Source organism: Sorangium sp. So ce726, from assembly GCF_051521405.1.
GTDB lineage: Bacteria > Myxococcota_A > Polyangia > Polyangiales > Polyangiaceae > Sorangium.
In genome coordinates this window covers 6448874-6506544 of the sequence record NZ_CP150349.1, presented here as the reverse complement: position 1 = coordinate 6506544, position 57671 = coordinate 6448874, and the positions used below count along the sequence as shown (strand labels likewise).

The following is a 57671-nucleotide window of genomic DNA, read 5'->3' as shown; positions in this document are numbered from 1 at the left end:
CAGTCGTCGCTCGCCGCGGAGCTCAAGAAGCGGGGGTTTCGGTGAGCCGGGGGCCCCTTCCGTTCAGGTGAAGCCGACGAGCCGCGAGCTCATCTCCCAGAGCCGCGAGGCCGCCTCTGCGTCCGTCGCCATTCCCTTGAGAGGCCTCGCCCTGGTCCGCTCGAAGAAGGCGGGGCTCCCGGCGGGCGCCGTGTTGGCCAGGATCGCGAGGAGGTTCGCGGCCGCCTGCGCCGGGGTCGCGCCCACGACGTCGATCAGCGCCTTGAGGACGCGCGAGGTCCCCTCGAACAGCCCTGAGCGCACGAGGCCAGGGTAGTAGCAGAGCACCTGGGCTCCGGTGCCCGAGAGCCTCTCCGCGAGGCGGCGCGCCGCGAGCACGAGCGCGAGCTTCGACCGCGCGGAGGCGGAGAGGAACGAATAGGAGCGCTTCGACATGAGATCATCGAAGTCGAGCCGGATGCTGTCCACCGGCGCGACCAGGTTGACCACGCGCGCGTCGCGCGCGGCCTTGAGCCGGTCGAGCAGCAGGTTCGACAGCAGGAAATGCGACAGGTAGTTCACCTGGAACGTCATCTCGAGGCCGTCGGCTGACTCCGCGCGTTCGCGCAGGAACACGCCCGCGTTGTTCACGAGCAGGTGAACGACCCCGCATCGATCGGCCACCTGGCGAGCCGCGGTGCGCACGGACGCGAGCCGGCCGAGGTCACACTCGATGAGGTTGACCTCGCCGAGCACCTTCAGCGCGGCGAGCTTCCTCGCGCCGTCGGAGCCGGTCCGGCGACAGAGCACGGTCACCCGGGCGCCCTGCCGCGCCAGCGCGGATGCCGTCGCGAGCCCGATCCCCGAGGTGCCCCCCGTGATCACGGCGACTTTCCCTCTCATGCTCCCCGCACCCCCCATCCCCCGTCTCCTCGTCCTCGTCCATCTCATCGCCTGCGGCGGGCCGGTCCCGGCGCTCCGGGAGCTCGTCGGGACAGGAGCACGCGCGGACGGACACCGATGCGCCGGCGGGCGCGGTGCCTGCCGAGAACCCGAAATAGGAAGAGTCGTCGCCCCCGCTGGCGACACAGGTACGACCGTGCGTGCATCACGTCAAGAAAGCTTTGCGCAATGCAGCACAGTGGCAGAGAAAACCAGTTTCCAGGCTTTCTGATGCAGGAAGCCGATCTGTCCGCGTCACAGCCGTGCACGTGGACGGCGCCCGGGAAGCGCCTGGCGAGGAGCGTCAGGGGGCGGGCGTCTCTTCGAAGACGCGCAGGCCGTACTTCTCGAGACACCAGAGCACGCCGATCATCAAGCTCCGCTTGTCGTCCACGAACGACGGCTTCTTCCCCTCGAAGTAGTGGCCCACGAACTGGAAGCCCCAGCCCGTCGTGAACATCGCGGCCGCGAGCGGGAGGCCGATGAGCGTTGCGCCCACGGGGAAGCTCGCGACGATCAGCGGTATGCCGACCTGGTGACACGCCTGGTTGCGTGGATCCTGGTGGTCTTCCTTGTACCGGCGGAGCACCTGTGTCCATTCGGCGTTGAGACGGAGCATCCGACCTTCTTACCATGCGGACGCCCCTCGCGGCGCCCCCGGGTCTTCGACGAACGCGCGCGCGGGCAGCGAAAGCGCGGGTGGTCGGCGAACGCGCGCGGACACGCGGCGAGGCCAGCGCCTGGCTGACTGCGCGCGCTTTCGTCGACCCGGGGCGCTTTCATCGAAGACCCAGGGTGCCGCCGCTTCCCGGTTGCCGTTGGGAGGAATGAGGCGTAGTTGGGCAGTGTGAGCGGTTACAGGACCGGCCCCATGGCGACGACCGCGCCGCTGTCCATCAAGACAGGGGAGCTTCTCCAGAGCGCGCGCTCGGAGAAGCGGCGTGTGCTCCTGCTCGTCTATCATCATGACGGCGTCGAGATGGCCCCGATGAGCCCCGGCGTCGGCGTCGTCGTCGGCAGGGAGGCCCCGGCCGACGTGGTGATCCGGGACAGGAGCATCTCGCGGCGGCACGCGCGCTTCACGCTCGTGGGCGGCGAGGTCGTGGTCGAGGACCTCGGCTCGCGCAACGGGACGCGCATTTCCGGGCAACGGGTCGAGAGCGGCGTGGTCAAGGCCGGGGACGAGGTGCTGCTCGGCGGCATCGTCGCGTCGGTCCATGTGCTCTCCGGGGGCGAGATGCCCCCGTTCGGCCTGGAGGGCTCCGACGCGCTCCGCTTCGCGCTCCAGGCCGAGATCGTGCGGTCCAGGTTCTTCGGCCGCAAGTTCGCGCTCGTCGTGGTCCGCTCGCTCGGCGCGCAGGCGAGCCACCTCCGCCACTGGGGGCTCCGCGTGCGCGAGGCGCTGAGGCCTGTCGATCGCGTCGCCTTCTACAGCGCCGACACCCTCGAGATCCTGCTCCCCGAGGTCACCCCCGAGCTCGCCGAGGAGCTCGCGAAGACGATCGTCGCGCGCCGCGAGGGAGAGCCCGTGCTGGTCTCGGGGGTCGCCGTGTCCCCCGACGCCGCGACGTCCATCGACAAGCTCATCGAGGTCAGCCACGAGGCGTCGCGGAGCGCCACCCCCGCCGAGCCCGTGCGCCTCGCGCCCCCGGAGGGCGCGCTGGTCTACGTCACGCCGAAGGTCGACAGCACCCGGCCGCCCGACGAGGCGTGCCCGCCGGGCGCGCCGCCGGAGAGCCAGTGGGAGGCCGACGGCCACCTCCTCGCGACCAAGAGCCCGCTCATGCGGTCGCTCGTCGAGGTGGCGCTACGGGCCGCGCGCTCCTCGATCCCCGTGCTCCTGCGCGGCGAGACCGGGACGGGCAAGGAGGTGCTCGCGAGGTTCATCCACGACGGCAGCCCGCGCCGCGGCGAGCCGCTCATCTGCGTGAATTGCGGGGCGATCCCGGCGCTGCTCGTCGAGAGCACCCTGTTCGGCCACGAGCGCGGCGCCTTCACCGGGGCGAGCCAGCAGCACAAGGGCGTCTTCGAGGCGGCCGCCGGCGGCACGGTCCTGCTCGACGAGATCGGCGAGCTGCCCGCGGCCGCGCAGGCCGCGCTCCTGCGCGTGCTCGAGACCAAGCGGGTGACGCGCGTCGGCGCGACCAAGGAGCTGGAGGTCGACGTCCGCGTGATCGCGGCGACGCACCGTGACCTCGACGCGATGTGCGACGCGGGCACGTTCCGGCTCGATCTGCTCTACCGGCTGAACGCGATGACGCTGAACATCCCGCCGCTCCGCGCGCGCCGCGACGACATCGCGACGCTCGCGGCGGGCTTCCTGGCGCAGGCGAACTCGGCGAACATCAGCAGGGTCCAGTCGCTCGCGCCCGAGGCCCTGGCGCTCCTCAAGTGCTACTCGTGGCCCGGCAACGTGCGTGAGCTCCGGAACGCGATCGAGCGGGCGGTGGTGATCGCGGAGGGCGACGCGATCATGGCGCGCGATCTCCCCGAGCGCATCCGCCTGGCGGTGACCTCGCCCAGCTCGCCGCCCACGCCCTCTCGCGCTGTCGACGTCTCGCGCTCCTCCGAGCCCGGCGTCGCGCCGGCCCTCTCCCAGCGCGCGTCCGAGCCGCTGCCCTCGCGCCCGTCCGAGCCGCTCCCCCCGCGCGCGTCCGATCCGGGGCAGGCGGCGGGCCCCCCGGTCGGCCTCAAGACGCGCCTGGAGCAGATCGAGGCCGAGCTCCTGCTCGAGGCGCTGCGCGCGTCCGACTGGAACCAGACGGAGGCGGCGCGTCGCCTCGAGCTGCCGCTGCGAACGCTCCAGCACAAGATCAAGGTCTACGGCATCAAGAAGCTCGGGTACGGCGTCGCCCGTTGACCCCCGCCCGGGCGTCCGGCCGATGGGGGGCCGGACACGCCCGCTGGCGTCGTTTTGCCGGGATCACTGAGAGAACCCTTCCAGCATGTAGTGCGCCTCGATCCGCTTGAGCGCGAGCACCATCGCGGCGAGCCGCATCGGCAGGCGCTTGCCCAGGACGAGCCCGGTCGAGTCGTGATCGTCCGAGCGGCGCGGCCGGTCCTCCGCGATGTCGCAGATCAGGCGGTAGTTGCTCTTGATGGCGCGCTCCAGCCGCGCGTTCACCTCGCCCTCGGTCCAGTGCTCCATGCGCTTGTTCTGGATCCACTCGTAATAGGAGACGGTCACGCCCCCCGCGTTGCCGATGATGTCGGGGATGACGCTGATGCCGCGCTCCGCGAGCACCTTGTCGCCCTCGGTCGTGGTCGGGCGGTTGGCGCCCTCGGCCACGAGCTTCGCCTTGAGCCGCTCGGCCACCTCGCCGGTGATGGCGTCGCCGAGCGCGGCCGGGATGCAGATGTCCGCGTCCACGCTCCAGAAATCGTCCCGCGCGATCGCCTGGGCGCCGCTGTAGCCGGCGACCGACCGCCGGAGGTTCTGCGGGTTCTCGTTGACGTGGGTCATCAGCGCGCCGACGTCGATGCCGTTCGGGTCGTAGATCGCGCCGTCGGCGTCCTGCACCGCCACACACCGCGCGCCCATCCGGCACAGGATCTCGGCGGCGGCGGAGCCGACGTTGCCGAAGCCCTGCACGATGAAGCGCGCCCCCGCGAGGGTGGCGCCGCGCTGCGCGTACCACTCCTCGATGCAGTAGGCGAGCCCCTGCCCGGTCGCCTTGACGCGCCCCTCGGAGCCGCCGATGCGCACGTCCTTGCCCGTGACGACGCCGCGGTGGTTGACCCGCTCGCGCTCGCCATCGCTGTACTGGCGCAGGAGCCACGCCATCACCTCGGCGTTCGTGCCCACGTCCGGCGCGGGGATGTCCACGTTGGGCCCGATGAGCTGCTTCAGCCGGTACATGTACCGGAGCGAGATCGCCTCGAGCTCCTCCTTGCTGTGCTCGCGCGGATCCATGCGAATACCCCCCTTGGCGCCGCCGAACGGGACATCAGCGATGGCCGTCTTCCAGGTCATCTCGGCGGCGAGGGCGTTGAACAGGTCGAGCGACACGGCCTTGTGGAAGCGCAGCCCGCCCTTGTAAGGCCCTCGCGCCTGGTTGTGCTGGACCCGATAGGCCTTGAAGCGCACGAACGCGCCGGCCTGGATGCGGTAAAGGCCCTGATCGGCGAGGCGGATCGCGCCGTCCTGCATGTGGATCGAGCCGGTCCGGAGCGCCTCGGGGCGGAGGATGAGCTTGCCGTTGAAGAGCGGGGTGATCGCGCCCCGGTTCGGGATCACCGACGCAGGGAGCCGCTCGTAGGCCGCGGCCGCCTCTCCGCGGAAGGGGACGAGGCGGTCCTGGAGCTGCGTGGTGATGTAGAAGATGTGCTCGTAGTCGGGCTGCTCGAGCTCCAGCCGGATGCGGGGAGCCAGGCCGATGAGGTCCGCGGCGGTGTGAAACACCGCCATGGATTCGCCGAAGATGTTGGTCTCCGGTTCGCGCTCTAGGAGGGGGGCGTCTTCCATCGCCGTATGCTGCCTCGACCGCGCGGCGCGGGTCCAACGTTTCGCGGGCCCCGCGCTCCGCCCGGGCGCCCTCTCTCGAGAGGCCGGTCGACGGACGGGCCGCCCGCCTCGCGGGGAGCTGCTGTGACTCTCCCCGCAGGTTCGGGCGGACCCTCGTATCGATTCACCACGGCTCGCGGCGGCAGCGTGGCCGTCGCGCCCAAGGAACGACGTCAGAACGATCCAGGGAAACCACCTCCGCCGCAGCACCCCCCGCCGCCGAAGCCGCCGAGCGGCGCGCCGAAGCCGCCGGGGAAGCCGAAGCCGCCGTACGGATAGCCGCCCATGCCGAGCGGCCACCCGAAGCCGCCCATGCCGGGGAAGCCGCCCATGCCGGGGAAGCCGCCCATGCCGGGGAAGCCGCCCATCTGCCCGACCGGGCCGCCGGGCATCTGCCCGACCTGCCCGACGGGGCCGCCGGGGCCCTGGAGCGGGCCGCCGCCCTTGATGGGGCCCTGTCCGATGTCGCCGGGGCCCTGGAGCGGGCCACCGGGGCCCTGGAGCGGGCCGCCGCCAAGGCCGCCCTTGATGGGGCCCTGTCCAACGCCGCCGGGGCCCTGGAGCGGGCCGCCCTTGAAGGGGCCCTGTCCGATGTCACCGGGGCCCTGGAGCGGGCCGCCGCCAAGGCCGCCCTTGATGGGTCCCTGTCCAACGCCGCCGGGGCCCTGGAGCGGGCCGCCGCCCTTGATGGGGCCCTGTCCGATGCCGCCGGGGCCCTGGAGCGGGCCGCCGCCCTTGATGGGGGCCTGGCCGATATCGGTCTTGCCCGGCACCCCGGGCGCGCCGATCAGGCCGCCGCCCCGCGTGTCCTCGTCCGTCGCTTCCTCTTCCTCCAACGCCTGCTCACTCGACGCCACGTCGACGTCAGCCTGGTCCAAGTCGGCCTCTTGCGGAGCCACCGCGTCGACTGCGCACCCGGTCATCAACACAGAAAAGAGCATCGCCGCGTGCGCCATCTTCATATCGATTGAGCGAACCATCCGTCCTCCTTCCATGCCCTGCTACGGCCCTCGGGCCCGCGCCGGCATGTTGAACGGCGTGGAGAGCAGGCTGCGTGCCTGACTCCTCGTGTGCAGAGCCTGCCGCGTCGGCGACGGCGAAAGTGCATTGTCTGAATCCGCACCGGGTGAGCGTTCTGCCCCGTTTCATCGCGCCGGGGCGCCGCCGCGCCGGCGCGCGCCGACGTCGCCTCGCAGCGCCGATGTGGGAGCCTTTCGAGCGCTGGAGAAAGGCAAATGTCGACGCCCATCGCAGGGCGCCCCCCGCGCGTCGCGCGCGGCGGGACGGCATGAGACGGGGGGAGGACGACCCGACTTGCGGCTTTATCGCGCCCGGCAAGCCGCATTTCCGAAGACCTGGTCGATCCCTGCAATCAGGGGCTGCAGCGACTCGACATCTGCGCTCGTCGGCGGAGATGTTCTCATCGCTAGCGGCCATCTGGTCACGCCCTGCTCAGCCCACTTCGGCCGACAAGGGCCCTGTGCGGCGCTCCTCCTGCGGCAACCTCGCCGTCGTTGCGCGCCTGTGCTGCGCTCTGCGCCACGCCGCGCGTCGCCCCGTCGTCCGGAACGACGGCGCGGCCGCCGCCTTCAGCCGCGGACGGCGGGCCCGCGATGCAGCGGGAGCGGCCGCCTTCGCGGGGCGTCCCTGCGCCGCGTTCGCCCGGCTCCGCCCGGCTCAACGTGGTTGACAGAAGACGTCTGACCGACACGCTCGGCCGCGCGCGAGCCTCGGTGTCAGCGAGGTTCGCGCGCCCACGCCCGAGAGACCCGGCGCGGCGCAGCCGTCCGTGGCGCTGCAGCGAAGGGAAAGTCGGCGTGATCACGGCTCCTTTGCCTGGCAGGAGCGCATCTCCCGTTGTAGGATTCATTACGCTACAGGAGCTCGCGCGGCGCCGCACAGGCGCACAGGCGCACAGGCGGCGTCCTCGTCACCCTGGCGCGGGCTCATCGACGATCTCGGGCGCTTGGAGCGCCTGTTCATGGAGGCCACGCGCGGTCTTCGCGCTGCTGCGGGAGCTCTGGAGAGCTGTTCGCCTGCGGAGCGGGATCCCGCGAGGCGCGAGGCAGCGTTTTCCAAGGAGGGGAATTGCATGCGCTTCTGCGCGACGCGCGCGGGTTCATCTTGCCTGGCCGCCTGCATCGCGGCCCTCTTGCCGCTCGTCGCGGCGTGCAGCGACCCATCGGGGAGCTCCGGCGACGAGCTCGTATGCAAGGGCGTCGCGCCGCGCGCGCCGAGCTGCGCGCCTGGGCACGTCCTTGGCCCCGCGGGCGCGTGCATGCCGGTGGGCATCCAGGGGTGCGCCGAGCTGTTCGTGGAGGACGACGGGCTCTGCCATCCATCGATGGAGAAATGCCCTGCGGGGACGATCCCGAAGTTCGATGAGGGCTGTATTCCCGCTGGCATCCCCCGCTGCGCTCCGGAGCTCGCGGGCGACGACGGGCTCTGCAGGCCGGCCATGGCGAGGTGCCCGACAGGCACGTTCGCGACGCCGGAAGCGGGGTGTGTGCCGGTCGACGGCACCGCCGGCTGCGGGCGCGGGCCGTGGGGGAGCGTCCCGCGCGTGTCCGGGAACGTCTATGTGGATCCGAGCTACTCCGGCGCGGACGGCGACGGATCCGAGGCGAGGCCGGTCACGACGATCGAGGCGGCGCTCGGGCTCGTCGCCGACGGCGGGACGATCGCGCTCGCGGCGGGGACCTACGACGAGCCGCTCGTCATCACGAAGCCGATCGAGATCGCCGGCCCGTGCGCCTCGCGCGTGCGGATCCGCGGGGTGAGCGCGGCCGTGCGTCCTCCCGCGATCGTGGCCGTGCTCGACGCAGGGGAGGTGACGCTCCGGGGGATCGAGATCGGCGGAGACGGCGCCGGCGTCGTGGCGACCGGCGCGAGCGCCGTGACGCTCGAGCGCGTTCACATCAAGGACGCCCTGCATGCCGGCGTCGTGTCGGGCGATGGCGCCCGCCTCTCGGTGGCGCAGAGCTGGATCGAGGGGACGCGCGACGGCAGCGCAGGAACCGGCATCGGCGCCTTCGCGGACGCCGGCGGCGCGCTCCTCGTGAAGGAGAGCGCCGTGACGGGCAACCGCGCGGCGGGCGTGGCGGCGCTCCAGGCGGGCGCCACGGCGTCTGTGGTGGGCAGCCTCGTCGAGGGGACCCTGTCGTCGGGGCGCTACCCGGCGGACGGCCAGGGGATCGTCGTGCAGGACGGCGCCGAGGCGTCGATCGAGAGCACGGCTGTCGTTGGAAACCAGCTGTCCGGGATCCTCGTGGCCGCCAGCGCGGCCGCGACCCTCTCTGGCGTTCTCGTCGAGGGGACGGGCCCCGGGAGCTCCGACCCGCCGTACGGCGTCGGCGTGTATGCGACGAGGCAAGCGCGCGTCGCGATCGACTCGAGCGTGGTCCTCGGCAACACGGAGATCGGCGTCGCCGTCATCGGCGAGGGCAGCGCGGCGACGATGACGCGGAGCCTGGTGCAGGGCACGGTGGCGGCCCCGACCGGGTCGTTGCTCGGCGGATTCGGCGTCGCCGTCGCCCGCGGCGCGGCGATGCGCCTCCACGACAGCGCGGTCGTCCGGAACCGCGGCACCGGGGTTCACGTCGGCGACTCTTCCGCCGAGCTGATCGCCGGCGGCAACCTCATCGAAGGCACCCTCGCCGAAGGCGGCTGGGGGGACGGCGCCGGGCTGACCGTGGCGGAGGGCCGAGTGACGCTCGCGTCGAATGCCATTCGCAGCAACGAGGGCACCGGCCTGCTCGTGGGATATGACGGGTCCGAGGCGACCGTGACAGGCAACCTCGTCGAGGGGCATGTCGCGCCGGACCGCCGGGCGCCGGTGGGGCAGGGGATCGTCATCTACCGGGGCGCCACCGCCGTGCTCGAGGGCAATGTCGTGAGCGGCAACCGCTCCGTCGGCGTCTTCGCCGGCACGGAGATCCTCGGCAGCAAGGTCGAGATCATCGGGAACCTGATCGACGGCACCGCGGGCGGCGAATCAGGCGATGACGACGATGACGACGATGACGACGATGACGACGACGACAGCACGGGCATCGGCGTCGCCGCCGCGGGGTACGAGATCCGGCTCGCCTCGTCCCTCGTCCGCGGGAGCCGCACGGCCGGCGTGGTGCTGTTCGCCTCCGAGGCGGAGATCTCGCAGACGGTCGTCGACGGGGTGACGGGTGATCCCGGCGCCGCACAGGGCAGGCGGCGCGACGAGCTCGTCGCCGACGGCGTCCTCGCGCTCGCCGGCTCCACCGTCGCGCTCGATGACGTGCGGGTCGAAGGCTGTGCGCGCGCCGGCATCCTGTACGACCGGAGTACGGGTCGCCTCTCCGGGGTTCGCGCCCTGGACAACCGCTTCGGGCTGGTCGTGCAGGGCTCGCCCGAGCCTCAGCTGAAGCTGGAAAAGGAGAGCGCGTTCCTCGACAACTGCACCGCAGACGAGCTCTTCGGCAGCGAGCTCCCCGTGCCAGCGTCCGCTCCCCCGCTCCCGTGAGGAGCGCTCGCGGCCGCCCGCCTGGCCCGCGCCTGCGCGCGAAACATTGATGACATCGAAGGGAGCCTTTCCTGATACGTGGTACTGACGGCCCACGGCGGAGAGGACCAGCCCATCAGGCGTCGAATCGCGGCCCGCACACCAACGCTGAGCGCACCCGACGCTCGGCCAGCGTCCGCCCCTGACGCGGCCTTCCCTCGCTACCCGCCCAGGAGGGTGTCCGCGCTCGCCGTGGGAGCGTGCCCACCTGATCCACCGGCGCGAAGTTGGAAATTTCTGGTCTTGTAATCGCCCGCGGACGTCTGTATAGACGTGCCCCGGACGCGCGTGGACCGCGGAGCACCCCAGGTGCCTGAACCGACGCGTCTGTGACTGCTTACTTTCTTGCTGCGGCCAAAGAAAATAACAGTGCCAGTGCTTAAGCCATCATTCCTCATGACGCGTGATGACACCATGAGCACCATGAGACGGAGTTGCCGCTGCGAGACATGACGCGCCACGACACCTCCCTTGAAAACGCGCCTGAGTAAGCGGCGCGAGAACTTGACAGCGACCTCGAATCCCCGTTGACACTGCTGTGCGAAAACGGCTACAGTGCCGACGTCTGGATGCTGGTATGGCGCACTGCGTCGCGGTGTCGAATTCCGGCGAGCCGCTCTGCCGCGTGGTGGCTTCCAGGGAGATCGATAAGTGGGAGAGGGACGGTGGGCGCTCGGGCGTAACCACGAGGGCCCCGCGAGGAGCATGCTCATGAGGAACTGGTTGTTGCCGCGTCGGACGTTCGTGTTGTCGACGTTGCTGCTTTCGGTCGGTGTCACAGCGGGGTGCGGGAAGACCGAACCGACCAAGCAGTCCACGGGCGGCGCGAGCACCGCGCCGGGCAAGCCCTCTCCGGCAGCTGACACCTTCCTGACCGTCTCGATCGAGCAGCAAGCGTCATGGGTGCGGAACTTCAATCCTCTGCTCGCACCAGGCAACGTTCGCTGGCCAACCGTCGCTGGCATCTACGAGCCGCTCCTCGTTTACAACACGATGAAGGGCGAGTTCACCCCCTGGCTCGCATCGAAGTACGAGTGGGGTAACGGGAACAAGACGCTCACCGTCACGACGCGGCCCGGCGTCAAGTGGTCCGATGGCCAACCGTTCACGGCGAAGGACGTGGCCTTCACCTTCGGGCTCCTGAAGAAGCACGTCGCCCTCGACCTGCAAGGCGTCTGGAAGTGGCTGACCTCGGTTGAGGCCAAGAGCGACTCCACGGTCGAGTTCACGCTCACGCGGCCGTATGTCCCCGGGCTCGTCTTCCTCGGCCACCAGCCGATCGTGCCGGAGCACAAGTGGAAGGACGTGGCGGATCCGGTCACGTACACGAACGAGAACCCGGTCGCGACGGGGCCCTTCACCGAGGTGAAGACGTTCCAGAACCAGATCTACGAGCTCGGCCGGAACCCGAACTACTGGCAGCAGGGCAAGCCGGCGATCAAAGGGCTCCGTTTCCCGGCGTACCCGGGCAACGACCAGGCGAACCTGGCGCTCTTGAACGGCGAGGTTGACTGGGCCGGCAACTTCGTCCCGGAGATCGAGAAGGTCTACGTCGGCAAGGACCCGACGAATCACCACTACTGGTTCCCGCTCGTCGGCAGCACGGTGTTCGTCTACACGAACACGACGAAGAAGCCCCTCGACGACGCACGGGTGCGCAAGGCGATCAGCATGTCGCTCGACCGCGAGCAGATCGTCAAGGTCGCCATGAACAACTACACGCGCCCGGCGGACGCAACGGCGCTGAGCGACGCGCACGAGCGCTGGCGCAGCCAGAAGACGGTCGAGGCGGGCGACTGGGTCAAGTTCAACGTGGCCAAGGCGAACCAGATCCTCGACGAGGCGGGTTATGCCAAGGGAGCGGACGGCATCCGCGTGAAGGACGGGAAGCCGCTGCGCTTCGATCTCAACGTCGTCACGGGCTGGTCCGACTGGGTGCGCGCGGCGCAGATCGTCACGCAGCAGGTGAAGCAGATCGGCGTCGAGGCCACGCTGAAGACGTACGACTTCAGCGCGTTCTTCGAGGCGCTCCAGAAGGGCACGTTCGACCTGTCGATGGGCTGGTCGAACGAGGAGCCGACCCCATACAACTTCTACCGAGACCTCCTCGGCACCGCGACCGCGAAGCCGGTCGGCGAGACGTCGGCGCGCAACTGGCACCGCTTCGGCGCCAAGCAGGCCGACAGCCTCTTCGAGTCGTTCGAGGCCGCGACCGAGCCGGCGGAGCAGAAGAAGATCATCGAGCAGCTCCAGGAGATCTTCTCCGAGACGGCGCCCTCGATCCCGCTGTTCCCCGGACCGTCCTGGGGCGAGTACAACACACGCCGCTTCACCGGGTTCCCCAGCAAGGAGAACCCGTACGCGAAGCTGTCGCCCAACAACCCGCCGGAGTACCTGCTGGTGCTCACCGAGCTCAAGTCGAAGTGAAGTTGGGCGTGACCTGATCCGGAGAGCAGGTTAAAAGAGAGAGCTTCTGTGCGTTACCTTCTGCGACAGCTGGGCTTGTACTTCATCGCGGCGTGGGCCTCGCTCACCCTGAACTTCCTTATTCCGCGCGCCATGCCGGGCGATCCCGCCTCGGCCATGTTCGTGCGCTTCCGGGGGCAGCTGCAGCCGGAGGCGATCGAGGCGCTGCGGAAGGCGTTCGGGTTCACGGATGAGCCGCTCTACAAGCAGTACTTCACCTACCTGAGCCACATCCTGGTCGGCGATTTCGGCACATCGATCGCGCACTTCCCCGCGAAGGTGACGGAGGTCATCGCGACGGGGCTCGGCTGGACGCTGCTCCTGTCGGGCGCCGCCGTGATCGTCAGCTTCGGCCTGGGGACGCTGCTCGGGATCATCGCGACATGGAAGCGCGGCGGCTGGCTCGACTCGGTCATGCCGCCGGTCCTGATGTTCCTCGGCGCCTTCCCCTACTTCTGGCTCGCGATGGTGTCGCTCTACATCCTCGGGTTCGTGCTCGGGGCCTTCCCGCTGCGCCACGCCTACAGCGACACCCTCTCGCCCGATTGGAGCCTTGAGTTCATCGGGAGCGTGCTCTCGCACATGGTCCTGCCCGCCCTGTCGATCGTCATCGCCACCATCGGCGGCTGGATGCTCGGTATGCGCAGCGCGATGGTCACCGTGCTGTCCGAGGAGTACATCACGATGGCGCAGGCCAAGGGGCTCTCGCAGTGGCGGGTCATGTTCACCTACGCCGCGAGGAACGCGCTCCTGCCCAACGTCACCGGCTTCGGGATGGCGCTCGGCTTCGTCCTCGCCGGCTCGCTGCTCACCGAGATCGTCTTCTCGTATCCGGGGCAAGGCTATCTGCTCATCCAGGCGGTTCGAAACCAGGACTATCCGCTCATGCAGGGGATCTTCCTCACCATCACGTTCGCCGTGCTGGGGGCGAACTTCCTGGTCGACGTGATCTACGTGTTTCTTGATCCTCGCGCCCGCGGGCGCTGACGGCTGGGTCCAGGAGAAGCGATGGCTGCGCAACAAGGCAACAGCGGGGGCGGCGCCTCCCGTTCGGCGGGCTGGCTCCGCCTGCTCCTCTCGAATCGCAAGGCGATGGTGGGCACGCTCATCGTGCTCTTCTTCCTGCTCCTCTCGCTGCTCGGCCCCTCGATCGTGCGCCAAGATCCGCACGCGTTCGTGGGCATGCCGCACGAGGCTCCCTCTGCCGAGCACCTGTTCGGCACGAACGGGCAGGGGCAGGACGTGCTCGCGCAGACGATCGTCGGCGCGCGGACCTCACTGGCCGTCGGCTTCGCCACGGGCTTCGCCGTGATCGCGATCGGCGCGGCGATCGGCATGGCCGGGGGCTACTTCGGCGGCTGGATCGACAGCGTGCTCTCGCTGCTCACGAACGTGTTCCTGATCATCCCTGGCCTGCCGATGGCCGTGGTCATCGCGGCCTACCTGCCGGCCGGGCCGCTGACGATCCTGTTCGTCCTCGTCCTCACGGGCTGGGCGTGGAACGCGCGTGTGCTCCGCTCGCAGGTGCTCGCGCTGCGCGACAAAGACTTCGTGTCCGCGGCCCTCGTGAGCGGCGAGAGCAGCGCGCGCATCATCTTCGTGGAGATCCTGCCGAACATGACGTCGCTCCTCATGTCCGGCTTCATCGGCGCGACGGTCTACGCCATCGGCGCCCAGGTCGGCCTCGAGTTCCTCGGGCTCGGCGATCTGAGCGCCGTCACCTGGGGGACGAACCTCTACTGGGCGAGCAACAACGCCGCGCTGCTCACGGGCGCCTGGTGGACCATCGTCCCTACCGGCGTGTGCGTCGCGCTGGTCGGGTTTGCGCTCACGCTCATCAATTACGCGATCGACGAGATCTCGAATCCGCGGCTCCGCTCGGAGGGAGCCTGGTCGCGTCTCCTCAGGAGCCGCAAGGTCACGGCGGGTTCGTCAACGCCGGTGGTGAGGACTCATGGCGCCTAGTCCGCTTCTCTCGGTTCAGGATCTCCGGGTCGAGTTCATCACCCCGACGGGTCCGGTGTGTGCGGTCGACAACGTCTCCTTTGACATCGCCCCGGGCGAGGTGCTCGGCCTCGCGGGCGAGTCGGGGAGCGGCAAGTCGACGGTGGCGATGGCCATCATGCGGCTTCTCCGCCCGCCGGCGGTCATCACGGGCGGGCACGTGTACTTCGCCGGGCAGGACGTCCTTGCGATGAACGAGGAGCAGCTCCGCGCCTTCCGCTGGCGGAAGATGGCGCTGGTGTTCCAGAGCGCGATGACCGCGCTCAACCCGGTGCTGACGATCGGCGAGCAGATCGCGGATCCGATCATCGCGCACGACGGCGTGACGCCCGCTCAGGCGCTGGAGCGCGCGGCCGCGCTGCTCAAGCTCGTGAACATCGACTCGTCGCGCCTGAACAGCTACCCGCACCAGCTGTCGGGCGGCATGCGGCAGCGCGTGGTGATCGCGATCGCGATGGCGCTCAAGCCGCCGTTCCTCATCATGGACGAGCCGACGACGGCGCTCGACGTGGTCGTGCAGCGGGAGATCCTGCAGCAGATCGCCGAGCTCAAGGAGCGCCTCGGCTTCTCGATCCTCTTCATCACGCACGATCTCTCGCTCATCGCCGAGTTCTCCACGCGCATCGCCATCCTCTACGCGGGCAAGCTCGCGGAGACCGCCCGCGCCAAGGACCTCTTCAGCGATCCGAAGCACCCGTACACGCAGGGGCTCCTCGGGTCGTTCCCCTCGGTCCGGGGGCCGCGCCGCAAGCTGCAGGGCATCCCGGGTTCGCCGCCCGACATGCGCAACCCGCCCGCCGGCTGCCGCTTCCATCCCCGGTGTCCGCAGGCCTTCGCGACCTGCCAGAACGAGCTGCCCGTCCTTCGTGAAATCGCGCCCGAGCACCGCGGCGCTTGCCACCTCTACTGACGATGACGATGACGCAACCTTCTGTCTCGCCTGTCCTCGACGTGGTGCGCCTGGGGAAGTACTTCCCTGTCGGCGGCGGGCTGCGATCGCAGCAGCTCAGGGCGCTGCACGACGCATCGTTCTCGCTGGCAGAGCGTGAGGTCATCGCGCTTGTCGGCGAGTCGGGCAGCGGCAAGAGCACGATCGCACGGCTCCTCGCGCGGCTTATGCCGCCGAGCAGCGGGCAGATCGTGTTCAAGGGTCGCGACATCCTGAAGGAGGAGCCGACCCGCGCCTCGCTCGCTTACCGCGGGCAGGTGCAGATGATCTTCCAGGATCCGTTCGGCTCGCTCAACCCGGTGCACACCATCGGTTACCACCTCGAGCGGCCGCTCCTGCTCCACAACAAGGCGCCCACGCCGGCGATCCTCCAGGAGAAGGTGCACGCGCTCCTCAAGACGGTCGATCTGAACCCCCCTGCGGAGGTCGCGCTCAAGTACCCGTACCAGCTGTCGGGCGGCCAGCGGCAGCGCGTGGCGATCGCCCGCGCGCTTGCGGTGGATCCCAGCGTGATCCTCGCGGACGAGCCGATCTCGATGCTCGACGTCTCGATCCGCATGGGCGTCCTCAACCTGATGGAGAAGCTCAAGGAGGAGCGCGGTATCTCCTACCTCTACATCACGCACGACATCGCGAGCGCGCGCTACGTCGCGGATCGCACGATGGTGATGTACGCCGGGACCATCGTGGAGGGCGCGCCCAGCGAGGAGCTGATGCAGCAGCCGGCGCACCCGTACACGAGGCTCCTGCTCTCGGCGGTTCCGGATCCGAACGGCTCGATCCGCGGCGACCTCCCGGCCCGCTCCGGGGCGCCGAAGCTCATCAACCCGCCGCCGGGCTGCCCCTTCGCAGACCGCTGCCCGAGCGTGATGAACACGTGCCGGGAGCAGATGCCGGGGGCCGTCGACGTCGGGTCGGGGCACTGGGTCCGCTGCCACCTCTACGCGCCCGGCTCCGTCATCGCGCCCTCCGCGCTCTACGATCGCACGGTGCCCGCCTCCGTCGAGGCCGGACCTATCTAAAGGAGAACCACAAAGCGACATGCCGTCTCTGAGATTTCCCGACAATTTCGTCTGGGGGACCGCGACGTCCTCCTATCAGATCGAGGGGGCTACGAACGAGGACGGCCGCAGCGAGTCCATCTGGGATCGCTTCGCGAAGACGCCCGGTCAGATCGTCGACGGGACGAACGGCGACATCGCGTGCGACCACTACCACCGGTGGCCTGAGGACATCGCGCTGATGAAGAGCCTGGGCATGATGGCCTACAGGTTCTCGATCGCGTGGCCACGCATCCTCCCGAACGGCCGGGGTGCGGTGAACCAGAAGGGGCTCGACTTCTACAGCCGGCTCGTGGACGGGCTCCTCGCGGCCGGGATCGAGCCGTACGCGACGCTGTTCCACTGGGACCTGCCGCAGGTGCTCCAGGACGAGGTCGGGGGCTGGCAGCATCGCTCGACCGCGGATGCGTTCGTGGAGTTCGCCGACGTGATCTCGCGGAAGCTCGGCGATCGCGTGAAGAAGTGGATCACGCACAACGAGCCGTGGTGCACGGCGTTCCTCAGCTACGAGAAGGGGATCCACGCGCCGGGCGGGCGCGATTTCAAGAAGGCCCTGACCGTCAGCCATCACCTCTTGCTCTCCCACGGCCTCGCGGTGCCCGTGCTGCGCAAGAACAGCCCCGGCGCTGAGGTGGGCATCACGCTGAACATGAACTACGCGATGCCCGCGTCCCCGAGCGCCGCCGACTACGACGCGTGCCGCCACTACGACGGGTATTTCAACCGCTGGTTCCTCGATCCGCTGTACGGCCGGCGTTACCCGGCGGACATGATCGAGGACTACATCGCGCTGGGCTACCTCCCGCCGGAGGGGCTGACCGTGTGCAAGCCGGGCGATCTCGACATCATCGCCACGCAGTGCGACTTCCTCGGCCTCAACTACTACTCGCGGGCGGTCCTGCGGAGCAGCAAGGTGCCCGAGGAGCAGAACCTGCCGAGGACGATGCACGTCGCGCCCGTCTCCGAGCAGACGGAGATGCAATGGGAGGTCTACCCGGAAGGGCTGCGGCGGCTGCTCCTCCGGCTGCACGTGGAGTACGGCGTGCCGAAGCTCTACGTGACGGAGAACGGCGCGGCCTACTCGACCGAGCCGGACAAGGACGGCCGCATCCCGGACACGCGGCGGCTGGAGTTCCTGCGCGATCACTTCGTCGCCGCGCGGCGCGCGATGGACGCGGGGGCGCCGCTCGCGGGGTACTTCGTGTGGTCGCTGATGGACAACTACGAGTGGGATCGCGGCTATTCGCAGCGGTTCGGCATCGTCTGGGTGGACTACGAGACGCAGCGGCGCATCCCGAAGGACAGCGCGCTCTGGTACAAGGGCGTCATCGCCGCCAACGCGGTCGACGACGGCTCCTCGCAGGCCACCTGACCGGCGGCGCGCCGCGGATTGCGGGGCGCCCCGCGGCCCCTGAAGCGGGGAGCAGATTCGTGGGATACGGGCTCAGCCGCCAGGCAGGCGAGTGAGGCGTACGAAAGTGAAAGTACGCCGCAGCGAGCCGAACGACGCGGATGAGCCCGTAGCGCACGAAGATGCGCCCCGCTCCCTCACGTCACGCGGAGCACCTCGTCCAGGGAGGTAAGCCCCTCCTTCACCTTGGCGAGCCCGGCCTCGCGGAGCGGCACGAGCCCTACCTTGCGCGCGGCGTCCCGGTACGCGCGCTTCCCCGCCCGCGCCTTCACGAGATCCCGCAGGTCGTCGTCGAGCTCCAGCATCTCGAAGAGCCCGATGCGCCCCCGGTAGCCCGTCAAGTGGCACGTCTGGCACCCGACGCTGCGCTTCAGCTCGGCGCCCTCCTCGATGAGGACCTTGTCCTCTTCACCCGTCACGGCGGCCTCGAGCTCGTACGTCTCCGCGCACTCCTCGCAGAGCTTGCGGACGAGCCGCTGCGCGATCACGGCGAGCAGGGCGTTCGCCACGATCCACGACTCCGCGCCGAGGTCCACGAGGCGCGCGACCGTGTCCACCGCGTCGGAGGTGTGCAGCGTCGACAGCACGAGGTGCCCCGTGAGGCTCGCCTGCAGCGCGATCTGCGCCGTCTCGGGATCGCGCATCTCGCCCACCATGATCACGTCCGGGTCCTGCCGGAGGATCGCGCGCAGGCCCGTCGCGAACGTGAAGCCCTGCCTCGGGTTGGTCTGCCCCTGCGTGATGTCGGCGAACTCGACCTCGATCGGATCTTCCAGCGTGACGATGCTCAGCTCGCTCGTCTTCATGACCTTGATCAGCGAGTAGAGCGTCGAGGTCTTGCCGGACCCGGTCGGCCCGCACACGACGATCAGCCCCGAGGGCCGGTCGGCGAGCCGCTCGAGCCGCGGCAGGTCCACCTCGGTGAGCCCGAGCTTGTCGAGCGCGATCAGCTGGTGGCTCAGCAGCACGCGCAGCACGAGCGTCTCGCCGTGGATCGCGGGGAACGTCGAGGCGCGCAGGTGGATGAGCGGGTGGCCGTGGAGCTCCAGGCTGAACTGGCCGTCCTGCGGCAGGCGCCGCTCGGTCATGTCCATCCGCGCGAGCACCTTCACGCGCGAGGTGAGCGACGGCGCGATCTCGATCGGGATCTGCCCTTGCGCCACCATCACGCCGTCGACGCGGTAGCGCACGCGGATGCCGTCGCGCTTCGGCTCGACGTGGATATCGCTCGCGCCCATCGAGACCGCGCGGCGGACCAGGTGATCGAGCACCTTGACCGCATCGAGCTCCTCGGACGCCGTGGGGGGGCGGCTGTTGCTCATCGCGCGCCTCCCTTGCCGACGACGTCGATCGTGCGGAGCGAGACCATCTTGAGCTCGTCCGATGGGGGGAACGTCGCCCAGACGCTGACGCCGTAGAGCCCGGGCCGCCCGCGGTCGTCCAGCGGGACCTGGATGTCGAATCGATTGCCGGTCACCTGGAGAGGAATAGGCGTCTTGAAGCCCTTCGGGAAGAACGTCGCGTAGGGGGGCGGGATCGGATATCCGCCCATCTTGAGCAGCTTCTCCGGCTTGATCGGCTTCCCCGGCTCGACCCGCGAGATCCCGACGCCAGCGACCTTCGCCGGCGCGGCGAGCTCGCCGCCCACCCGGATCCGCTCGCCGATCTTCGCCCGCCTGGGCAACGGCTGGTACGTCCCGTAGTCGTCGACGAACTCCTGCGCCAAGCAGGCGATGTCGAACCCCTTCGCCTTGGCCAGCCCGACCCCGAGCGACGTGTGCGACGCTGTGAGCACGTTGCGCCGGTGCCCGTCGGCCGGGGGTTTCTCGTTCATGAAGGCCTTGTGCACGCGCTCGAGGCTCTCCGCGGAGAAGCGCGGATCCGGATCGAGCTCGCGGGGGATCGCGTCGGCGAAGCAGCCGGCGTTCTCCATCGGGAACCCGTCGCCGCCCGCGGCCGTGTAGCGCTCCTCCGGGACCGAGCCGTCGCTGCCCCAGTGGCCGGTGAAGCCGATCCGGACCATGTCCTCGGCGTGCCGCCGCCCCGCGCGCGCCGCGGTCTCGTCCCACCGCACGGGCGGCAGCTTGTGCGCCGCGCGATCGCGGTTCACGAGGCCGAGCACGTACCGACCTGCCTCCGCGCGGGTCATCGGCTGGCCCGGCGCGGGCGGGGACTGGGTGCCCTGGGCCTCGCCGCCGGTCTCCACGCTGGCGGCCTTGCCCTCCGAGGGGCGCGCGCTCTCCTCTGCCGCTCCCTCCCTGGCTTTGCCCCCGGAGGGCCCCTCCGCCGGCTCCTTCGCGGCGCTCGCGCCGCACCCGAGCGCGTGGGCGCTCGCGGCGACGAGCCCGAGCCAGAGCGCCACGGACCGGCGCTCCCGCTGACCATCCATCGCACCTGTCCTGCTTCTCCTTGTGACTCCGATGATCGCGCGCATCGTTGCGACCGTAGCGCTTCGATGCCGCGCACGCACCCGGGAGCGCCGACGCCTTCGGGCGCACCACGGCGTGTACGGCGGCGCGGTCGAGGTGGTAAGCGATGCGCTACGTGAGCACGTCGTCATCGTCGCAGGGCGCGGTCGCCGCGCACCCGTCCGGCGCCTCCGCGATCGTCCTCGCGGCGGAGCGCGAGGGGCGCGCGGCGCACCCGACCGCGGGCGTCCTGTGGATGCTCCTGGCCCAGTCGCTCTTCGCCGTGATGAACGTCCTCGCGCGGCTCTCTTCGGAGCACGCGCCGTGGCCCGAGGTGGCGGCGTCGCGCACGATGGTGGGCGCGGCCACCGCGCTCGGCGTCGCGCTCGTCCGCCGGGCGCCGCTCTCCGTGGGCCGGGGCGACCGGCGGCTCGCGTGGGCGCGCTCGCTCTGCGGCACCGGGGCGATGCTCTGCGGCTTCTACACGCTCGGCACGCCGCAGATCGCGCTGGGCGACGCGGTCACGCTCGGCGCGACGAGCCCGATCTTCGTCGCGCTCCTCGCGCCGCGGCTGCTCGGCGAGCGGACGAGCCCGCGCCTCTGGCTCGCGACCCTGCTCGCCTTCGCGGGCGTCGGGCTGGTCGCCGCGCCGAGGCTCGCGATCGCGGGCGAGATCGCGCTCATCGCCACGCTCGGCGCCGTCTTCTCGGCGTTCGCGATGATCTGGCTGCGCAGGATCGGCGCAGGCGGGGAGCGCGCGAGCCCCGAGGCGATCGCGCTGCACTTCTCGCTCGTGGCGAGCGCCGCGATGGTCGCGCTCTCGATCCCGGTCTGGCGGACGCCCGACGCCCGCGGCGCCCTCCTGCTGATCGGGACGGGGCTCGCCGGCGGCCTCGCGCAGCTCGCGATGACGCGCGCCTACGCGCTCGATAGCGCGGCGCGCATCGGCGCGATCGGTTACGTCGGGGTCGTCCTGTCGCACGTGCTCGCCGCGGCCTGGCTCGGCGAGAGCCCGTCGGCGGACCAGCTGATCGGGGCGGCGCTCGTGATGGCGGCCGGCCTGTGGCTTGCTGCCCAGGCGCTGCGCGACGCGCGGCGGCCGGCGCGTTGAGCGCGCGTTGACCGGCCTCCACCCCGCATGAGATAGCGGATCTCCGCTCAAGGAGGATCTGCATGAAAGCGTTCGCTCTCCAGGGTTCGTTCGGCCTCGACGCGCTCCGCCCGATCGATCTTCCGGATCCTGAGCCGGGGCCTGGGCAGATCGTCCTCCAGATGAAGGCGGCGTCGCTCAACTTCCGTGACCTGCTCGTGGCGAAGGGGCTCTACAACCCGAAGTTCCCGCTGCCGCTCGTCCCGCTCTCCGACGGGGTCGGCGAGGTCGTCGCCGTGGGGGACGGGGTGACGCGGGTGAAGGTCGGCGATCGCGTGAGCCCGACCTTCCACCAGCGCTGGATCGACGGGGAGCTCTCCGCGCACAAGGCGCGGGGGGCGCTCGGCGGGGAGCTGCCGGGTGTGGCCGCGGAGCGGGTGCTGCTCGATGCGGAGGGGGTCGTCGCGGTGCCGCCGCACCTCACGGACGAGGAGGCCGCGTCGCTGCCGTGCGCCGCGGTGACCGCATGGAACGCGCTCTTCGTGGCGAGCCACCTCAAGGCGGGCGACACGGTCCTCGTGCAGGGCACGGGCGGCGTCTCGATCTTCGCGCTGCAGTTCGCCCGGCTCGCGGGCGCCCGCGTCATCGTCACCTCGAGCAGCGACGAGAAGCTCGAGCGCGCGAGATCGCTCGGGGCGTCGGAGACCATCAACTACCGCGCGAACCCCGACTGGGACGCGCCCGCGCGCTCGTTCACCGGCGGCGAGGGGGTGGATCACGTGATCGAGGTGGGCGGCGCGGGCACGCTCGCCCGTTCGCTCCGCGCGGTCCGGTTCGGCGGCCGCGTGAGCCTCATCGGCGTGCTCACGGGCGGCGCGCTGGGGGATGTCGGCCTGTTCCCCATCCTGATGAAGCAGATCACCGCGCAGGGCATCTTCGTCGGGTCGCGGGCGATGTTCGAGGACATGAACCGCGCGATCGCAGCGAGCGGGCTCCGGCCTGTCGTCGACCGCGTTGTCCCCTTCGCCGAGGTGCGCCAGGCGATCGAGTCCGTGGCGAGCGGCTCACACTTCGGGAAGATCGCGATCCGGTTCTGAGGGAGCCGACCGCGACAGGCTGCGTCCCTCCGGCGCCGCAGCCTCGCCTCCGGTGTACCGGCATCCCTCGGAAGTGGCCTCGTCGGCCCAAGTCGTTTACGAGTCGTCTACGAACGGATTCCGCGGCCGGCCACTCGCCTGCGCCGCGCGAGAGGTGGTGGACGATGCGGCTCGATCTGGAGCTCGAGGTCCTGTGTGGTCAGCTCATCGTGGGCGGCTTCGACGGCGCGGAGCCGCCGGCCCGGTACCTGAAGGCCCTCGCCGAGGGGAGGCGGGGCGGCGCGATCCTGTTCCGGCGCAACGTCCCTGACGCGGCCGCCACGGCGCGGCTCTGCCAGGCGCTCGCCGCGGCGGGCGGCCCAGATCGGCCTCCCTTCATCGGCATCGATCAGGAGGGGGGCCGCGTCACCCGCTTGCCCGCGCCGTTCCTGACGCTGCCGTCGATGCGCTCGCTCGGCGAGCTCGCGGACCTCCCGCTGCTGCGCCGCGCGGCGCGCGCCGTCGCGTCCGAGCTCCGGGCGGTCGGCATCAACCTGAACTTCGCCCCGGTGCTCGACGTCGACTCGAACCCGGCGAACCCGATCATCGGCGATCGCGCGTTCGGCCGCGACCCTGGCGCGGTCGCGCGGAGCGCCGTCGCGTTCCTGGAGGGGCTCCAGGAGGAGGGCGTGCTCGCCTGCGGCAAGCACTTCCCGGGGCACGGCGACACGGCGCTCGACAGCCACCTCGCGCTCCCGACCCTCTTGCACGCGCGCGGCCGCCTTGACGAGATCGAGCTGCCGCCGTTCCGCGCCGCCTGCGGCGCCGGGGTCGCGTCGCTCATGACGGCGCACATCGTCGTCGAGGCGCTGGATCCCGGCGTCCCGGCGACGCTGTCGCGCGCCATCTGCACCGACCTCCTGCGCGGCGAGATCGGCTTCGAGGGGGTGCTCTTCTCGGACGATCTCGAGATGGCCGCGATCGCGGCGCACCACGCCGTCGAGGAGGCCGCCGCCGCGGCCGTCTGGGCGGGCTGTGACGCGCTGCTCGTCTGCCACAGCGAGGACCTGCAGGATCGCGTGCTCGAGGCGCTCGTGCGCAAGGCCGAGCGCGAGCCGCGCTTCCGCGAGCGCTGCGTCGAGGCGGCCGCGCGGTGCCTGGCCGCGCGCCGGCGGTGCCCGCCGCGGCCGGTCTCCTCGCCCGCGGCGTTCGCCGAGATCGTCGGCGGGCCCGCGTCCCGGGCGGTGCTCGAGGACATCGAGCGGGCGCGCGCCGCGCGCGCCGCGGGGGCGGCGACGTGACGGCGCCGCCGGGGGCCGCGCGAGCAGAGGCCGCGCAGCACCCTGAGCGCCCGTTCGCCATCACCGCGCGCCGGCTGGTCACCTGCGACGCGTCCCGCGCCTCGGCCGGCGATCCCCTCGGCGTGATCGAGGACGCCGCGATCGTGGTGCGAGGCGGCGCGATCGAGGCGGTCGGCCCGCGGCGCGAGGTCCTGCGGCCGGAGGCCGGCGTGCCGATCGCGATCGAGGCCGCGGGGGTCGTCACGCCCGGGCTCGTCGATTGCCACACGCACGCGCCCTGGATCGGCTCGCGGGACGCCGAGTACGCGATCCGCATGGCCGGCGGCGACTACGAGGCGATCGCCGCGGCCGGCGGCGGCATCGTCGCGAGCATGCGCGCGGCGCGCGCTGCGACCGCCGGCGAGCTCGCGGACACGCTCCGCGCCCGCCTCCGCCGGATGGCCGCGCTCGGCGTGACCGCCGTCGAGGCCAAGAGCGGCTACGGCCTCGACGAGGCGACGGAGCGCAAGCAGCTCGAGGCGGTCGCCGAGGCGGGGAGGGACGCGCGCCTGCCCCGCGTCGTTCCGACGTACCTCGCGCTGCACGCGTTGCCCCCGGAGGCCGGCGGCGACCGCGCCGCCTACGCGGGGACCGTCGCGCGCTCCTGGCTCCCGGCGATCGCCGCGGCCGGCCTCGCGCGTTATGTCGACGCGTACATCGACCGGAGCGCGTTCTCGGTGGACGAGGCGCGGCCCGTCCTCGATCGGGCGCGCGCGCTGGGGCTCGGCGTGCGCGTGCACGTCGGGCAGTTCGCGGACGTGGGCGGCGCAGAGCTCGCCGCCGCGCTCGGCGCCGCGTCGGCCGACCACCTCGAGCACGTCGCGCCGGCGGGCATCGCGGCGCTCGCCCAGGCGGGCGTCGCCGCCGCGCTGCTGCCCGTCGCGAGCTTCACGCTGCGGCAGGAGCCGCCGCCCGTCGCAGCGCTCCGGGCCGCCGGCGTCCCGCTGATCGTGGGCAGCGACGCGAACCCCGGCACGGCGCCGACCGAGAGCCTGCCGCTCGCGCTCGCGCTCGCGGTGCGGCTCTACGGGCTCACGGTCGCCGAGGCGATCCTGGGCGCGACGCGCGAGGCGGCGGCCGCCCTCGGCCTCGGCGGCGTGTGCGGCGCCGTCCGTCCGGGGCTGCGCGCGGATCTCGCCGTGTGGGACCTGCCCCACGAGAACGCGATCGTGCAGCCCTGGGGCGCGCCGCGCGCGCGGGCCGTGCTGCGCGACGGCGAGGTCATCGCGGCGGCGTGCTGAGGCAGACCTCAAGTCAAGCCTGGACGCGCGTGCACCCTGAGCGTATGCCGCGCCCATGACTGAGACGCAGAGCCCTGTCGCTGTCCCGAGCCGCACGGACAGCTCGTTCGATCCGGTCCCGCTCCTGGCCGAAGAGCTGAGCCTCCCGCGCCAGGGGGTCTCGGCGGTGGCCAAGCTGCTCGCCGAGGGGGCGACGGTCCCGTTCATCGCCCGCTACCGCAAGGAAGCGACCGGCGGGCTCGACGAGGTGCAGATCCGCGCCATCGAGGAGCGCCGCGCCTACCTCATCGAGCTCGAGGAGCGCCGCGCCACGGTGCTCGCGGAGATCCAGAAGCAGGGCAAGCTCAGCGACGCGCTCGCCTCGAAGATCCGCGCCTGCCACACCAAGGCCGAGCTCGAGGATCTCTACCTCCCCTTCAAGCCGAAGCGCCGCACGCGGGCCATCATCGCGAAGGAGCGGGGCCTCGAGCCGCTCGCGGATCGCATGTGGTCGCAGCCGGGGGACGGCAGCCCCGAGGAAGAGGCCCGCGCGTTCGTCAGCGCCGAGAAGGAGGTCCCCGACGCGGCGGCCGCCCTCTCCGGCGCGCGCGACATCTGCGCCGAGCGCATCGCCGAGCACGCCGACGTGCGCAAGCTCGTCCGCGAGGCCTACGCGAAGGAAGGTGTCATCAAGGTCCAGAAGAACGAGGAGCACGCGGCCAAGCAGACGAAGTTCGACATGTACGGGAGCTTCGAGGAGCCCGTCGCGAACATCCCGTCGCACCGCTACCTTGCCATCCGCCGCGGCGAGGCCGAGGGCGTGCTCCGCGCCTCGATCGAGCTCGTGCCCGAGCCGCTCGTCCCGCCGATCCACGCCGCGGTGGGGCTGAAGCCGAAATCGCCGTGGGCCGGTGAGCTCACGAAGGCCGCGGACGACGCCGTGAAGCGGCTCCTGCTCCCGGCGGTCCAGAGCGACGTGCGCGTCGACCTCAAGATGCAGGCCGATCGCGCCGCGGTCGAGGTCTTCGCCCAGAACCTCCGCGAGCTCCTCCTCGCCGCGCCCTTCGGCACGAAGGCGGTGCTCGGCATCGACCCGGGCCAGCGCACCGGGTGCAAGTGCGCCGTCGTCGACGAGACGGGCAAGCTCCTCGAGCACACCACCATCTACCTGGTCGGGAGCGGCGACGCGCTCGAGCGCGCGCGCCAGGACCTGCGCCGCATCTGCCGCAAGTACCCGCTCCGCGCCGTCGCCGTGGGCAACGGCACGCACGGCCGCGAGACCGAGGCGTTCGTGAAGGACGTGCTCGCATCGGAGGGGTTGACGGAGCAGACGGCGAACGCCGATCCGCGACCGTCGGAGAAGCTGTTCTGCGTCCCGGTGAGCGAGGCGGGCGCGAGCGTCTACTCGGCGAGCGACGTCGCGCGCGAGGAGTTCCCGGACCTCGATCTCACGGTGCGCGGCGCGATCAGCATCGCCCGCAGGCTGCAGGACCCGCTCGCGGAGCTCGTGAAGGTGGACCCGAAGAGCATCGGCGTCGGCCAGTACCAGCACGACGTCTACCAGGGGCTGCTCGCGCGGAAGCTCGACGAGGTCGTCGAGAGCTGCGTGAACCGGGTCGGCGTCGAGCTCAACACCGCGAGCGCCCCGCTGCTCGCCCGCGTCGCCGGCATCGGCCCGAGCCTCGCGAAGAAGATCGTCGCCCACCGCGACCTGAACGGCGCGTTCAAGAGCCGCAAGGCGCTGCTCGACGTGCCCGGCGTCGGCCCGCGGACGTTCGAGCAGGCAGCGGGCTTCGTGCGGGTCCGGGGCGGGGAGCACCCGCTCGACGCGAGCGCCGTGCACCCGGAGCGCTACGGCCTCGTCGAGCGCATCGCGGCGGACCTCGGCGTGCCGGTCGGGTCGCTCATCGGCGACACGGCGGCGATCGCGCGGATCGATCCGAAGAAGTACGAGGCCGGTGACGTCGGCTCGTTCACGCTGAACGACATCCTGAGCGAGCTGAAGAAGCCGGGCCGCGACCCGCGCGCCACGTTCGAGCCGCCGAAGTTCCGCGACGACGTGCGGACCATGGAGGATCTCAAGCCGGGCATGGAGCTCGAGGGCGTGGTGACCAACGTCACGGCGTTCGGCGCCTTCGTCGACATCGGCGTCCACCAGGACGGCCTCGTGCACGTATCGCAGCTGGCGGACAGGTTCGTGAAGGACCCGAACGAGGTCGCGAAGGTGGGCGACAAGATCAAGGTGCGGGTGATCGAGGTCGACCTCGTGCGCAAGCGCATCTCGCTCACCGCGAAGAAGGGCGGCGCTCCCGCCGGCGCGCGTCCCCAGGCGGGCGGCCCGTCCGCCGGCGGCGACGCGCGCGGCCGCAACGATCGCGGCGACGGCCGCCGGCCGGCCCAGGGGCAGCAGCAGCAAGGGAAGGGGCAGGGGAGCTCGTCGGGCGGCTTCCGCAACAACCCGTTCGCGGACCTCCTGAGGAAGTGAGCGGCGAGCGCCCGCCTGGCCCCGTGCCAGGCGGGCGGGCGGCGCGGCGCTAGAAGCCGTGGTCGGCGAAGAAGCGCTCGATCCGGAGCGACACGAGCTCGGGGAACTCGACCGCGGTGGTGTGGGTCCCGCCGCGGACCACGAGGATCTCCGCCATCGGGATGCGGCGTGCCATCGACTGCGCCAGCGCCCGCGGAGTGAACGCATCGCGGTCGCCGGTGATGAGCAGCGTCGGGACGTCGATCTGCTCGAGCACGTGCTCGGCGTCGTGGGCGTCCAGCGCGCGCAAGTTGCTGAAGAGCGCGTCCATGTCGAGCTGGCCGAACGGCTGCACGAGCTCGGCGAACGCCTCGCTGTCGAGCGTCTTGCCGAGCAGCCCCATTCGCTTCAGCCAGAGCACTGCGTCCGGCGGGCCGACGGCGCTGCCCGTCACCCGGGCCGCCAGCGTGTGAGCGCGCGCCGCGAACGCCACGAACGGCGGGAACAGCCGCCCGAGCCCCGGCAGCGGCCCCATCGTCTCCAGCGGCCGGCGGTAGGTGCCGTTCAGCAGGACCAGGTTCGCGGCGAACCCCGGGAGCCTGTGGAACGCCTCCAGCGCCACCTGGACGCCCACGCTCCATCCCATCAGCGCGCCGTGCCGGATCCCTTCGACGGCGAGGATGGCCTCCAGGTCGCGGACATGGTTCGCGACCGCGTAGGCCTCCGGAACGTCCGGTGACGGGCGCTTCGAGGCGTACGTCCCGCGGTAGTCCCACGTGATGAACCGGTACTGGTCGGAGAGGTACTCGACCTGCGCCCGCCAGGCGAGGTACGGCCCGCCCAGCCCGTTGACCAGGACCACCGTCTTCGCCCCCTCGAACGGCGGCGGCGTCACGCGGTAGGTGATGTCGGTTCCATCGAAGCTCGCGACCCGCCGGGTCTCCATCCGGAGCGATGGCCGCCGCGTGGGCGGCCCCCGCCGGCCCCCGCTGGACGCAGGAGGGGGCGGCGCCTGCCGCCCGCCGCTGGGAGGCGGGGGTGGCGCCTGCCGCCCGTCGCCAGAGGAAGCCGCGGGCGGCGCCTGCGGTCTGTTGCCGGTGGATGAAGCTGGCGGCGCCTGCGGTCCGCTGCCGGAAGGAGAGCGGAGCCGCGGCGGCCGACCCCCGCCGAACTTGAACGAGACCATGAGCGCCCTGCTTCCTACCCGGTCCCTCCGCGGAGGGCCAGGCTGCCGGCGGTGATGGGGGGGACGCCGGCGCAGACCCGGCGAGGGCGCAGCTGCGGGCCGGCGGGGGCTGCCGTGGGGCCGGGTGGCCCGTGTGGCCTGGCGATCGCCTGTCGAAACACATCCTGCGCTGCGATCGCCATCGCGTTGACATTCCAGGCGGCGCGCCGCTAACGTGCCCGGCGGGTTGTCCGCTCGCCCGGCGCTCCCGTCGTGTTGCTGATCTTTCCCTCCCCGCTCCCATGTCGGTCTGTTGGAGGCCGGCCCGTGTCGTCTTCTGTTGCCGCTCGCGCAGGGGCAGCTCCGGTTCGGGCCGTGGTGGGTCGATTCCCTCGGGTGGGCTGGAGTTTTCAGCGCGAAGTGGTGCAGCGATCCCGTCCTCGAGGAGCCGATGGCTGAAGAAAAGAAGAAGAGCAAAATCGATCTGAAGGCTCGGCTTGGCAAAACGGCGGTAGGCGGGGCGCCGGGAGCGGCCGTCCCCCTTCCCGTGCCTGGCCCGCAGCCCGGATCGGGGCCGCCTCCCGACATGAACGCGGGCCCGATCGGCATGCCCTCGCCGCATCCGAGCGCGCGGCCGCCGATGCCCTCCGTGGGAGGCATCGCGCCCCCGCCCGGGATCTCGCCAGGCATCCCGCTGCCTCCGTTCGCGCCGGCGCCGCGTCCTGTGATCCAGACGCCCCCGCCCAAGCCGACGGCGGCCGCCCAGACCATCAAGGTCGAGGTCGGCGAGGAGGTCGAGCAGGAGCGCCGGAAGGCCTCGAAGAAGACGGCGCTCTACGCCGGCCTCGCGGCGGTCGTCGGCATCGGCGTGGGCTTCGCCATCGGCGGCGCGAAGGAGCGCGGCGATCGCGGCAAGCTCGCGGTCGAGGGCGCCGCGGCGCTCGAGAAGGACGTGAAGGCCGCGAACGAGAAGATGGCGGAGCTGAAGGAGAAGCTCGATGCGGGCCGGACGGCGCTCGAGGGGAAGAAGTTCCCCGCGGAGCTCGTGACCCAGCTGGGCGGCATCAACGTCCCGTTCGATGCCACCAACCTGGAGGGCAAGCAGATCGGCGGCCTCCCGGGGCGGGTGATGCGCCAGCTCCTCGCCTACACCACGGCGGTCCAGGATCTCAACAAGACGAAGGACAGCCTCAAGAACGTCCTCACGGCCGCGCAGGCTCCCGTCGAGAAATCGTGGAAGGAGCAGGAGGAGCCGGTCGTGAACTTCTCGGTGGTCTTCCGCCGGGACGGCGACAAGACGCTGGCCGAGCTCGTTCCCAACAAGGCGCCGTTCCCGTTCGGCAAGGACTGGCCGGCGAAGTACACGGTGAACCGCCTCGAGCGCACGCAGCAGGGCATGAGGGCTGCCGAGAAGGAGGCCACCCGCTGGACGAAGGGCGACATCGCCGGCGGCGATCTGCAGGCCCTCCCGGTCGATCCTCAGTCCGTCGCTGGCCTCACGAGCGAGCAGATGGTCTTCAGGCTCGCCAGCGCGATGGCGGACATCCGCAAGACGCTCGATGGCAACAAGGACAACCCCGTCGAAGAGACGCCCGGCCTCATCAAAGAGGGCGACGATCTCGCGAACGAGCTCCACAAACTCTCCCTCGCCCGCTGAGCGGCACGCGCCCGCTGCGGATACGGGCCCACCTCGACGTTTTCGGTGCTCGGCGTACGTGAGTACGCCTGCGCGCCGAAAACGCCGATCTGGGCCCGTATCCGCAGCGGGCGCGCGCCGCTCGGCCGACGCAGATCTGAAGCACCGCGCGCCGCGCGAGAGTTACCGCGGGTTTGGGGGAGCCGAGGGGAGGGGGCGGTGATGGCCCCCCCTGTGCGCTGGTTCGGCGCGGGGTGATTTAGGCGGCGCCGCCGGCGCCCATGGCGCGGGGGCGGACGATCTCGATCTTTCCGATGTGACGCTCGTCGCTGTCGCGCACGATGAAGCGTAGGCCGAACTTGCTCACGGCCGTGCCGACCTCGGGCACCTTGCCGACGTGCTGCGTGATCATCCCGCCGAGGGAATCGTACTTTCCCTCGCGGTCGAGCTCGGCGCCCAGGTAGGCCGAGAGATCGCTCATCGATACGGCCGCGTCGGCGACCAGGCGACCGTCGCCCAGATCCTGGATGGCGGCACCGTCGTCCGTCTCGTCGTGCTCGTCACGGATGTCTCCGACGATCTCCTCGAGCACGTCCTCCAGGGTGACAATCCCCGACATCCCGCCAAACTCGTCGACCACGATGGCGAGGTGCTGTCTCCGGCTCTTCATCTCCCGGAGCAGAGAAGAGAGAGGCTGCGACTCGGCGACGAAATTGGCAGGGCTCCGCGTGATCTCCCGGAGCGTCGTGTTCTTGAGCCGGCGCTCCTCGAGGACCTTGAACAGGTCCTTCGCGTAGAGGAGACCAGCGATGTTGTCGGTCTGATCCTTGTAGACCGGATACCGCGAGTGCCCGCTCTCGGTGACGATCTCCAGCACCTTCTCGAGCGGAGTGGAGATCTCGATGGCCTCGACCTTGGATCGCGGCACCATCACGTCCCGCGCCGTGAGATCGGCGAACTCGAGCACATTCCGGATCATCTCCGCCGGCTCTCGCCCGAAGAGACCAGAGCGCTCGACCTCGTCGACGAGGATCTCGACCTCCGCCTCGGCAACCCTCGGGTCCGACGGCTGCTCACCGTCCCGCGGCCCCAGCTTGGAGCCGATCCAGCCGAGCGGTACGGCGAGCGGCAGCATCGCGATTTCGAGCGGGCGCAAGAAGCGAACCGCCATCGATGCGGCCCGATCGGCGTGCTTGCGGCCCAGCGTGGAGCTGACCTCGTAAAGGGCTCCGCTGACGACGATGGTGGTCGCCAGCCCGAGATAGAGCGCAGCGCCAGGGACAATCCGCCGGAAGAAGAGGTCGAAGCAGGCGGCCGTCAGGCTGGTCGATACGACCCAGCCGAGCAGGTAGCGGGAACGGAGCTTGGCGTCTTCTCGACGAATCCGCTCGTAGGCGGCCTTCGTGGGGCCCGTCGCCTGCTCAATCAGCGCGCCGAGCCTCGTGACGCTCAACGTCGTCAGTGCGGTGTCGGCACCGACGAACAGCGAGCCAAGTACAGCGGAGAGAACTGCAGCGCCGAGCGCTGGCAATGGAACGAAATCGGGACTCAAACAGAGGCTCCTAACGGACGAATCGTAACGGAACAGGCGAGGGGAGCGCAACCGGACCGGGACGCGAAATCCCAGAATATGATGGAACCACGCGTCTTTGCTGGTCTTTTCGGCCGGCGAACTCCCCAGCTCGACCGATCCTGCCGAGCGCTGTCAGTGACATGCGCCGTAGATCTGCCGAAGTCCAGGGAATTGCCGTGTGTTGTGGGTTTCTCTTATCTAGCAGCATTCCCACGCATGTCGGGCGCTCCAGAAAAGCCGCGCAGGACGGAAAATCGAGTCGGCGATGGCGCTGGAAGGCCATCAGCGGCGTTCTCATCGGCGACCTCGGCGGCGCCAAGCGCCACAACACCGCCATCCGGATCGAGCCATACAGCGGCGCCGGCGTGCGCAGGAGCTAGGGAGAAGTCAGATTCGGTGAGCGCTTGTCCCATGCGCGCGCGGCGGGCGCCGTGCTCGGTCAGGCGGGCGACCGGGAGGCTCGCGGCGGCTGCGTCGGCGAGCGGGCGCAGCGACGCGCGCAGCGCCTCGGCGCCGGCGTCGAGGGACACGGCCTGCTCCAGGGTGAAGCTGCCGCTCGCCGTGCGGCGGAGCGCGGACAGGTGCGCGGGGACGTCGAGGTGCGCGCCCAGGTCGCGCGCCAGCGAGCGCACGTAATAGCCCTTGCTCACCCCGAGATCGAGATCGAGGGTGGCGGGCGCAGCGCCCGCGGCCAGCACAGCGCCCGCAGCTGGCGCAGCGCCGGCAGCCGGCGCACCGAGCCCGCCGCGCGAGGCGCCAGTCACCTCGAGCGACCGGACCTCGACGGCCCGCGCCGACAGCTCCACCGCCTGGCCGGCGCGCGCCAGGGCGTAGCTGCGCTGCCCGGCGACCTTGATGGCCGAGTAGGCCGGCGGCGCCTGCTCCCGCCGCGCCCGCTCCGCGTCGATCGCGGCGGCGATGCGCGGCGCCGAGCGCGCCAGCGTCTCACCGCCGGCAGGCCCGCCGGCCCCGGCGAGGGCGTCGAGCTCCGCGTCGAGCCACGGCGGCAGGGGCTGCGTCGCGGTGATCTCCCCGTCCGCGTCGAGGGTGTCCGTCCCCACGCCGAGGACGACGCGCGCCGTGTAGCGCTTGTCCTGCGCGGTCAGGTACGGGGCGAGCTTGGTGGCCTCGCCGACGAGCACCACGAGGACGCCGGACGCCATCGGGTCGAGCGTCCCCGCGTGCCCGATGCGCTTCACGCCGAGGGCGCGGCGCAGGCGGGCCACGACGTCGTGGCTCGTCGGCCCGCGCGGCTTGTCGATCACCAGCACGCCCTCCGGCCGCGCGCCCCTGGTTGTCGCTCGCTCGGGCTCGGCGGGAGGATCCCCTTCGGTTGTGTTTTCGGGCATGGAGTGAGGATTCGCCTCGGAAGATCGCTTCATCCGAACCAGATCGACTTCCGGGTGGCCAGGGTCTCGTCGATGAGCCCCTGGATCGTCGCGCGCACGCGCTCCGCGAGGCGCCGCACCAGGATCTGATCGTCCGCCGCCTCCGGGCCGTACGCGTCGAACCGCACCGGATCGGCCAGGCGGATCTTCCACTTGGTGGGCGCTGGCACGAGGCCCAGCGGCCCGAGCGCAGGGAACGTGGGTGTGATGGGCAGGTACGGGATGCCGAGCGCGCGCGTGAGGTGCTCGACCCGATAGAACAGCGGGTTCGTCTCCTCGGCCCCGACGATGGCGCACGGGACGAGCGGCGTACGCGTGCGCAGGCATAGCCGGATGAAGCCGCCGCGACCGAACCGCTGGAGCTGGTAGCGGTCCTTGTAGAGCTTCCCGCTGCCCTTTACGCCCTCGGGGAAGACCGCGATGAGCCGCTCGCCCGCGAGCAGCCGCTCGGCGTTCTCCTGGCAGGCCCGCACGGCCCCGAGCCGGTTCATGATCGTGCCGGCGAACGGCAGGTAGTACACGAAATCGTCGGCCAGCCAGCGGAGCTCCCGCCGCGCCGGGTGCTCCCGCCGCACCGCGGCCCGCAGCATGAGCCCGTCGTAGGGGATGGGCCCGCCCGAATGGTTGGACACCACAAGGCACCGCCCCTCGGCGGGGATACGCTCGATGCCCTCGATATCGATCCTGAAATAGTACCTGTGCAGGAAGTCGAAGAGCGACCTGTACCGGGCCTCGTACTTGGGATCGAAGCCGAACTCGTCGACCTCCTCCGAGCGGCGGCGCAGGCCGGTGCGGCCCCACTGCCGCAGGTAGAAGTCGGTCGACAGGACATCGCGCGCCGTCCCGGGCTCGGACAGCGGCGGCTCGCTGGCGAAGCCGGCCGACGCGGCGGGCGCTCCGCCCTGGCGCGGGCTCCGCACGGTCTCGGGCACACCTCCCGCCGCGCCGCTCGCGTCGGGCGATGGGCCCCCGGCGAGCATCCGCTTGAGCCGCGCCTCGAGCTCCCCGATCTGGCGCTGGAGCTCCTCGGCTGTCACCGGCACGACCGGGGCGTGGACCTCGGACGACTGCGTCTTCCGCCCGTCCGAGGGCTCCGTCGGGCCGATCGGCGCCAGGTACCGGGCCTCGTCGTCCTCGACGTCGGCGCTCGGCACGACCTGCCTGGGCCCCGTCCGATCGGCGCGCCCGCGCGTCGACGGCGATCCGTTCCCTGCTTCCTCGAGCTCTCGATCGTGCTCCGTGCCCATCGCTCACCCCCCGAACCGCATCACGCAGGCGTCTCTTGCAGCAGGCGCACGTCCCGCAGCCGCTGCGCGCTCGTGTAGTCGAGCAACGCCTCGCGCGTCGTGTAGACCGGCCGGAACCCCATGACCTGCGCCGCTTTCTCGCCGTCCGCCACGCAGAGATAGCGCAGGTACCGCAGGAAGCTGGGCGGGGCGATCGCCGCGTGCGCAGCCCAGAGCGCAGAGACGAGCGGCCCGGCGGCGCTGTGCAGCACCGGGAGCGCCGTCCGGCCCGCGAGGCGCACGATCGTGGAGAGCGGCAGCACGCCGTCGCCCACGATGTTGAAGGTCCCGGGAAAATCGCTGTCGATGGCCAGCTTGAAGGCGGCGATGGCGTCGACCTCGTGGATGAACTGCCACAGCGGATCGAAGCCGAGCATCGTCATGACCAGGCGCCGCGCCAGGAAGCGGGTGACGTAGTTCTGGACGGTCGGGCCGAGGATCGGCGCGGTCCGCAGGATGGTGACGGTCGTGCCCTTGGCCTTCGCGCCGAAGGCGTTGAGCTCCCGCTCGGCGGCCATCTTGTCCGCGAAGAAGCGCTCGTCCGGGTCCGCCCGGAGCGGGTGCTTCTCCGTGAGGAAATTGGGGTTGGTCGGGTGCGCGCCGTAGAGGATCGTCTGGCTCCAGAGGATCAGCTTGCGCAGGCTCGCCTGGCGCGCCCCGTGGAGCAGGTGCATCGTGCCGACCGACTCGAGCTCGTGGGCCCAGGCGGTCGCCGGGGTGGGCGACGAGAGGAAGCAGAGGTGGACGAGCGTGTCCACCTGCTCGGCCGCGAGCACCTCGGCGACGCGCTCCTCGGACGCGGGCTCCGTCAGGTCGACGGTGTGCATGCGCAGCTTGGAGCCGCCCGTGTCCGGCCGCTTGATGTCGATGGCCACCACGCGCGCGATGCGCGGGTCCTCCTCGAGGATCCCGATCAGGTTGCGCCCGAGGAAGGACGCTGCGCCGGTGAGCGCGATGACCCGGCCTCTCGGGCTGGACGACGCGCGCCGGCTGGTCGGCGAGGCCTCCGCCGCTGCGGACGCCGGGGGCTCGCTCGCGCTGGTCGTGGCCGCGCCAGCGGAGGAGGCAGGCGCAGCGTGATCTGCGCCGGCGGCGGAGCTCCGCTCGGCGGCGTCGTGGGCCGCGGCTTCAGGGTGCTCGGACGTGGGAGCCATGCGCGGGGCGCGACACTACCTGGTCGGCCGGCGCACGCAAGCGAAGCGCGAACCCAGCCGGGGCTCGCCGCGGCGCTGTCACAACACCCGGCGCAGGACCGGATACGGCTCGAACGCGTGCACCTCGGCGAATCCGTTCCTCGTGAACGCGGAGACCGGGCCGGTCCACAGCTCCTCGTCGCTCACCGGCTCCTTCGGTCGGCGTGGCAGGGCCTCGAGGGCGCGCGCGCCCCAGGCGGGCGCGAGCTCCACCGCGCCCGCGACGAGCGCGGTCGCGACGCCTCGCCGCCGGTGGCCCGGGTGCACGACGGCGCAGCCGATCAGGAAGACGCCCGTGCGATCGCCCGCGAAGCACGGCAGCCCGCGGTACAGGCGGCGCTCGTACGCCTTCGCCACGGCCGCCGCGGGCGCGACCTTGAGCCACCCGACGACGTGCGGCGCCTCCGGCGCGAGCGCCACGACGCCGCGCGCCTCGTCGCTGCCCGAGGCGAGCGCCTCGGCGAACTCCCGGCGGTTCTCGCCCTGGCCGTCCGAGCACCGCGCGAGCCACTCGTTGTTGGTGCCGCCGAAGTGGTAGTAACGGCAGTAGCAGGGCGTTCCGGCGGCCTCGAAGAGCGCCTCGAGCCCCGAGCGGTGCTCGGGGCCGGCCGCCGCCACGGTGATCGCGGAGCTCATCGGCGCGCTCCGCCCGTCATGCGATCGACGCGCGCAGCCCGCGCACCGGAGAGATCTGCTCCCACGCGTAGGCCGCCTGGCAGAGCCGCGCCTCCTCCAGCGCAGGGCCGATGAGCTGCAGGCCGACGGGCAGCGGAGGCCCGCCGTCCGGCGCCTGCGCGGTCGCGCACGGGACGCTGATCGCGGGCAGCCCGGCCATGCTGGCGGGCAGCGTGTAGACGTCGGCCAGGTACATCGACAGCGGGTCGTCCACCCGCTCCCCCAGCCGGAACGCGACCGTCGGCGAGACCGGCGCCGCGATGAGGTCCACCTCCCGGAAGGCCTCGTCGAAATCGCGCCGGATCAGCGTCCTGACCTTCTGCGCGCGCAGGTAATACGCGTCGTAGTAGCCCGCGGACAGCACGTACGTCCCGAGCAGGATCCGGCGCTTCACCTCCCGGCCGAACCCCTCGCCGCGCGTCCGGCCATAGAGGGCCTGGAGGTCCGCCTTCCCGCCGCGGTCGCCCTCCACGCGCAGCCCGAAGCGCACGCCGTCGAAGCGCGCCAGGTTGGACGACGCCTCGGCGGTCGCGACGATGTAGTAGGCCGCCACGGCGTACCGCGTGTGCGGCAGGTGCACGGGCTTGATCTCGCAGCCAAGGCCGCGCAGACCCTCGATCGCCTCCCGCACCTTCGCCTCGACCCGCGCGTCGATGCCCTTCGCGAAGTACTCCTCGGGCACCCCGATGCGCAGCCCCGCGACGTCGCGGCCGCACGCGGCCTCGTAGGCGCCCACCGGGGCGTCGAGGCTCGTCGCGTCGCGCGGATCGCGGCCCGAGATCACCTCGAGCAGGCGCGCCGCGCCCTTCACGTCCTGCGCGAACGGCCCGATCTGGTCGAGGCTCGAGGCGAACGCGATGAGGCCGTAGCGGGAGACGCGGCCGTACGTCGGCTTGATGCCCACGACGCCGGTGAGGCTCGCCGGCTGGCGGATGGAGCCCCCCGTGTCGGACCCGAGCGAGCCGGGCGTCATCCCCGCCGCCACCGCGACCGCGCTGCCGCCGGACGAGCCGCCGGGGATGCGCGACGGGTCCCACGGGTTCTTCACCGGGCCGAAGGCGCTGTTCTCGTTCGACGAGCCCATCGCGAACTCGTCCATGTTGCACTTGCCCGGCAGGATCGCGCCGGCCTCGCGCAGGCGGGCGACGACCGTCGCGTCGAACTGCGGGCGGAACCCGCGCGCCGGGTCGGGCGACCTCGACGCGCCGTCCGCGCCCGCCGCCGCCCGCGTGAGGATCTTCGAGCCGGCGGTCGTCGGGGCGCCCTCGGTGCAGAGCGCGTCCTTGAGCCCGATCGGCACGCCGGCGAGCGGGCCGAGCGCCTCGCCCCGCGCGCGCCGCGCGTCGAGCGCGCGCGCCGCCGCGACGGCCTGCTCCCCCTGCACGGTGAGGAAGGCGCCCAGCGCGCCGTCGCGCTGCTCGATGCGCGAGAGCGCGGCCCTGGCCACCTCCTCGGCGCTCACCTCGCCGCGCTGCACGAGCGCCGCGAGCTCCGGGATGGATCGATCGAGGATCGCTGTGTCCATCGGCGTCACCCCTCGTCCACGAACGCCGGAACGGCGAACCCGTCGTCCTCGACCCGCGGCGCCTCCCGCAGGGCCACCTCGCGCGGCAGGCTCGGCGCCTCCTCGTCGGCGCGGAGCGGGAGCCGCTCGATCTGCACGTGCGCCGTCGGCGGCACCGCCGAGACGTCGAGCTCCTCGAGCTGCCGGACGTAGCTGAGGATGTTGCCGAGATCACCGGTGAGGCGCTCGATTTCCTCGGCGGAAAGGTCGAGGTGGGCGAGGCGCGCTATCGTCAGCGCCTCGTCGCGGCGGAGAGGGGGCGAGTCAGCGTTCGACATGGGCGCGCCCGATGTAGCACCGCCGGTTCGGCGGACGCTAGCGCCGCGCGCCCCCGAACCTGGCCGCGGTACAAAAACGGTGATAACGGCTGCCGCGCGCGCGTCCAGTCGTTCTCGACGGCCCGGGCAAGAGCCCCGCCCCTCCGCGCGTTGTTCGCGAATGGAGTCCCCGAAAACGCCCTTCCTGCGCCGCGAGCGCATCGGCATCCTCGTCCTCTGCGCGTCCGCGGCCGTGGCGATGTCGCCCGCCGTCGGCGGAGGCGCTCGCGACCGCTCGACCGCGCTCGCTGCGGAGCTCGCGGAGCGGGGCATCGCCGCGGCGGCCAGCGACGTGGTGTGGGTGGATCCGCCGCGCGGCGGCCTCCGCCCGTTCGGCGCTGACGCGCGCGCGATCGCGCGCGGCGTGCGCGCCGGCGGTGAGCGCGGGGAGCCCACCGACCTGTACCTCGTCGACGCGAGGCTCTCGCCGGAGGGCGTCCTGCTCGACGTCTCGGCGATTCACAACCTCACCGAGACGAGCGGCGCGGACGAGTCGAAGCCCGTGCTCCGCGGCGACGCCCTCGCCTACGTCTCGCGCCCGCTGATCGAGGCCGCGTCGCCCACGGTGCACGTGCTCGATCTGGACGGGCAAGAGCTCACGGGCGGCGCGGACTGGTCGCTCGTCGAGCGGCTCCAGCACGCCGTCACGAGCTGGCAGGCGACAGGCCGCCTGCGCGGGATCGGCCGGCGGACCTTCGCGATCGACCTCGCCCGCAGCGAGGAGAACGGCGCCGAGGAGCCGCACCCCGAGGAGCCTGGCGCCGAGGAGCCGCGCGCGGAGGAGCCGCGGAGCCGCCGCGGCCCGGACGCGGGCGACGTCGCGGTCGCCCTGGAGGACGACCGCGCGGTCGTCGTCCGCGCGGGCGGTCGCGAGGCCCGTCTGCCGGTGCGCGGCGCGGACGACGACGCGGCGCTGCCCGCGTGGATCCGCGCCGAGGCGTCCGAGGTCGCGCGGCCGGGGAACCTCGTCACCTGGGCGGTCGACCGCGTGCGCCTCGTGATCGGTGACGCCGCGATGCAGACGGTCAAGGCCGTGGCGTTCACGGCGCTCGATTTCGTCCTCCGCAACAAGGAGGCGGTGACGGGCGACACCGGCGAGGAGGACATCGCCGCGGACCTCGGCCAGAGCGCGCTGGATCCGCCTGTCCGCCAGATCCCGATCGATCCCGAGATCGGCTGGCCGCCAGCGCCGCTCGAGCCGTGGGTGACGCCGCCGCTGCCCGGGGAGGGGCAGTGGAACCCGCAGGGCGGCGACGCCTTCGTGCGCCAGCTCGACGGGCTCCCGCCAGCGTTCATGACAACGTTCCTCCGGACGGACCGCTCGCGCAAGGCGACGCGCGTCTACATCGCGCTCTGGGATCCGCGCCAGGTGGAGCTCCACATGATGGCGGGCACGGTGGAGCCCAAGGGCGCGACGGGCGAGGCCGGGCCGGGGCTGATCCCGCGCACGCCCGAGGTCATGAAGCGCGTGGTCGCCGCGTCGAACGCCGGCTTCCAGGCGATGCACGGCGAGTTCGGCATGATGGCCGACGGGGTGATGTACCTGCCGCCGAAGCCCTACGCCGCGACGGTGGCCGTCCGGCGCGATGGCAGCACCGTCTTCGGGAGCTGGTCGGAGGACGAGAGCGTCCCCGAATGGATGCTGTCGTTCCGCCAGAACATGACGGTCATGGTCGAGGACGAGAAATGGAATCCCTTCGGCCGGACGTGGTGGGGAGGCACGCCGCCCGGGTGGGCCGACAAGACGCACACGGTCAGGACAGGCATCTGCCTGACCCGGGAGCGCTTCGTCGCCTATTTCTATGGCGCCGACGTGAGCCCGGAGGCCCTGGCCCAGGCGATGATCCAGGCCCGCTGCTCCTACGGGATCGCGCTCGACATGAACGCGGGCCACAGCGGGCTCGAGTTCTATCGTGTGACGCCGAGCGGCGAGCTGCCGCCGCTGGGGCGCCCGCTCCAGGGGGAATGGGAGACCGAGGGCGATGTCTCGGGGCTCTCGGGCTACCGGTTCCGGGGCCGCCGGCTCATCCGCGGCATGGGCCTGATGAACTTCCCCCGCTATATCCGGCGGGAGGCGCGCGACTTTTTCTACATGACGCTGCGGCACCTGTTGCCGGGGCCGCCCCTCGCCCCACGCGCCGCGCCGGCCGTGGCGGGGGAGGGCGCCTGGCGCACCCAGGGGCTGCCGCAGCACGGCTTCCCCTATGCGCTCGCGATCACCGAGATCCGCCCCGATCCCGCGCGTCCCGACGTCCGGCTGCGGGTGCTCAAGGTGGACCCGCGGACCGTCACGGCCGCGCCGCTGGGCGAGCCCGGGGCGCCCCCGCCGGCCGGGGCGGGAGCGACCGTGGCGCTCTTCAGCGACGGCGCCGCGGCGCCCGGCGCGGGGCAGGGCGAGGGGTCGAGCATCTGGCACTCGGCTGGGTCCTTCTCCGCCTCGCCGACCTCCCCGGTGCGCGGCGCGGTCCGGATCGCGACGGGGGCGCTCGGCAGCGCGAGGGCCGTGGCCGCGCTGGGCGTCAACGACGAGGACGGGATGCTGATCTACGTCGAGCGGGCCGCGGCGGGGCCGTCCAGCGCACCGGACGCCGCGCTGGCGCCGGACGCATCGGCGCCACCCCCGGCGCCCGCCGACCCGCGCGACGCCAAGCTGCTCCAGGATTTCCTGGCGGGCCTCGGCTGCTCCTCGCGGATCTACCTTCCCCGGCCGCTCTCGGTGGCCCTGGGCGGCGATACCGATCTCTCCGGCGCTGCCGTCCATCCGCCGTCAGGCCCGCGCGCCATCCGGCTCACGCGCGCCGAGGCGCCTGGCGCTGGCCGGATGTTCGAATCCACACCGATCGTTCCGCACAGCGTCTGGTACCCGCTGCAGCAGAAGCGCGTTCGGTACTTCAAAAAGCCGAAGAAAGAGGAAACGGCAGACGGCGATCACTGAGCGCGGCGGCGCCCCGGCCCTTCCCTGACGTGCAGTAGGCGCTTGTGCGCTGGCGGCCCGACCGACTAATACACGGCGGCCGGTGCATCGATTGCGATCCTTCGGAGCTTGCGACATCTCGGCGCGGATCTGCGTGGGCTCGCTGGGCGGGGGCGCGCGCGCGCTTCGCGGGCGGATGGGGCGCGGCGTCGTATTGCGGCGCGCAGCGGACGTCGCGCGCGCAGCGGACGTCGCGCGCCGCATCGCCGGCGGTGGAGCGCTGGATCCGCGCGAGATCGCGGCGTGCGGGGCGCCTCGCTGCCGCCGAGATCCTCCCGATGGCGCTCGCGAAGTCACCGGACCAGCGGTACGCTGCAGCGGATCAGGGGATTCTAGCGCGCTCCGAGCTCGCCCGCGACGAGCGCTTGTACATCGAGTTCACGCTCGTCGCGCGGAGCATGCGCGATCGTTTCCGGGACGCCGCGACGAACGGCGCCGCATATCCTGAGGAGTTCTCGAACATGGCGGACAACAAGGGCGGCAGCGATCTGGACGTATTCGAGGGGCTCGCGAAGAAAAAGTCGCCCGCCACGAGCCCCGCCCTCGTGCCTCCCTCGCCGCCTGCGCGGTCGCGCACCCTCGTCGGCGCGGCGGTGCCGCCGCCTCCGAACCATGCGGCGACGCTTCCCAGCGGCGTGCCGTCTCCGCTTCCGCCGCCCGTGACGCAGAAGGGGGCCGGCCCGTCGTCGCTCCCGCCGCCCGTGCCGTCGAAGGGGGCGAGCCCGGGGTCGCTTCCACCGCCCGTGCTGCCGAAGGGGACCGGTCCGGCGTCGCTCCCGCCGGTCGTGCCGGCGAAGGGGACCGGTCCGGCGTCGCTCCCGCCGCCGTCGCTCCCGCCGCCGTCGCTCCCGCCGCCGGCCGTGACGCAGAAGGGGACCGGTCCGGCGTCGCTTCCGCCGCCCGTGTCAGCGAAGGGGACGAGCCCGGGGTCGCTTCCGCCGCCGATGCCTCCTTCGGTCAAGTCGGGCTCCCTGCCGCCCGTGGTGGCGCCTCGGTCGCGCCAGCCGTCCCTGCCCGCGATCAGCGCCCCGGCCCTGCCGTCGAAGAGCCCGCTGCCGCCGGCGCCCGTCGGCGGGGGCCCGGGCTCGCTGCCTCCGGTGGTCCCTCCGCCCGTGCGTCTGCCGTCGGTGAAGCCGCCGCAGAAGGCGGGTGACGACGCGAAGCCTCGCTCGGCCAAGGGCACCGCAGTCGACATGAACTGGGACGACGACGAGGAGTCGACCCACGTCTACGACAAGCAGGGGAACGACTACAATCATGGGCGCTCGAGCGCGCTGCCGGCGGCGGGCTCGCCGGCGATCCCGAAGGCGGCCGCGGCGCTGGTCGCGAGCTCTGGCGGCGCGGCGTCGGCCTCGCGGGTGCGCACCCCCGTCCCGGCGCCGCCGCCGATCCCGAGCGCCCCGCCCGCGCCGGCGATGCCGCCGGACCTCGGGCTCCGCGCGCTGTCGCGCAAGGACGAGCCGACGGAGATCCGCCCGCGCCACGTGGTGCAGCAGGGCGCCGGCAAGGCGGGCGTGCTCCTCGGCGGGCTCGCGCTGATCGCCGTGCTCATCCTGGCGGTGGTCATGCTGGTGCCCAAGAAGGGCGCGCTGACGATCGACCTGAAGGCCCCGAGCGGCGGCTCCGTCGACCGGGCCGAGATCTTCCTCGACGGCCAGAAGCGCTGCGACACCGTCCCTTGCGTCGTGCGCGATCTCGAGCCCGGCTCGAAGGTGGTCAAGATCCTCGCCCCCGACTTCCCGCCGCGCGACGCCGTCGAGATCGTCGAGGGCGGCAAGGAGAAGGTCGTCGTGATCACGCTCGACGCGGCCAGCGCGGAGCGGTCTTCCTCTAGCGCGCCGACGCCGACCGGCGTGAAGGCGTCGGGCGCGCCCGGCGTGAAGGTCTTCATCGACGGCGAGGAGAAGGGCGCGCTCCCCGTCGAGGTCAGCGTGCCGCCGGGGGAGCACAAGATCCGCTTCGACGGCGGCGAGCGCTTCGCGCCCCTGGAGCAGACGGTGGAGGTCGGCCAGGGCCAGATGAAGGATCTCGGCGCCGTCGCGCTCAAGGTGCTGAAGGGGCAGGTGACGCTGGAGCTCGCCACGTCGGGCGCCTCGGTCAAGCTGGTCAGCGCCAAGGGCACGGAGAAGAAGCTGCCCGATTCGGCCTGGAAGAAGCCGCCGGTCAAGGTCGATATCACCGCGTCCGAGCGCTGGAAGCTCGTCGCGACGAAGAAGGGGTACCAGGACTTCTCTCAGGCGATCTCGTTCGAGGACGGGCAGGCCGAGAAGACGATCCGGATCGCGCTCGACGAGGCGCGCAAGTCCGAGCCGGCCGCCGCCGCGCCCGCGCCCGCGCCCGCGCCTGCTCCGGAGCCGGCCGCACCGAAGTCGGAGCCTGTGGCTGCCGCGCCGAAGGCGGAAGCGCCGGCGGAAGCGCCGGAGCCCGCGGCTGCTGCTGGCGGTGCGACGCTGAACATCAACTCGATCCCGGTCTCGAAGGTGGTCCTCGACGGGCGGCCGCTGGGGAGCACGCCCAAGGTGGGCGTCAGCGTCCCTGCTGGGTCGCACACGGTGATGTTCATCCATCCGGATCTCGGGAAGAAGTCGGTCACCGTCACGCTGAAGGCAGGCGAGACCAAGACCGCGGCCGTCAAGTTCGAATGAACGACTAGCCGGCAGGGACGCTGGGAGAGCCGTCAGGGACGCGGGACACCCGGACGAGCCAGCCAGCGAGTCCGGGCGCTGCATGGCTCTGACCTTGCTGCCTCCGGCGGTTCACTCCGCCCGTTCCGGGGACGCCCGGGCGCCGTGCCGGCGTCCGGCGCGCGCTGCTTCAGCGCCCGAGGCAGCTCACCGCTCGCCCTCGACCCGCTCCGCCCAGGCGCGCCAGGTGGTCGCGCAGCGCGGCTCGTCCGCGTGCGCGCCGCCGGCGCAGTACGCCGGGTCGCGCGGGGGGCCCAGCACGAGGATCGCGGTGTTGCTGACGAACGGCAGATCGTGCCGCCAGAGCTCGCGGAACCCGTCGAGGCGCCGGCGGTACTTCTCTGCGTCGCGCGCGTCGAGGAGCTTGTCGAGCTGCCCGCGGATCTTCTGCTTGAGCTCCTCGTCGTCGGTGACGGCGAGCGTGCGCTGGAGGAACCGGATCTGCGCCTCTCGCTCGCCGGCGCGCCCCAGGATGCCTGCGCCGCCGAGCGCCTGCCAGCTGATGTTCGCGTCGCCGCCGCCGAGCTCCGCGGCGCGCGCAAGCATCCGGGCCCCATCGAGGCGCCACTGCGCCTTCTCCTCGGGATCGGTCAGGTACGTGGCCGGCGCGATGAAGCCGACGAACTGGCCGAGCGCGAGCCAGATCTCGCCGTCGAGGGGGCGGTTCTGGACCCCGCGCTCCATGATCTCACGCAGGGGTCGCGGAAGGTCGGGTCGAGCGCATTGATGGCGTCGAGCAGCAGGGTGAGGTTCTCGAACCGGCGCCGCTCCATGGTGTGCAGGCCCTGCGAGACGAGCACGTGCGACCAGAGCAGATCGGCCAGCGCGGAGCGGTAGCCGAGCGACAGGCGGACCACCTCGTCCGTCGGCGGCAGCACGTACACGTCGGAGGTCTCGGCGACCCGCTGCTCCAGGTCCGCGGCCGGCGCGCGCACGCTCCCGATGGCGACGGCGGCGGCGGCGGAGAGCGCGACAGCGACGAGCGCCTCGCGCGCGCCTGCGAGGCGGGCGAGGAGCGAGCGGGCTGCCGGAGGAGGCCCCGCCCCGGGCGCCGGAGGGTCCCCCATCATTCCACCTCGCGGTCCACGAACATGCCCGGCAGCACGCGGGCTGGCTCCCCGGGGATCCGCTCGCCGCGCACCTCGAACGTGGACAGCACGCCGTCGCCGTCGAGGTCGCCGTGCGCGGTCGCGGTGAAGCGCATGGCCTTCGACGCGTCGAGCTCGCTCGTGAACTGGAAGGAGAATGCGTGGGGCCCATCGAAGCGGAAATCGAGCGACCGCCACGTGAGGTGCTCCCACGACTCGGGCGGATCGACCGCGCGCATGCCGCGCGGCACCTGCGCCGGGGTCAGCGGGGCAGGCGGGGGGAAGCTGATCTCCTGCGGCCGCGACTCGGCGTAGGCGACCGCGCTCGTCACCAGCCGGTCGAGCCCCTCGATGGGCTCGCTCAGCTTGGATGCGCTGAGGTTTCGGAAGAACGCGGGGACGGCGACGGCGAGGACGCTGCCGCCGACCGCGAAGGCCGCGCTGAGCTCCAGCGCGCTCCAGGAGCGCCAGGTCATGGGCTCCTCTCTACCTCACCCCTCCGCGATCGAACAAGCGCGAGGAAGGCACGGTTCGCATCAGTCGGAGTCGATGTTCGTGTAGATCGCCGTACTGGTCGCGATCTCGCCGTCGCGCACCTCTCCGGTGCGGGCGATCGTGTATCTCCGCCCGTCGCCCTTCAGGTCCCCGACCGCGCCCACCTCGAAGCCGTCCGGTCCGGGGATGGGAGCGCCAAGCAGGCCCTGGCTGACGTAGCTTCCGCCGACCTGGTACGAGTACTGGAAGTAGATGGGCTGGCTGATCGAGAAGCCGAGGCACTGCCAGCCCGCGAGCGTCGAGCCCGAGTTGAAGTCGACGCCCGGCGTATCGTTCGGCTGGTACTTCTTCCCCTCGACGGACGCGAGAAGGAGCGGGACCGGCGTCGCCGAGGTGCAGAGGAGGTGAGTGTTCGCCGAGGCGACGCCCGTGGCCGGCAGGATCTGCGAGACGTCGCGCTCGCGCTCGTACTGGGCGATCGCGGTGCGGGTGATGGCGCCGACGACCTGCTTCGCTTCAGCCGTCTTCGCCGTGACGAGGTAGCTGCGCACGCCGTAGATCGCCAACGTGGCGAGCACGCCGGCGATCGCGACAACGATCATGACCTCGATGAGGGTGAAGGCTCGTCCACGGACCGCTGTCGTGCTCGACATAACACGCCCTCTCCGCTCGCAGACGACGCCGATGGACCGGGGCTGCCCGGCTCATGTGAGCCGGGCAGCCGGGAGGTCTCATTCGAACTCGTTGTTGACGAAGACCTGCGTGGCCAGCGCCAGCTCGCCGTTGCTGATGGTGCCGCCGCGGGCGAAGCCGCTGAACGCGGTGCCGTCGCCGTCGATGTCGCCGACGGCGCTCGCCTCGAAGCCGAGCAGCCCGGCGCCCACCGCGGGCGCGCCCGTGAGGGCGGCGTGGGTGTTGTTCGCACCCCGGAGATACTGGTACTGATAGTAGATTGGCTGCGATATCGTGAACTTGAGGCACGGCCAGCCCAGGACCGCGCTGCCGTTGTTGAAGTCTTGCCCCGCGGCCGAGTTCGGCTGGTACTTCGTGCCCTGTGGGATGGCCGCCGGAACCGCTGCGGCGGCCGAGTCGCAGAGCTCGTGGCTCGCGGCCGCCGAGGTGCCACCGCCGGCCAGGATCTGCGAGGCGGAGGTCTCCCGCTCGTAGGCGGCGGCGGCGCCGCGGGTGATCGCGCCCACCGTGTTCTTGGCCTCCGACGTCTTCGCGGTCGCGAGGTACCGGCGCACGCCGTAGATCGCCAGCGCGGCGAGGACGCCGATGATGGCAACGACGATCATGAGCTCGACGAGCGTGAAGCCTCTCCTGTCATATCGCTTGATTGCACGCATGAGTGTCGATCCTCCGTGATGCTTTCTTTAATTGGATGCTTTGCCGAGACTGACCATGATGTCGCCTGGTGCGGGCTCGGCCGGCCCGCAGCGCGAAAACCTCTGCCACGGACAGGCGCTCTCCGCGCCACGCCGAGGCGAACCTTCTTCTACTCCGCGTCGTTCTCCCAGTAGATCTCGGCCATCGTGGATGCCGTCAGGAGCAATGCCAGCGTTCCATCCTCGTCCCTATCGCCGGCCGCCTGGACGACATACCAGGGCCCGTTGGGCAGATAGTTCGTGTTCGTCAACGGGTTCCCGGGGATTCCCGCCCAGGTGAAGCCCGCGTTCGGCGTCACGCTGAAGGCGTTGCCCACGCCGGCCTTCGTCGCATACCCGAAACGGACCGCGCCGTCCGTCGAAACGTTGAGCAGACGCCAGTTGGCTTGGCCGTCACCCGCGCCGCCCCACCCGCGCTTCCGATCGTTGAGAGTCCCTGCAGGATACCATGATTCGAGCGTGGTCGAGACGTCGAGATACACGAGCATCTCGGCCTTGTAGGACTCTTGCGCACCGCGGATGCCTTGGATGACCGCCTTCGGCTCGGCGATGCCCGCCGCGTTCATGTACCTGCGGTAACCCACGAGGGCGAGCGCCGCGAGGACACCCACCATCGCGACGACGACGAGGAGCTCGACGAGCGTGAACGCTCGCCTCGCTGCGCTTCGCTGTCGCCGCGTGCTCCGCATGTGCCCTGACGCTCCAGCAGGTGACGTGCCAAGGAGAGCGCGGCGCGGCGTCGTCTTCGAGTTGCGCGAGAAGCTCATGAGTTGCCTCGGTTTTCCTTGAGGTGAGGAGGGCAGGGTGCCGGAGGTGTGGGGTTGTGTTCTTTTGCGGCGGTGACGAAAACCGTCACTGCAGGGCGCCCGGCGGTGACGATTCTCGTCGGGATCCTCCCTCCGGGTCGTCGTCTCCCTCCCCATCGGCGGCAAGGGCGTGCTTGGCGAGGCGGTAGCGCAGCGACCGGAACGAGACGCCGAGCAGCTTCGCGGCCGCCTTGCGGACGCCGCCGGTGCGCTCGAGCGCCTGGAGGATGAGCCGGCGCTCGACCTCGCCGATCACCTCGTCGAGCGCGCACCCATCGGGCGGGAGCTGCGCGAGCAGCGGCGCCGGGCTCGCGCTGAGGCCGGCGACGGCGCTCGGGAGGTCACCGAGGCCGATCGTGGGCCCTCCGGCGAGCGCCACCGCGCGCTCCATCATGTTCTCGAGCTCGCGCACGTTGCCCGGGAAGCCGTAGGTGTCGAGCGCGCGCACCGCGTCCGTCGTCAGGCCGCGGACGTCCTTGCCGAGCTCGGCGGCGAAGCGGCGGAGGAAGCGCTCGGCGAGCCGCGAGATGTCCCCGGGGCGCTCGCGCAGCGGCGGCAGCTCGATGCGGATGACGTTCAGCCGATAGTAGAGATCCTGCCGGAACCGGCCCTGGCGGACCTCGGCCTCCACGTCGCGGTTGGTCGCGGCCAGGACCCGCACGTCCACCGAGATCTCCGCGGCGGCGCCGACCGGGCGGACCTTCCGCTCCTGGAGCACGCGGAGGAGCTTCACCTGAAGCGCGGCCGGCAGCTCCCCGATCTCGTCGAGGAGCAGCGTCCCGCCGTCCGCCTCCCGGAACAGCCCCATCGAGCGCGCGCCGGCGCCTGTGAACGAGCCCTTCTCGTGGCCGAACAGCTCGCTCTCCATGAGCGCCTCCGGGAGCGCCCCGCAGTTGACGACAAGGAACGGCTTGGCCGCGCGATCGCTCTGGTCGTGGATCGCGCGGGCGACCCGCTCCTTGCCGGTCCCGCTCTCGCCCGTGAGCAGCACGGTGGTGCGCGTCGGCGCGATCTTGGCGATCAGCTCGGCGATCCGCTGCATCGCGGCGCTCGTGCCGAGCGGCTCGCGCGACGGGAGATCGAGCCGCTCGAGCTGCGCGCGCAGGCGCTGGTTCTCCGCGACGATCGAGCTCTTCTCGAGCGCCTTCGCGGCGAGCGCGGTGAGCTCGGCCGGCGAGAACGGCTTGGTCACGAAGTCGTACGCGCCGTGGCGCATCGCGTCGAGCGCGCTCTCCACCGTGGAGTGCGCGGTCATCACGATCACCTCGGTCGCGTTGCTCCGCGCCTTCGCGGCCGTGAGCACCTCGATCCCCGAGCCGTCGGGCATCACGAGGTCGGTGAGGATGAGCGGGAACGGCTGCGGGTTCTGGCGGATGGCCTCGATGGCGGCGCGCGCTCCGGGCGCGACCACGACCTCGTAGCCCTGACGGTGGAAGGCAATGTGGAGCACCTGGCGGAGGCCCGGCTCGTCATCGACGACCAGCACCCGGGTGGCGTTCTGCGGGATGCTCGGCGGGCTCGACGCCATCACGCCAACACCCTATCACGATGCTCCGCTCACGCGTCGATAGCGGCCATCGGGCGCGTCGCGCCGCGTCGTCACGTCACCGCATCGTCACTATCCCACTTCGGCGCATGGGGCTTCGTCGCGCCCTCAGGGGCAGGCGTCGTTCACGACGCCGAGCGGTGTGCGCTCCTCGACGACAAACGATTGCGCCTCGCTCTCCTCGCCTTCGTTGCCCTCCAGCTCCTGCCATACGAGCAGGGTGTCGCAGACCTGGGCCTCGATCTCGAGGAGGTAACGGCCGTTCCTGTCGGTGTCGTCCTCGATCACGCCCCGCTGCGTCCGCTCGTTGAAGAGGCTCACGCGCGCGCCTGGGCTGCAGTTGCCCGAGATCTGCCACACCCCCTCGCGGTCTGCGACGGGCCGCATCGTGTCGGCTGGCTCGGGCGGGGGGAGCGGCAGCGTCGGGCTCAGGCACGCCGCACCGGCGAGCAGCGAGATCGCGAAGGCGACGGCGAGGTGAAGCGCAGCGCGGCGGAGCATCGGCACGGCACGGCGTCATAGCACACCGTGTGCCGCGCCCCCTCCGCCGTGGAGCGCCCTGATGCAGCGGGATTTTCAGCGATCGCGCCGCGACCCGATCGCCGGACCGTCAATTCTGTTGGCGCTCGCGTCCATCGGTTTGCAGCACGCGCAGGGCGACGCGCCGCTTCGCCGTGACGGCGCCGAGATCCGCGGCCGGGGGGAGCCCGGCGCCGCGCCCGCTCTCCTCGTCGTCGAGCAGCTCGCCGACGAGATCGTAGTCGCTCGCCTGCGTGATCCGGACGCGGCACATCTCGCCGGGGCGGACCTCGCCGCCGGAGAGGTAGACCTGTCCGTCGATCTCGGGCGCCTGACCGGCGTGGCGGCCCATCAGCACGTACTCGTGCTCGTCGCTCGTCCCCTCGACGAGCACCTCGAGCTCGCGGCCGATCATGGCGGCGCTCTTCTTGTGCGAGATGCGGCGCTGCAGCGTCATGAGGCGGCGGTAGCGGCTCGCGGCCGTGCGCGCGGGGACCTTGCCCTCGAGCTCGTAGCTGCGGCTCGCCTCCTCGTCGGAGTAGCGGAACACGCCGACGCGCTCGAACTCGGCCCAGCGCACGAAGTCGCAGAGCTCCTCGAACTCGGCGTCCGTCTCGCCGGGGTGGCCGACGATGAACGCGGTGCGGAACGTGAGGTCGGGGACGCGCTCACGCAGCGTGGAGACGACCCGGCGGAGGCGATCGCCGCCGTGGCCGCGCCGCATTCGCCGCAGCATCGCGTCGGCGGCGTGCTGGAGCGGCATGTCGACGTAGGGCACGACCCGCGGGTGGCCGGCGAGCAGGTCGACGAGGTCGTCGGTCATCGTCTCGGGGTACAGGTAGAAGAGCCGCACCCAGCGCACGCCGGGCACGTCGGCGACCCGCTCGACGAGCTGCGCGAGCGTCGCGCGCGCGCCGTCCTCGGCGCGGCCGGCCGCGTCGCGGCCGTAGGCGATCGTGTCCTGTGAGATGAGGTTGATCTCGCGGACGCCCGCCGCGGCGAGCTGCTCCACCTCGCGCACCACGTCCGGGATGGGCCGGGAGCGCTGCGCGCCGCGCAGGTCGGGGATCACGCAGAACGAGCAGGTGCGGTTGCAGCCCTCGGCGATCTTGACGTAAGCGCTGCCGCCGGGGGTCGAGAGGGTGCGCGGATCGCCGGCGTGGATCAGCCACTCCGCGGGGTTGCCGACGAGCATCCGCTCCGCGTCGCCCGCGAGCACACGGCCGAGCTTGAGCATGTCGCTCGATCCGAGGAAGTGATCGACCTCGGGCATCTCGCGGGCGAGCTCCTCGGGGTGGCGCTGCGACAGGCAGCCGGCCACGACCAGGCGCTTGCAGCTGCCGTGCTCCTTGTGCTGCGCCATCTCGAAGATGGCGTCGATCGACTCCTTCTTCGCCTCGCCGATGAAGCCGCAGGTGTTGACGACGATCACCTCGGCCTCGGCGGCGTCGTCGACGTGCGCGTAGCCGGCCGCGCGGGCGACGCCGAGCATCACCTCGGAGTCGACGCGGTTCTTGGGGCAGCCGAGGCTGACGAAATGGACCTTGCGCGAGCTCATGTCGCCGCTCCCTCGCCGTCGACGAAGACGACCCGCCCCGAGGCGAGCGTCATCTTGACGCGGCCCGTGAGCTGCCGGCCGAGGAACGGCGTGTTCTTGCTCTTCGAGCGGAGGCGCGCCGGGTCGAGCACGAAGCTCAGGTTCGGATCGACGAGGCAGAGCTCGGCGCGGGCGCCAGCCTTGATCGTGGGCGCCTCGAGCCGCGCGATGCGGGCGGGGGCGCGGGTGAGGGCGTCGACGAGCCGCCCGAGGGGGAGGGCGCCCTGGCGGACGAGGTCGAGCAGGACCGGGACGACGAGCTCGAGGCCGATGAGGCCGGGCGACGCCTCGGCGAACTCGCAGTCCTTCTCGAGCGTGGAGTGGGGCGCGTGGTCGGTCGCGACCGCGTCGATGGTGCCGTCCGCGAGCGCCTCGCGGAGCGCGTCGACGTCCGCCTGCTCACGCAGGGGCGGGTTGACCTTGCACGCCGTGTCGTAGCCGAGCACGGCGGCGTCGGTGAGCGTCAGGTGGTGCGGCGTCACCTCGGCGGTCACGGCGATGCCGCGGGCCTTCGCCTCGCGGAGGATGCGCACCGCCCCGAGCGACGAGATGTGCGCGACGTGGTAGCGCGCGCCGGTGGCCTCGGCGAGCAGCACGTCGCGCGCGACGATGATGTCCTCCGCCACGCGCGGCCAGCCCCGGAGGCCGAGCCGCGTCGAGATCGCCCCCTCGTGCATCTGCGCCCCGTCGGTGAGCGCGTGGTCCTCGGCGTGCTGGATGATCGGGAGATCGAAGGTCTTCGCGTACTCGAGCGCGCGGCGCATGACGGAGCTCGACGTCACGCAGCGGCCGTCGTCGGAGACCGCCACGGCGCCGGCGTCCTTGAGATCGGCCATCTCGGTGAGCTCGGTGCCCTTCTGGCCCATCGTGATCGCGCCGATGGGGTGGAGCGAGGGCCCCCCGATCGCGCGGGCTCGCGCGATCATGGCCTCGGTGATGGATCGGGTGTCGTTGACGGGCCGCGTGTTCGGCATCGCGCACACGTGGGCGAAGCCGCCGGCCGCCGCGGCGGCCAGCCCGGAGGCGATGTCTTCCTTGTACTCCTGCCCGGGCTCGCGGAGGTGGGCGTGGAGATCGACGAACGCGGGGAGGAGCAGGAGCCCATCGCCCTGGATGATCTCGGCCCGGTCGGCGCGGCGCAGCTCGTCGGTCGCTGCGCCGCGTCCCGCCCGGGTGATGACGCCGTCTTCCACGACGACGTCGATCACGTCGTCGAGCTGTTGGGCCGGGTCGACGGCGCGCACGCCGACGAAGAGAAGGAGGGGAGGAGGTGAGCCGATGGCCGCCATGGGAGCGCGCTCCCCTAGCACAGGCGCTCCTCGCCGTGCACCGTTGCCGCGTCAGCGGGGGAACCAACCCGGCAAGGAGACCGCGCGCCAGGGTCAGCTGGCAGCTGGAGGAAACCAGGAGGCCCGGGCAAAGCGAAGGACGGGAACGCGACGGAGGTGACGGATGCGACGGACGGAACAGTCGACGGAAGAAAAACGCTCGGGGCGTGACACAGCGCTTGACGGAACGCGAGGGGGTGAGGTAGTGATGCCGTCCCCGCTCGCGAAGCTGGCGGAATTGGCAGACGCGCTGGATTCAGGTTCCAGTGGGGTAACTCCCGTGGAGGTTCAAGTCCTCTGCTTCGCACCAAGCGCTCTTCTTATCCTGCTTCTCTAGCCACGACTCTTGCCAAAGTCGTGGCCCTGTCACTGCTCGCCATCTCCGGCAGTTCCTGTGATCGCCGCTCCTCCCCCTCAGCGGGAGGAGCCGCGAGTGCAGCCCCTGGTCCGAGCGGCTCGGGGGCGGTCCTCGCAGCAGCCGCTGCGTCGAGCGCCCCGACCGAGCCCGCCGTGGCCACTGCGCCGGCCGAGCCCGAGCTGCCGCGAGGGACCGGCGTCCAGGAGTTCGTGCCCATCGGCTCCCTCGAAGGGTGCAAGGCGAAGTCGGGTGATATCGCGACCTACATCCTGCGCGAGGGGATGGGGATCGCGGGGCGCGCCGACGGCTCGTTCGGCGCCGCGTGGCTCGTGGATCTCAAGGGAGGGGACGCGCAGATCGCGTTCGCCGGCTTCGATAGCGAGGCCCGGCAGGTCGCTCGCGCGAGGGCGATCTCGAGCACGCGAGACGCAGGGCTCCGGATCTTCTCCTCGGGCGACGCGTGGGCGGTCACGTGGTTCGACGCGGAGGGGCTCGCGTATGCGCGGCCCCGCTGGGAGACGAACCCGCCGGTGGAGATCCAGCGCGTCGGCGCGATCGGGAGAGAGGTCAGCGAGCATGTGGCCCTCGCGCCCGCTCCAGGTGGCGCCCTGGTAGCAGCGGCGCCCTTCGGGCCGGAGCGCCATCGCCTGGGGGTGTTCCAGTTCGCGCCGCTGGATCCTGCGCAGCCGCAGCTCAAGGCGGTCGGGGTCACGCGAAGCGCCAAGAAGCCACGCTGGCCGACGGTCGCTGCCGACGCGTCCGGTGGCTACCTCGTCGCCTGGCAGGACGAGGAGGACGGGAGCATCCGGGCCTCGCGGTTCGACGCCGCGGGCAGGGAAGGGAATGCCCACGTGGTTGCGACGCGACAGGGCGGCGACCGACCGGCTGGCGCCGCTCAGGAGACACCGGACAGGGATCAGCGGCTCGGGCTCGTGGCCACGGGCAGCGCCGGCGCGCTGCTGGTCTGGAGCGAGGGAGCCACCTTGATCGCCCGCGCGCTGGACGCCGAGGCGCGGCCGCGCGGGGCGCCCTGGGTCATCGGCAAGGGCAAGTGGCGCGCGCTCGCGCCGAGCGGCGACGGGGCCCTCGTGGCGTGGGTCGGCCACGATGGCAAGGTGGAGGGGCAAGCCCTCCTCGTGAAGCTGGCCGCCGACGGAGCGCCCTCTGCTCGAGGGATCCGGGTGTCGGATGGGGTGTTTCCCGTAAAGGATTCTCCCAGCGTGGCCCTCGCCGGTGAGCGGGTGGGCGTCGCATGGACGGAGCCCATGAGCACCGGTGTGAGCACGAAGCGCGCAGTCTTGCGTGTGCTCGAGCGCACCTGTATCCCCTGAGCGCTCACGCGACGAGAGGGCCCGTGCGGCGGGCGTAGCGCGGCCTCCGGCGCTAGAATGAAGAGCGTGAGCCACGCATTCGGCCCGACTCAGCCACCGCCGAACCGCGATGCGAACGAGCCGCCTGCAGCGCTCAGGGACGTGCAGGCGAGCGCCCTGCCCTGCGAAAGCGAGCCGCCTGCCGGCGCGCTGCCCTGCGACCCGGTCGCGGCCCGCGGGCGCGTCGCGCTCGTGCCGGTCGCTGCGCAGCTGAGCCGCGCGCAGGCGGCGCGGCTGATCATCCAGGATCCCTACCTCACGCCGCCGCCCCCGCCGCAGCGACGGCAGCTCTCCACGCTGGCCGTGAGCTCGCTCGTCGCGGTGCTGTTCGGGCCCCTCGGGGCGATCGCCGCGATCGCCTTCGGCTGGGCGGCTCGCCGCGAGATCGAGCAGGCCCCGGCCGTGCGCAGGGGGTACGCCCTCGCCAGCGTCGGGCTCGCGCTCGGCGTCCTGCTCACCCTCTGCTGGAGCTCGGCGATCGGCTTCGGCGTATGGATGTGGAGCACCCATCGCAGCGGAGAGACCGCCTCCGCCCTCCCGGAGGGGGAGGCCTCGCCGGAGCGGGCGAGCACGGCGTCGCCGTCGATGCCGCTGCCGGAGGCGCCTCCTCCGGCGGTGCAGCCGAGCGGCAGCGTCCCTCAGCACACGACCCACCGGCGCATCGGCGGGGTCTCCATCGTCGATATCGGCGTCGACGTATCCGTGCTCAGCGAGGAGCTCGCCAAGCAGCGCGCGGAGGCATACGCCCAGGGCGAGAAGGTCCTCGTGATGACGACGAGCGATCCCTGCGAGCCATGCCGCGGGGTCGACCGCTCGCTCAGCGATCCGCTGATGCAGACGGCCCTCCGGAGCGTGCGGCTCGTGCGCGTGGACATCGATCTCTTCAAGGAAGATCTCGATCAGATCAAGGTGCCGCGGCGGCTCTATCCGGGCTTCTTCCTGCTCTCGCCGGATCTTTCCCCGCAGGACGGGATCAACGGCGGCGAGTGGGACGACGACATCGCGCGCAACATCGCGCCCGTGCTGGGGGCGTTCGTGCGGGGCCAGTACACGACCCGCCGGCAGCCGTGGAACCCGCTGCCCGGCTCGGGCATGCGGCTCTGAGCCGGGTCGCGCGCGGCGACGAGCCTCTCGCGCGCCGGACAGGGTAAGCTCGAGCTGTGAAGCGCTTCGGCCAGCTCGCCCTCTTCGCTCTCTGCGTCGCGTTCAGCGTCTCGGCGGTCTACAACGTCGTCTCCGACAACGCCGACGTCGAACGGAGGGCGGCGCTCGTCGCGTGCGGCGAGGGCGGCACCGCGAGCGCGCCGGAGCCGCGCCGCGCGAGCGAGGGCTGCAGAGCGCAGATGACGCGGCTGGAACGGACGCCGTTCGGCCAGACCTTCGAGTTCACCACGGCGAAGCGCACGGTGGACGTCAGGTGCGAGCGGGCGCTCATGTTCGCCGGCGAGTACAGCTGCAAGCTCAGGTGATCGCCGCGGCGGCGGCCTTCACCCGGCCCGCCGCAAGACGCCGTTGTCCGCGCGGAAGTTACGCTATGGTGGGCGGCCGTGACGAGCCCCACAGCGCGCTTGCCTCGCTCGATCGGCCCCGAGGCCGGGCGCATCGTCGTGTGCTTCGTCTCCGCGATCGCAGCCGCCGCGGCGGTCGCCCACAGCGCGCCGCCGGCGCTGGCGGCGCAGGTGCCCCCGCCTGCGCCGCTCCGCGCGCCTGTGGTCGCGCCCGCCGCCCCGCCCGTCGCCCCGCCCGCGCAGCCGCCGCAGGGCGGCGGGCCGAGCCCTCCCGCCCCGCAGCCGCTCTCGCGAGACGAGGAGGAGAAGCGGCTCCGCATCGAGCGAGCGACCGCGCTGCACGACGAGGCGCAGCGGCGCTACCAGCACGGCGAGTACCGCGCGGCCATCGTGAAGCTGGAGGCCGCCGTGGCGCTCGATCCCGAGGGCAAAGAGCTCATCTACAACCTGGCGATGATCCATGAGCGGCTGGGCGAGATCGACGAGGCCGAGCGCTACTACCGCCGCTACCTCGACATGGAGGCGCTCCCGAAGGCGCGTGAGGAGGTGCACGCGGTCCTCAAGCGGCTCAAGGGCGCGAAGCGGGAGCTCGCCAGCGCAAAGCCGCCGCCGCCGTCCGCGCCCGCGAAGGCCGCCTCGGTCTCCACGGCGCTGCCGTATTTGCCGCGCTTGCCGCGCCATCCCGTGGCGGTCGGCGGCGCGAGGCCGCGCGCCACGTGGCTCGCCGTCAGCGGGGGCATCGCCGCGGGGTCGCTCGTGGTCGGCGGCGTCTTCGCCGCGCTCGCCGTGGCGCGGGATCCCGGGGCCGGCGAGCGCACCGGGGCTGGCGTTTCCATCGCCGACCTGCAGGCCGACGCGAGCGCCGCTCACCGGTGCGCCGTCGCCGCGGATGTCGCCTTGCTGGTCGCCGGGCTCTCCGGGGCAGCGGCGCTCTACCTGTACCTGTCTCCCGAAGCCCCCGCGGCGAGCCCAGCCTCTCGCGCGGCCTCGGCCGTCGGCTCGCGTGCGTTGACGCCGGGGCAGGATCGCCGTCTCCCGCGCGGCGCCGGTGCGGGGGCGCAGGGGATCAGCCTGTCGCTGGGCGCCGAGGGAGCCCGGCTCCGGGTGCAGTTCTGATGCGCCCCAGCGCCGCGCGGCGCAGGCTGATCCGCGGGCTCGCCGCGCTCGTGTCGCTCGGCGCCGGGTGCGAGGTCCTCGTCGACGGCACGCTGGGCCCGGTGCACTGCACGGACGAGGGCGCGATCGGGCCGCCGGCGTGCCCCGAGGGCGCCGTTTGCAGGGATGGCGCCTGCGCCGAGCAGCAGCTGGAGCGCGCGCTGGGCGCCCGCTGCGCGCGGCACGAGGACTGCGGCGCGCTCGATTTCTGCCTCGATCCCGCGCTGTTCGACGTCGAGGGGCCGCGCGTCTGCTCGCGCGCCTGCTGCAGCTCGAGCGACTGCGATCCTGTCCGGGATGCGGTCTGCTGGATCCCCGACGGCGGGGGGAGCGGCCTCTGTCGCATCGGCCGGGAGGTCGGTCGGCCCGACGTGGGCGCGCGGCTCTCCGGCGCGCCCTGCGCCGCGCCCGGCGACTGCCGATCCGGCGTCTGCAACGACGGCGCCTGCGTCGATGCCTGCTGCTCCGACACCAGCTGCGCCACGAACGGGGCGGCGTGCCGGCTCACGACGGACCTCGTCTCGTCTGGTCCGGCCTGGGCGTGCCAGGACGCCGCTCTGGGCGATGGAGGCTACTTCGAGCCGTGCGATCGGGACGAGGACTGCGC

46 protein-coding genes and 1 tRNA gene (2 of these 47 running past the window's edge) are annotated in these 57671 nt (G+C 71.7%); 23 read left to right on the top strand and 24 right to left on the bottom strand.

Going from position 1 to position 57671, the window contains the following annotated elements; translation table 11 throughout:
• Positions 1–45, top strand: partial view of a response regulator gene (locus tag WME79_RS24200; RefSeq protein WP_437539409.1) — the 3' end only. It extends 1815 nt beyond the left edge of the window; only the last 45 of its 1860 coding nucleotides appear in the window; its start codon lies off the left edge, out of view; it ends in the stop codon at positions 43–45.
• Positions 46–63: 18 nt separating this feature from the next.
• On the opposite strand, the gene WME79_RS24195 is transcribed toward WME79_RS24200, so the two are convergent.
• Positions 64–882: an SDR family NAD(P)-dependent oxidoreductase gene (locus tag WME79_RS24195; RefSeq protein WP_437539408.1), complete on the bottom strand. Its 819-nt coding sequence runs from the start codon at positions 880–882 to the stop codon at positions 64–66.
• Between the two features lie 343 nt (positions 883–1225).
• Positions 1226–1540 carry an Mpo1-like protein gene (locus WME79_RS24190; protein WP_437539406.1) on the bottom strand — a complete coding sequence of 105 codons (315 nt, stop codon included), beginning with the start codon at positions 1538–1540 and terminating at the stop codon, positions 1226–1228.
• 252 nt (positions 1541–1792) lie between these two features.
• On the opposite strand from WME79_RS24190, the gene WME79_RS24185 reads away from it, so the two are divergent.
• On the top strand, positions 1793–3781 hold the full coding sequence (locus WME79_RS24185; protein WP_437539404.1) for a sigma 54-interacting transcriptional regulator: 1989 nt from the start codon (positions 1793–1795) through the stop codon (positions 3779–3781).
• Between the two features lie 63 nt (positions 3782–3844).
• Here WME79_RS24185 and WME79_RS24180 read toward each other — a convergent pair whose 3' ends face one another.
• Entirely contained in the window at positions 3845–5386 is a 1542-nt protein-coding gene (locus WME79_RS24180) for a Glu/Leu/Phe/Val family dehydrogenase (protein ID WP_437539402.1), read from the bottom strand.
• Positions 5387–5598: 212 nt separating this feature from the next.
• Positions 5599–6405 carry a hypothetical protein gene (locus WME79_RS24175; protein WP_437539400.1) on the bottom strand — a complete coding sequence of 269 codons (807 nt, stop codon included), beginning with the start codon at positions 6403–6405 and terminating at the stop codon, positions 5599–5601.
• A gap of 1112 nt (positions 6406–7517) precedes the next feature.
• Here WME79_RS24175 and WME79_RS24170 point away from each other — a divergent pair.
• The 7 genes from WME79_RS24170 (at position 7518) to WME79_RS24140 (ending at position 17814) form a co-directional block, all read left to right on the top strand.
• Positions 7518–9923, top strand: a complete 2406-nt coding sequence (locus tag WME79_RS24170) for a right-handed parallel beta-helix repeat-containing protein (RefSeq protein ID WP_437539398.1) — start codon at positions 7518–7520, stop codon at positions 9921–9923.
• Positions 9924–10673: 750 nt separating this feature from the next.
• The gene (locus tag WME79_RS24165) at positions 10674–12389 is read left to right on the top strand and encodes an ABC transporter substrate-binding protein (protein WP_437539396.1); all 1716 of its coding nucleotides are present in this window, start codon (positions 10674–10676) and stop codon (positions 12387–12389) included.
• A gap of 48 nt (positions 12390–12437) precedes the next feature.
• Positions 12438–13415 carry an ABC transporter permease gene (locus WME79_RS24160; RefSeq protein ID WP_437539394.1) on the top strand — a complete coding sequence of 326 codons (978 nt, stop codon included), beginning with the start codon at positions 12438–12440 and terminating at the stop codon, positions 13413–13415.
• A 21-nt stretch (positions 13416–13436) separates the two neighbouring features.
• Positions 13437–14393 carry an ABC transporter permease gene (locus WME79_RS24155; RefSeq protein ID WP_437539392.1) on the top strand — a complete coding sequence of 319 codons (957 nt, stop codon included), beginning with the start codon at positions 13437–13439 and terminating at the stop codon, positions 14391–14393.
• Positions 14383–15342: an ABC transporter ATP-binding protein gene (locus WME79_RS24150; RefSeq protein ID WP_437539390.1), complete on the top strand. Its 960-nt coding sequence runs from the start codon at positions 14383–14385 to the stop codon at positions 15340–15342. The genes WME79_RS24155 and WME79_RS24150 overlap by 11 nt, the downstream gene beginning before the upstream one ends.
• Positions 15343–15344: 2 nt before the next feature.
• Entirely contained in the window at positions 15345–16403 is a 1059-nt protein-coding gene (locus tag WME79_RS24145; RefSeq protein WP_437539388.1) for an ABC transporter ATP-binding protein, read from the top strand.
• Between the two features lie 19 nt (positions 16404–16422).
• Positions 16423–17814 (top strand): GH1 family beta-glucosidase, encoded by a 1392-nt coding sequence (locus tag WME79_RS24140; protein ID WP_437539386.1) that lies wholly within the window; start codon positions 16423–16425, stop codon positions 17812–17814.
• Between the two features lie 176 nt (positions 17815–17990).
• Here WME79_RS24140 and WME79_RS24135 read toward each other — a convergent pair whose 3' ends face one another.
• Together WME79_RS24135 and WME79_RS24130 are read right to left on the bottom strand one after the other, a co-directional pair.
• Positions 17991–19175, bottom strand: coding sequence for a GspE/PulE family protein (locus tag WME79_RS24135; protein WP_437539384.1), 1185 nt, complete (start codon positions 19173–19175; stop codon positions 17991–17993).
• The gene (locus tag WME79_RS24130) at positions 19172–20242 is read right to left on the bottom strand and encodes a CAP domain-containing protein (protein WP_437539382.1); all 1071 of its coding nucleotides are present in this window, start codon (positions 20240–20242) and stop codon (positions 19172–19174) included. The genes WME79_RS24135 and WME79_RS24130 overlap by 4 nt, the downstream gene beginning before the upstream one ends.
• A gap of 146 nt (positions 20243–20388) precedes the next feature.
• Between WME79_RS24130 and WME79_RS24125 the strand changes: the two genes are divergently transcribed.
• The 5 genes from WME79_RS24125 (at position 20389) to WME79_RS24105 (ending at position 27472) form a co-directional block, all read left to right on the top strand.
• Positions 20389–21372 carry a DMT family transporter gene (locus WME79_RS24125; RefSeq protein WP_437539380.1) on the top strand — a complete coding sequence of 328 codons (984 nt, stop codon included), beginning with the start codon at positions 20389–20391 and terminating at the stop codon, positions 21370–21372.
• A gap of 62 nt (positions 21373–21434) precedes the next feature.
• Positions 21435–22448 (top strand): zinc-dependent alcohol dehydrogenase family protein, encoded by a 1014-nt coding sequence (locus tag WME79_RS24120; protein WP_437539378.1) that lies wholly within the window; start codon positions 21435–21437, stop codon positions 22446–22448.
• A gap of 164 nt (positions 22449–22612) precedes the next feature.
• On the top strand, positions 22613–23728 hold the full coding sequence (gene nagZ / locus WME79_RS24115) for a beta-N-acetylhexosaminidase (protein ID WP_437539376.1): 1116 nt from the start codon (positions 22613–22615) through the stop codon (positions 23726–23728).
• Positions 23725–25008, top strand: a complete 1284-nt coding sequence (hutI, locus tag WME79_RS24110) for an imidazolonepropionase (protein WP_437539374.1) — start codon at positions 23725–23727, stop codon at positions 25006–25008. Before nagZ ends, hutI begins: the two co-directional genes overlap by 4 nt.
• Positions 25009–25063: 55 nt before the next feature.
• Positions 25064–27472 (top strand): Tex family protein, encoded by a 2409-nt coding sequence (locus WME79_RS24105; RefSeq protein WP_437539372.1) that lies wholly within the window; start codon positions 25064–25066, stop codon positions 27470–27472.
• A 49-nt stretch (positions 27473–27521) separates the two neighbouring features.
• On the opposite strand, the gene WME79_RS24100 is transcribed toward WME79_RS24105, so the two are convergent.
• Positions 27522–28397, bottom strand: a complete 876-nt coding sequence (locus WME79_RS24100) for an alpha/beta fold hydrolase (RefSeq protein ID WP_437539370.1) — start codon at positions 28395–28397, stop codon at positions 27522–27524.
• A 670-nt stretch (positions 28398–29067) separates the two neighbouring features.
• On the opposite strand from WME79_RS24100, the gene WME79_RS24095 reads away from it, so the two are divergent.
• Positions 29068–30273, top strand: coding sequence for a formin (locus WME79_RS24095; RefSeq protein WP_437539369.1), 1206 nt, complete (start codon positions 29068–29070; stop codon positions 30271–30273).
• 238 nt (positions 30274–30511) lie between these two features.
• On the opposite strand, the gene WME79_RS24090 is transcribed toward WME79_RS24095, so the two are convergent.
• From WME79_RS24090 to gatC, 7 genes are all read right to left on the bottom strand, one after another.
• Positions 30512–31804: a hemolysin family protein gene (locus tag WME79_RS24090; protein WP_437539367.1), complete on the bottom strand. Its 1293-nt coding sequence runs from the start codon at positions 31802–31804 to the stop codon at positions 30512–30514.
• Between the two features lie 215 nt (positions 31805–32019).
• Positions 32020–33174, bottom strand: coding sequence for a tRNA pseudouridine synthase B (locus WME79_RS24085; protein ID WP_437539365.1), 1155 nt, complete (start codon positions 33172–33174; stop codon positions 32020–32022).
• A 29-nt stretch (positions 33175–33203) separates the two neighbouring features.
• Positions 33204–34460, bottom strand: a complete 1257-nt coding sequence (locus tag WME79_RS24080) for a lysophospholipid acyltransferase family protein (protein ID WP_437539363.1) — start codon at positions 34458–34460, stop codon at positions 33204–33206.
• A 20-nt stretch (positions 34461–34480) separates the two neighbouring features.
• Entirely contained in the window at positions 34481–35653 is a 1173-nt protein-coding gene (locus tag WME79_RS24075) for an NAD-dependent epimerase/dehydratase family protein (RefSeq protein WP_437539361.1), read from the bottom strand.
• Positions 35654–35731: 78 nt separating this feature from the next.
• Positions 35732–36328 (bottom strand): GNAT family N-acetyltransferase, encoded by a 597-nt coding sequence (locus WME79_RS24070; RefSeq protein ID WP_437539359.1) that lies wholly within the window; start codon positions 36326–36328, stop codon positions 35732–35734.
• A 16-nt stretch (positions 36329–36344) separates the two neighbouring features.
• The gene (gene gatA / locus WME79_RS24065; protein WP_437539357.1) at positions 36345–37892 is read right to left on the bottom strand and encodes an Asp-tRNA(Asn)/Glu-tRNA(Gln) amidotransferase subunit GatA; all 1548 of its coding nucleotides are present in this window, start codon (positions 37890–37892) and stop codon (positions 36345–36347) included.
• Positions 37893–37897: 5 nt separating this feature from the next.
• Positions 37898–38209 carry an Asp-tRNA(Asn)/Glu-tRNA(Gln) amidotransferase subunit GatC gene (gatC, locus tag WME79_RS24060; protein WP_012236913.1) on the bottom strand — a complete coding sequence of 104 codons (312 nt, stop codon included), beginning with the start codon at positions 38207–38209 and terminating at the stop codon, positions 37898–37900.
• A gap of 160 nt (positions 38210–38369) precedes the next feature.
• Between gatC and WME79_RS24055 the strand changes: the two genes are divergently transcribed.
• Both WME79_RS24055 and WME79_RS24050 read left to right on the top strand, forming a co-directional pair.
• Entirely contained in the window at positions 38370–41183 is a 2814-nt protein-coding gene (locus WME79_RS24055) for a hypothetical protein (protein ID WP_437539355.1), read from the top strand.
• A 317-nt stretch (positions 41184–41500) separates the two neighbouring features.
• On the top strand, positions 41501–43867 hold the full coding sequence (locus WME79_RS24050) for a PEGA domain-containing protein (RefSeq protein ID WP_437539353.1): 2367 nt from the start codon (positions 41501–41503) through the stop codon (positions 43865–43867).
• A 186-nt stretch (positions 43868–44053) separates the two neighbouring features.
• Here the strand turns inward: WME79_RS24050 and WME79_RS24045 are convergent, their stop codons facing one another.
• The 10 genes from WME79_RS24045 to WME79_RS24000 all read right to left on the bottom strand — a co-directional run bounded on the left by WME79_RS24045 (position 44054) and on the right by WME79_RS24000 (position 52634).
• Positions 44054–44590 carry a hypothetical protein gene (locus WME79_RS24045; protein ID WP_437539351.1) on the bottom strand — a complete coding sequence of 179 codons (537 nt, stop codon included), beginning with the start codon at positions 44588–44590 and terminating at the stop codon, positions 44054–44056.
• The gene (locus tag WME79_RS24040; RefSeq protein WP_437539349.1) at positions 44497–44976 is read right to left on the bottom strand and encodes a hypothetical protein; all 480 of its coding nucleotides are present in this window, start codon (positions 44974–44976) and stop codon (positions 44497–44499) included. The genes WME79_RS24045 and WME79_RS24040 overlap by 94 nt, the downstream gene beginning before the upstream one ends.
• Positions 44973–45470 (bottom strand): hypothetical protein, encoded by a 498-nt coding sequence (locus tag WME79_RS24035; protein WP_437539347.1) that lies wholly within the window; start codon positions 45468–45470, stop codon positions 44973–44975. Before WME79_RS24035 ends, WME79_RS24040 begins: the two co-directional genes overlap by 4 nt.
• A 60-nt stretch (positions 45471–45530) precedes the next feature.
• The gene (locus WME79_RS24030) at positions 45531–46142 is read right to left on the bottom strand and encodes a type IV pilin protein (RefSeq protein ID WP_437539345.1); all 612 of its coding nucleotides are present in this window, start codon (positions 46140–46142) and stop codon (positions 45531–45533) included.
• Between the two features lie 78 nt (positions 46143–46220).
• Positions 46221–46838, bottom strand: a complete 618-nt coding sequence (locus tag WME79_RS24025; protein ID WP_437539343.1) for a type IV pilin protein — start codon at positions 46836–46838, stop codon at positions 46221–46223.
• A 149-nt stretch (positions 46839–46987) separates the two neighbouring features.
• Positions 46988–47644, bottom strand: coding sequence for a type IV pilin protein (locus WME79_RS24020; RefSeq protein ID WP_437539341.1), 657 nt, complete (start codon positions 47642–47644; stop codon positions 46988–46990).
• Between the two features lie 85 nt (positions 47645–47729).
• The gene (locus WME79_RS24015; protein ID WP_437539932.1) at positions 47730–49211 is read right to left on the bottom strand and encodes a sigma-54-dependent transcriptional regulator; all 1482 of its coding nucleotides are present in this window, start codon (positions 49209–49211) and stop codon (positions 47730–47732) included.
• Between the two features lie 126 nt (positions 49212–49337).
• Complete coding sequence (locus WME79_RS24010) at positions 49338–49730, bottom strand: hypothetical protein (RefSeq protein WP_437539930.1); 393 nt, start codon at positions 49728–49730, stop codon at positions 49338–49340.
• 109 nt (positions 49731–49839) lie between these two features.
• Positions 49840–51306: a 30S ribosomal protein S12 methylthiotransferase RimO gene (gene rimO / locus WME79_RS24005; protein WP_437539339.1), complete on the bottom strand. Its 1467-nt coding sequence runs from the start codon at positions 51304–51306 to the stop codon at positions 49840–49842.
• Entirely contained in the window at positions 51303–52634 is a 1332-nt protein-coding gene (locus WME79_RS24000) for a dihydroorotase (RefSeq protein ID WP_437539337.1), read from the bottom strand. Before WME79_RS24000 ends, rimO begins: the two co-directional genes overlap by 4 nt.
• A 262-nt stretch (positions 52635–52896) precedes the next feature.
• Between WME79_RS24000 and WME79_RS23995 the strand changes: the two genes are divergently transcribed.
• The 6 genes from WME79_RS23995 to WME79_RS23970 form a co-directional block, all read left to right on the top strand.
• Positions 52897–52983 (top strand) — tRNA-Leu (locus WME79_RS23995).
• Positions 52984–53183: 200 nt separating this feature from the next.
• Positions 53184–54362 (top strand): hypothetical protein, encoded by a 1179-nt coding sequence (locus WME79_RS23990; RefSeq protein ID WP_437539335.1) that lies wholly within the window; start codon positions 53184–53186, stop codon positions 54360–54362.
• Positions 54363–54428: 66 nt separating this feature from the next.
• On the top strand, positions 54429–55505 hold the full coding sequence (locus WME79_RS23985) for a DUF4190 domain-containing protein (RefSeq protein ID WP_437539334.1): 1077 nt from the start codon (positions 54429–54431) through the stop codon (positions 55503–55505).
• 56 nt (positions 55506–55561) lie between these two features.
• The gene (locus tag WME79_RS23980) at positions 55562–55870 is read left to right on the top strand and encodes a hypothetical protein (protein ID WP_437539332.1); all 309 of its coding nucleotides are present in this window, start codon (positions 55562–55564) and stop codon (positions 55868–55870) included.
• Positions 55871–55948: 78 nt separating this feature from the next.
• Positions 55949–57025, top strand: coding sequence for a tetratricopeptide repeat protein (locus WME79_RS23975; protein WP_437539330.1), 1077 nt, complete (start codon positions 55949–55951; stop codon positions 57023–57025).
• On the top strand, positions 57025–57671 hold the 5' portion of the coding sequence (locus WME79_RS23970) for a hypothetical protein (RefSeq protein ID WP_437539328.1). It continues 370 nt past the right edge of the window; the window shows 647 of its 1017 coding nt (coding positions 1–647); it begins with the start codon at positions 57025–57027; the stop codon falls past the right edge of the window. Before WME79_RS23975 ends, WME79_RS23970 begins: the two co-directional genes overlap by 1 nt.

Coding starts and splice junctions, on each gene's coding strand:
- WME79_RS24195 (WP_437539408.1), bottom strand. CDS start 882: ATGAGAGGGAAAGTCGCCGTGATCACGGGGGGCACCTCGGGGATCGGG.
- WME79_RS24190 (WP_437539406.1), bottom strand. CDS start 1,540: ATGCTCCGTCTCAACGCCGAATGGACACAGGTGCTCCGCCGGTACAAG.
- WME79_RS24185 (WP_437539404.1), top strand. CDS start 1,793: ATGGCGACGACCGCGCCGCTGTCCATCAAGACAGGGGAGCTTCTCCAG.
- WME79_RS24180 (WP_437539402.1), bottom strand. CDS start 5,386: ATGGAAGACGCCCCCCTCCTAGAGCGCGAACCGGAGACCAACATCTTC.
- WME79_RS24175 (WP_437539400.1), bottom strand. CDS start 6,405: ATGGTTCGCTCAATCGATATGAAGATGGCGCACGCGGCGATGCTCTTT.
- WME79_RS24170 (WP_437539398.1), top strand. CDS start 7,518: ATGCGCTTCTGCGCGACGCGCGCGGGTTCATCTTGCCTGGCCGCCTGC.
- WME79_RS24165 (WP_437539396.1), top strand. CDS start 10,674: ATGAGGAACTGGTTGTTGCCGCGTCGGACGTTCGTGTTGTCGACGTTG.
- WME79_RS24155 (WP_437539392.1), top strand. CDS start 13,437: ATGGCTGCGCAACAAGGCAACAGCGGGGGCGGCGCCTCCCGTTCGGCG.
- WME79_RS24150 (WP_437539390.1), top strand. CDS start 14,383: ATGGCGCCTAGTCCGCTTCTCTCGGTTCAGGATCTCCGGGTCGAGTTC.
- WME79_RS24145 (WP_437539388.1), top strand. CDS start 15,345: ATGACGATGACGCAACCTTCTGTCTCGCCTGTCCTCGACGTGGTGCGC.
- WME79_RS24140 (WP_437539386.1), top strand. CDS start 16,423: ATGCCGTCTCTGAGATTTCCCGACAATTTCGTCTGGGGGACCGCGACG.
- WME79_RS24135 (WP_437539384.1), bottom strand. CDS start 19,175: ATGAGCAACAGCCGCCCCCCCACGGCGTCCGAGGAGCTCGATGCGGTC.
- WME79_RS24130 (WP_437539382.1), bottom strand. CDS start 20,242: ATGGATGGTCAGCGGGAGCGCCGGTCCGTGGCGCTCTGGCTCGGGCTC.
- WME79_RS24125 (WP_437539380.1), top strand. CDS start 20,389: ATGCGCTACGTGAGCACGTCGTCATCGTCGCAGGGCGCGGTCGCCGCG.
- WME79_RS24120 (WP_437539378.1), top strand. CDS start 21,435: ATGAAAGCGTTCGCTCTCCAGGGTTCGTTCGGCCTCGACGCGCTCCGC.
- nagZ (WP_437539376.1), top strand. CDS start 22,613: ATGCGGCTCGATCTGGAGCTCGAGGTCCTGTGTGGTCAGCTCATCGTG.
- WME79_RS24105 (WP_437539372.1), top strand. CDS start 25,064: ATGACTGAGACGCAGAGCCCTGTCGCTGTCCCGAGCCGCACGGACAGC.
- WME79_RS24100 (WP_437539370.1), bottom strand. CDS start 28,397: ATGGAGACCCGGCGGGTCGCGAGCTTCGATGGAACCGACATCACCTAC.
- WME79_RS24095 (WP_437539369.1), top strand. CDS start 29,068: ATGGCTGAAGAAAAGAAGAAGAGCAAAATCGATCTGAAGGCTCGGCTT.
- WME79_RS24085 (WP_437539365.1), bottom strand. CDS start 33,174: ATGCCCGAAAACACAACCGAAGGGGATCCTCCCGCCGAGCCCGAGCGA.
- WME79_RS24080 (WP_437539363.1), bottom strand. CDS start 34,460: ATGGGCACGGAGCACGATCGAGAGCTCGAGGAAGCAGGGAACGGATCG.
- WME79_RS24075 (WP_437539361.1), bottom strand. CDS start 35,653: ATGGCTCCCACGTCCGAGCACCCTGAAGCCGCGGCCCACGACGCCGCC.
- WME79_RS24070 (WP_437539359.1), bottom strand. CDS start 36,328: ATGAGCTCCGCGATCACCGTGGCGGCGGCCGGCCCCGAGCACCGCTCG.
- gatA (WP_437539357.1), bottom strand. CDS start 37,892: ATGGACACAGCGATCCTCGATCGATCCATCCCGGAGCTCGCGGCGCTC.
- gatC (WP_012236913.1), bottom strand. CDS start 38,209: ATGTCGAACGCTGACTCGCCCCCTCTCCGCCGCGACGAGGCGCTGACG.
- WME79_RS24055 (WP_437539355.1), top strand. CDS start 38,370: ATGGAGTCCCCGAAAACGCCCTTCCTGCGCCGCGAGCGCATCGGCATC.
- WME79_RS24050 (WP_437539353.1), top strand. CDS start 41,501: ATGGCGCTCGCGAAGTCACCGGACCAGCGGTACGCTGCAGCGGATCAG.
- WME79_RS24045 (WP_437539351.1), bottom strand. CDS start 44,590: ATGGAGCGCGGGGTCCAGAACCGCCCCCTCGACGGCGAGATCTGGCTC.
- WME79_RS24040 (WP_437539349.1), bottom strand. CDS start 44,976: ATGATGGGGGACCCTCCGGCGCCCGGGGCGGGGCCTCCTCCGGCAGCC.
- WME79_RS24035 (WP_437539347.1), bottom strand. CDS start 45,470: ATGACCTGGCGCTCCTGGAGCGCGCTGGAGCTCAGCGCGGCCTTCGCG.
- WME79_RS24030 (WP_437539345.1), bottom strand. CDS start 46,142: ATGTCGAGCACGACAGCGGTCCGTGGACGAGCCTTCACCCTCATCGAG.
- WME79_RS24025 (WP_437539343.1), bottom strand. CDS start 46,838: ATGCGTGCAATCAAGCGATATGACAGGAGAGGCTTCACGCTCGTCGAG.
- WME79_RS24020 (WP_437539341.1), bottom strand. CDS start 47,644: ATGAGCTTCTCGCGCAACTCGAAGACGACGCCGCGCCGCGCTCTCCTT.
- WME79_RS24015 (WP_437539932.1), bottom strand. CDS start 49,211: ATGGCGTCGAGCCCGCCGAGCATCCCGCAGAACGCCACCCGGGTGCTG.
- WME79_RS24010 (WP_437539930.1), bottom strand. CDS start 49,730: ATGCTCCGCCGCGCTGCGCTTCACCTCGCCGTCGCCTTCGCGATCTCG.
- rimO (WP_437539339.1), bottom strand. CDS start 51,306: ATGAGCTCGCGCAAGGTCCATTTCGTCAGCCTCGGCTGCCCCAAGAAC.
- WME79_RS24000 (WP_437539337.1), bottom strand. CDS start 52,634: ATGGCGGCCATCGGCTCACCTCCTCCCCTCCTTCTCTTCGTCGGCGTG.